Origin of the sequence: Nonomuraea sp. NPDC049141, assembly GCF_040648415.1 — a bacterium.
Taxonomy (GTDB): Bacteria; Actinomycetota; Actinomycetes; order Streptosporangiales; family Streptosporangiaceae; genus Nonomuraea.
In genome coordinates this window covers 285880-342467 of sequence record NZ_JBEZDR010000002.1, presented here as the reverse complement: position 1 = coordinate 342467, position 56588 = coordinate 285880, and the positions used below count along the sequence as shown (strand labels likewise).

The window sequence follows — 56588 nt, the reverse complement described above, 5'->3', positions numbered from 1 at the left end:
GGAGGTCATGGCCGGCACGCTCGGCGAGTCGATGCCGTCACAGGACGCGCTCGACGACCGGTTCAGCCAGGTCCTGGAGTCCTTCGAGTCGTCGATGGACGAGCAGTTCCAGGCCATCGACGAACTGCGCCGGGGCACGACCTGAGCGACACTTCGAGGTTGTTTGAAGAATGCCCCCGGCGGACCCGGCCGTTCTAGGGTATCCGCTGGTATGCATGTGCACGAATGTCGCGGGATGTGAATTTGGTGGCCATTCGGTGGCAAAAGGCAGCACGACGGCGGGTGGCGGGCCTCGTCGCGCTCGCGCTCGTCGCCGTGCTCACGGGCATCGGATTCTTCCTGGGTACGGGGGTGTCCAGCGCCCGGCCCAAGCTCGCCGACATCGGCGCCTGGCTCGCGAGCGCGCTCAACGGTGAGGTCGTCCACGCCAACGGCCTGTCCGGCCAGGTCGACGGCCGGGTGGACCTGGCCGCCGCGAAGGGCGACAAGCTCAAGGTGGTCCAGGACGGCAACAGCGTGCTCGTCGTCGACGAGTCGACCGGCCAGGTCAGCCGCATCGACCCGACCCAGCTCGACGTCGCCCAGAGCAAGAGCCTGGGCGCCGGGGGCATGCAGCTCGTGATGGGCGCGGGCAAGGCGTACGCGATCGACCCGCGCGCGGGCACCGTCCAGCAGGTGAACCCGCTGACCGTGGACACGATCGGCGCCGCGATCACGCTCAAGGCCCCGCTCGGCCAGGCCGGCATCGACAAGAACGGAACCCTCTGGGTGCCCGTCCCGGAAGAAGGCACGCTCGCCCAGATCAACGGCGCGCAGCAGGGCAAGGCCGTGACCGTGGGCGAACCCGGCGACCCGCTCACGCTGACCATGGCCGACGGGGTGCCACTGGTCACCAACTCCGCTGCCGCCTCGGCGATGGTCATCGGCTCGACAGGCACCCGGCTCACGGTGAGCCTGCCCAGCACGGTGACCGAGGCCGGACGCGGCGGCATGCTGATGCCCGCCGTCGCCGAGGCCACGATCGTCCCGATGCTCGCGCCCAAGCAAGGCGCGCTGGTGCTCGTGGACACCGCGAGCGGCGCGCTCAGCACCGTCTCGGTGAAGGGCGGCAAGCTCGGGCCGCCGCAGGCACTCGGCCGCCGCGTCTACATCGCCGACGAGAGCACCGGACGGCTCATCGTGTACGACACGGTGGCCAAGAGGTTCGACCCCGAGAAGGTGGTCACGGGTAAAGCGGGGCCGCTGGAGGTGTTCGTCAAGGACGGGCTGCTCTGGGTCAACGACCAGTTCAGCGAGACGGCGCTGGTCATCGAACAGGACGGCAGGGCGCACCGGGTCGGCAAGTACGACGAGGCCCTCGGTCAGAAGGACACTCCCACCCCGCTGCCCGTACCCACCGGCATGCCTACGGTGGTGCCGCCGACGGCGACCGTTCCGACCAGGCAGAGCAATCAGCCCACGTCGAAGCCCACGGTGACGGTCACCCGTACGCCGAAGCCCACCGAGACCAAGCGCTCGCAGACCCCCAGCCCGCCTCCCACCACCACGCCCACCCCGACCCCGACCCCGACCCCGACGCCGACTCCCACCCCGACCCCAACACCGACGCAGACCCCCGGCCCGCCGGGCACGGTCACGGCGAACTCGGGGCCCGGCTGGATGGAGATCGTCTTCACCCCGTCGAGCCAGGGCAAGGCCACGGGCTACACGCTCAAGGGGGCCCCGTCCGGCGCGAACGCGACCCCGGACCGGGTCAGGTCCGACGGCCCCTTCCAGTTCCGGGTGACCGGGGGCCGGTGCGACCAGGAGTACACCTTCCGGGTCGCGGCCCAGTACGACGGCGGCGAGTCCGTCTCCGAACCCACCATCCCGGTACGGCCCTGCGTCGCACCCGGCAGACCGGCGAGCTTCGAGGCCAAGGGCAAGAACCACGGCGCCGACCTCACCTGGTCGGCCCCCGACAACGCCAAGGAGGGCGGCGTCAGCTACGTACTCGAAGGCCCCGGCCAGCACCCCGGCACGCTCGACGGGACCAGCGCCGAGGTGACCGGGCTGAAGAACGGCCAGGACTACACCTGGACACTGCGCGCCAAGAACGACGCGGGCGAAGGCCAGGAGCGCGCCGAGGCCAAGGCCGGGCTGCAGCCGCCGTCCGCGCAGTTCCGCAACGCGCACAACGACAACCGGGACACCCTGATCCGGTCCGGGCCCTCCGCGGGGGCGGAGTCCGGCCGGATCCCTAAGGGCGAATACATCACCATGACCGTGATCTGCCAGACCAAGGGCGCGGGCTACACCGACACCGACACGGGCATGAGCAGCGACGTCTGGAACAAGGTGGAGTCCAGCCGAGGCAGCGGCTGGCTCAATGACGTGCTGATGGACACCCCGAAGGGGGGATTCCCCGCCGCCCCCCTCTGGGAGTGCGAATGATCACCAGAGCGGGCTGGGGCACCATGGCCGCCTCCGTGCTGCTGTACGCCGTGGCGGCACCGCTCGGCTACCAGCAGGCGGGCGCGCTGTCGGCCGGCGGGATCGCCGCCGTCGGCGCCGGCCTGCTGTGGACGCTGCGACGGCCCCGGCTGGAGGTACGCCGCGAGGTCACGCCCGTCAAGGTCGCCAGGGGCGACGCCGCCATCGCCATGCTGCGCGTCACGAACCGGGGCCGCTGGCGGCGCAACGGCCTCGAGGCCCACGACACCTGCCGGGACACCGCGATCGTGGTCGACGTACCGCCGCTGGCCAGGAACTCGACCGGCACCGTGTCGTACCGGCTGCCCACCCGCAGACGCGGCGAGACGCCCGTGGGCCCGCTTCGGCTCGACCGGGCCGACCCGTTCGGCCTGGCCCGGCGCACGACCTCGTACGGCCAGGCCGACCTGCTGCTGGTCAGGCCGCGTACGGTGCCGCTGGAGCCGCTGAACTCCGGCCGGCAGCGCCACCTCGACGGCTCCGCCTCCCGGTCGCCGAGCGGCACGATCACCTTCAACGGGGTCCGCGACTATGTGATCGGCGACGACCTGCGGCACATCCACTGGCGCTCCACGGCGCGCACCGGAACCCTCATGGTCAAGGAACTGGAGGACGTCAGCCTGCCGTACACGACCACGATCCTCGACACGCGTGCCGGGGCGTACGGGGGGGACGACGAGTTCGAGCTGGCGGTGGACGCGGCCGCCTCGGTCGCCTGGTCGGCGACCCGCCGCCGCTTCCCCGTACGCCTGCTGACCGGCGCCGGCGAGCTCCTGTCCGCCAAGGGCGGCGCCGAGGAGGCCGAGACGGTGCTCGACCGGCTGGCCCTCGTCGAGCGCGCCGCCGACGCGGACGCGCCAGCGGACGCGGTGCGCCGCGCGGGCTCCGGCGGGGCGCTGGTCCTGGTCACCGGCGCGCGAACGGCGCTGACGGGGGTCGCGTCGGTGCGCCGCCGCTTCGACCAGGTGGTCTGCGTGTGGGTCGGCGCCCCGTCCGCCGACGACGGGCCTTTGGTGGTGCCCGGCGTGACGGTCATCGAAATCGGCGACCTGACCGAACTGGCGGCGGCATGGCCGCGCTGACCACCCCACCGGGCATGCCACCCACACATTCCGGCACGCACCCCACCCCGCCAAGCGCACAACCGGCCCCGCCGGGCATGCCGCCCACACGACCCGCGCCGTACGTGCAGTCGGCGTCGGGCCGGCGTCGGCCCGAGTCGTCAGGCGTGCGATCCGCATTGGGGCTGCGGTCCGGTTCACCGAAGGTCCGGACTGCGGCGGGCGAGCCCGCGCCGCTGCCGCAGGTGCCTGAGTGGCGGCGGGTGGTGTCGGTCGTCGTCGTGGTCCTGCTGGCGGGTACGGCCGGGCTGGGGTTCGACGGGGTGTTCGCCCTGGGCGCGTTGATCCCCGTGGTGGCCGTGGCGGCGGCGGTGCCGGGCGTGGTGGCGTACGCGCTGGTCAGGGTCCTGCCGTTGTGGGCGTCCCTGGCCGTGAACCTGCTGGCCTGGCTGACGGCGGTGTCGGCGACCCTGTTCAGGGCGCAGGCCATGGCCGGGTTCCTGCCGAGCCCGGCCAGTGCGCGGGCCGCGCTGCTCGGTGTGCGCGACTCGTGGAAGGCGCTGCTCACGACCATCCTGCCGGCCGAGGGGGACGGCAGGACGATCGTGCTGGCGCACTTCCTGGTGTGGGCGGCGGCGGTGGCCGGGGCCGAGTTGGCCCTGCGGACCAGGGCGGTGGTGCTGCCGGTCGCACCGGCCGTACCGGTGCTGGCCGCCGCCGTCGTCCTGGGCGTGGCCGGTCCCGGCTCGCGACTGCCGTCGGCGGCGATCGTCGTCGGGCTGGCGCTGGTGCTGGCACTGGTCCGGGCGGCCCGGTCCGTCAGGACGATCGCGGCGGGGGTGCCGCTGCTGGCCTGCCTCGTGCTGGTCGCCGTCGCGGCCGGGTCCGTGCTGCCGTTCGCCGCCAAGCCGTACGACGTGCGGCAGTTGGTGGCCCAGCCACCGCCGCGCCCGCTCGGAGGGGTGAGCCCGCTCGACCAGGTGTCCGCCTGGCTCCAGAACCCCTACCGCCAGCTCTTCACCGTCAGATCCACAGCCGAGGCGAACTGGCGGCTGGCCGTACTGGACCGCTTCGACGGCGTCACGTGGACCTCCAGCGCCGGCTACCTACCGACCGGCGGCCGGGTTCCCGGCGACGGCAACACGGGCGCCCGCGACGTCGTCGAGCAGCAGTTCACGCTGCAGAAGCTGGCCGGGCCCTGGTTGCCTGCGGCGGACCGTCCACAGCAGGTGAGCTTCACCGGCCCGGCAGCCGACCGCACAAACGACACCGCACCCACAGAAGGCACCGCACCCACAACCGACCCCGTGAGCAGCACCGAGCCGACGACCAACTCCGCGACCGGCACCGAGCCGACAGCCGCCCCCACGACCGGCCTGATGGCCGACCCCGCGACCGGAATGCTGGCGCGCACAGCAACCGCCACCGCCCGCGAGGGCGCCACGTATCGGGTGACATCGGGCATTCGCCGCTACTCCGCCGCGGAGTTGCGCGAGGCAGTCCCCGCCGCCGACCAGGCCGCCCTGGCGCTGCCCAACGGCCCCGACGGCCGTACGGCACCGCAGCGGGCCCGCCTCGCCACCATCGCGCGCAAGGCCACGGCCGGTGCCACGAGCCCCATGCAGCAGGCCGTACGACTGGCCGCCTACCTGCGCAAGCACGCCGGCTACGACGTCAACTCCCCGCCGGGGCACAGCTATCGCAGCATCGAGTTCTTCCTCACCGAGGCGAAGACAGGCACGACTGAGCAGTTCGCCGCGTCGTACGCGCTGCTCGCCCGCTCGCTCGGCCTGCCCAGCCGGGTGGTCGTCGGTTTCGGGCCGGGCAAGTCGCAGGGCGGCGGCGTACGGCAGGTGCTGGCGGGCGACGTGCTCGCCTGGGCGGAGGTGGAGTTCAAGGGGATCGGCTGGGTGCCGTTCTACCCGACCCCGGCGCGCAGCCACGCGGGCGAGAGCGGTGACGTCGCCGAGGGCGTGTCCAAGCAGCGGCAGGAGGTCGAACAGGAGATCAGCAGCGAGAACACGAAGCCCGGCCCGACACCGACGCCCCACAAACCCACACAAAAGCCGTCCCCTCTCAGGGACAGGAACGAGACGGGGGTTGCCTGGCTGCCGATCGCGGGCGCGGTGCTTGGGGGCCTGCTGGGCGGCTACCTGCTGGCGGTGACCGTGCTGCCGCCCCTGCGCCGCCGACGCCGCCGGGCGGGCGATCCGCGGGCACGGGTGGCGGGCGCGTGGCGGCAGACGGTGGTACGGCTGCGCGCCGCCGGGGTTCCGGCTTCGTCGGGCGTCCTGACGGCTCAGGAGGTGGCCACGCTGGGGGTAACGGCTTTGGGCGCCCATGCGCACGAGCCGCTGACGGGACTGGCCGACCTGGCGAACCTCACCCGATTCGGCGACGCCCCCGTGGATCAGGCGGCGGCGGACACGGCGTGGCGGCACTACGCGGACGTCGACGTGCTGGTCAGAAAGAAGGTCGCGGTACCGCGCCGACTGGCCCATCGTCTGGCACCCGGCTCGCTGCTCCGCTGAGCGGCGTCGTAGAGCACCCAGGAGGGCAATTGGCCGGGGGGCGCGCCCCGGCCAATTGCTGCTGCCGAGAATGCCGATTTCCGCAGGGATCAAGGCGGCTGCGGCGAGTCTGTCGAGAGAAGAGATCTGTCAGGAGCACTGCAGGGTCATGTCGTCCAATCGGACGAACTGCTTGACCCCGTTGTCCTTTCCGAAGATCGCCTGGACGTAGACCTTGTCGATCCGGGTCAGGTTGATCCCGCTGGTCCTGATGGGCTGATAGCCCGAACCCGGGAGGAAAGGCGCCGTGCTGGTCAGCTTGCGCCAGCCGTTGGGGTCCCAGATCTCAAGGGCGACCTGAGCGCCTCCGCCCACTGGCTGTGCGTAGATTTCCGCCCTGCAGTTCGACCGGTCCGGCCATGTACCGATCGGCACTGCGATGCGTTCGGCTGCCCACCCCTGGCCGGTGTACAGCCAGCCATCGTTGGCACCGGACCTCGCAAAGCCTTGGGCGATGTCGAAGTCGGCCCTGCCGTCCCCGCTCGTCAGCGGTTCCCAGCGCACCGAGGGATCGACCTCGAAGCCGTCGACGAACCGCGTGGTGGACGCTTGCGCGGTCACGGCGGGCAGACCGGCGAACATCAGCCCGACGATCGCCGACGCTGTGAGAAGTTGCTTTGTGCCGTTCATTGGGGTTCTCCTTTGGTTGTGAGGGAAATGGGCTCTCCCTCGGCTTCGACCGGGCATCCCTGGGAGTGGTGGGGTTCGTGGGTGCCTTCGTGGTCTGCTCCGACTGTGGCCCTGGGCGGCGGGTCCGCGGTATTGCTGATGTCAGGGATTGACAGCGAGGGTCCCGGTGTGCATGGCTCAGCCCATGAGGGCTGCGGTCAGTTCCTCGCGCTGGGGCCGGGGCCTGGAGCACCACCATCACCTCGCCGGTGCCGTCCTGGTCGGCGACTTGAGCCTGTGTGGCGACCCACCGTCCGCAGAAGGCCGACGGCACGCAGGTCAGCGCGCGACCGTTATGAGCGCCGGCAGCCCGGGCGGCCAGCGCGGGTTCCTGTACGAGCGCGTGCGCGGCCCAGTGGGTCGGCCGGCCGGACCTCGAACACAGCTCCGTCAGCCATGCCCGCGCCTGCTCGGAGATGCCGCGCAGGCGTTCGCCGACAGGACGGCCGACGTGGCGACCGCCGCCGGCAACAGGACACCGCTCACGACTGCCGGCGAGAGCACCGTGACGGTCCGGGCTCGGTTGCCGCCGCCCGCCGATCCGGGGGTTCGGGCCGTTCATCGGCGGGCGCTGCGATCAATGTGGGAGACTGCGGGGTATGAAGCCCGATTTGCGCCTCGACGTTCCGGCGGACTTCGACGACTCCGATGCCGACGCGCAAGTCCATCCGATGGCCAGGTTGCTGTTCCCCGCGCGGACCGCCGCGGAGGCGTTCGGCAAGGCCCAGGAGTGGGTGGGGGCTCACAACGTATTCCTGGTGGACGTCTCGTGGGATCACCAGACCGGTGAAGCGGAACCGTTCGTCCTGAGCATCTACTTCGTCTTCGAGGACGAATCCGAGCCGGCGTGAGCCACGGCCCGGCGCGGGCGGTGCCGGATCTGGCCGGTGCGGGCGGCCCGCCGTAGCCAGAAGGTCGTGGGCCCCAGGCAGACCAGCAGCGCGAGCAGGCTGGCCTCGGGGCCGAACGTACCGCCGGTCAGCGCGGCCGGGCCGGACAGCGTGGCGTTGACGTTGACGAGATGCGTCGCGCCGAACAGCGCGGCGGACACGACCAGGGCGATCACGGTGCCGGTATGTTCCTCCACGATGCGGATCATCGCGACCAGCAGGGAGGCTAGAGAACGGAGCGGGCCATGCCATCCCACCGGAAGGGACATTTGGAATAGCTCTCACAGCAGGGTTTTACGGGTGATCCGCAGGTGCTCGATCGCTTCGTGCAGTTCGCCGAGGTGCACGGCCATGGCGTCAATCTCCGCCTGGGTCTGCTCGATCTGGCCGGTCAGGGCCAGCGACCGCGTTTGACGGTCTTGCCGACGTCGTCGCAGGTGGCGGGCCGGCGGTTGGGGATGCCGGGTGGACGTCCTGGGCCGGGCCGAGAGGGTTTGGGTGCGCTGGCCGGTTGGGCGAGCGCGGGACGCAGGTTCCGAAACCCGCGCCGGACCCGGGCGGATAGTTGGGCATGCAGTCGCACCACTCGACCTGACTGGATGGCGACGCCGGGGCGGGGGTGGCATGCTGAAACCGGTGAGCATGATCAAAATAGCGGTCGCGTTCTTGGCGGTCGCGGCGCTGTGCTTCACCCTGGCCTACGGGTACGCGGCGGTGGATCTGACAATGTGCAAGATACGCGTGGCGCAACAGCGTCCTGTGCTGGAGCGGGACGTGACCCCGTTGCTGACCCGGTTGTTCCCCGCGGACTCGGTCACAGCCATCGATCATGAGGATAACTGCCAGTTCGAACCGGACCCTGACCTGACTCCCTCACCGAGCGCCAGCGTGGTCGTAACAGTGGCGGGTGTCCAGCACGTGCGGGATGCGCTGGCGGTGATGCACCGGGAAGGCTGGCGATTTGATGAGCCCTTCGAGGAACTCGATCCGTTCGGCCAGATTCCGGAGCTGACGAAGAAGTTCTCGCACGGCACCGTCGATGCGGTCGTTGAGGTGACGTCGGACGGCCCCCCTGTGTCCGGCGGTTCCAGGGTGCCCACCTGGGAATTCGAGTTCAGCTATTTATGAGCCTCGAAAGCTCGGTGTGCAGTTGGGTCCCTTTCTTGGCGCCACGCGCCGCGCACCAGCCGCCGCAGCGAGCGCGGTCTGATCAACGCAGGCCGGGACCGGCAACACGTTCGGGAGGACAACTCCAGGACGCGGGCCGGTAGAAAGGCGCATTGGGCAATTCCGGGGCATGCGGCATCGTTCAGCAGACTCACCCTTACGGCCTTGTAGTGATCAGTGGCGACTCGACACCGCACATGATCACTCAAGGCCGTCTTGCCGTCCGCGAAACGACCAACCTGCCACTCAGGGCAACGATTTTGACGATAAAGAACAAGCTGATCTTGCCTTTTACCTCTGGCCTGATGCATTGCCGCTCTGACCGCCCCCCGTGCACTCTGGTTCCCCTGGCCGGGGGCGGGGCTGTCATAGTCGTCAGATGGATCATCGTTCCCGCGCCTGGGCTCAGCGGCGGTTACGGTCGCTGGGTTGGCTGGAGTTGCTCAACGTCCCGCTGCAGGCGGTGGTCTGGTTTGGCGTGGTGGGGTTTCCGGTGACAGCGGGAAACAGCGTGGGCTTCGCGTTGTTCGCGCTTCTCTTGCTGGAGGGGGCCGGGTATTGGTCAGCCAAGCTCCGCCAGATCGCTACGCGAAACAGGTCTCTCCCAGGAGCCGGAGTCTTCGTGGTCGCCCGCAGGGGTAACGTTGCCGTGCTGGTGGCTGGATTGCTGTTCATCGTCTGGGTGGTGGTGGTCGACCCGGGGGCTGGAAGCTGGCCAGGCCTGGGGTTCGGGCTGTTTGCCGTGCTGGAGCATGTGAATTACTTCCACGTCCAGCTCATGTACGACACCGCTGAGGATCTCCGCCACCTGCGCTCACGCGGCTTGCGCCGTGCCCACCTGGCCCGCGATCTCGCAGTCCGGAAGCGTCGTTTATCGCGCCCCTGATGATGAACTGTGACTCCCGAGACTGACGCTCCTGCGCCGTCGGCCGGTTTTGTTGAGGTCAGTGGGGGTTTGATCGTTCGCGGGACATGGAGTCCCTGGTCGATCGCCGTCCGACTGGGGGAAGACGTGCGCTGCGGGAATCGTCCGCCCTGTTGGGATCGTTGTGACCTATGTGCTCGCCTTGGCGACGGGCACCGTTCCCAATGATCCGCCGTTCGGCTGCCGTCGTCACTACCATGCGACGCCTTGCTAACATCTCTTGATCAACCGCTGTGCCTGGAGTGCGCATGACCGACCGTCTCACCACCGCGATGATCAGCCAGGCGGCCGAACGGTTGCGGCCGGTGGTGCGTCGCACCGCGCTGGAGCCGAACCAGCGGCTGTCCGACCTGCTCGGCGGTCAGGTGCTGCTCAAGCGCGAGGACGCGCAGGTCTGTCGCTCCTACAAGGTGCGCGGAGCGTTCAACCTGATCGCCTCGCTCACGGAGGAGCAGCGGCGGCGCGGTGTGGTCTGCGCGAGCGCGGGCAACCACGGGCAGGGAGTCGCGTTCGCCTGCGCGCGTCTCGGGATCAGCGGGCGCGTGTACGTCCCGTCCACCACGCCACGGCAGAAGCGCGAGCGCATCGCGGCGCTCGGCGGCGACCGGGTGGAAGTCGTGGTCGTCGGCGGCACCTACGACGAGGCGAGCACCGCCGCGCACGCCGACAGCGAGCACACCGGCGCGATCTACGTACATCCGTTCGACGACGTCAGGACGATGGCCGGGCAGGGCACGGTCGGCCTGGAGATCATGGCGCAGTCCGATGAGGCGCCGCACACGGTGGTCGTACCGGTCGGTGGAGGCGGGCTGATCAGCGGAATCGCCGTCTGGCTCCGCGAGCACTCACCCAGCACCCGCATCGTCGGCGCCGAACCCGCCGGAGCGGCCAGCATGCGCGCCGCCCTCGACCACGGCGGGCCCCTCGCCCTGCCCGAGTTGGACAGCTTCGTGGACGGCGCCGCCGTCGGGAGAGTGGGAAACGCCACGTTCCCCCTGGTCAAGGACTTGGTCGATGAGGTCGTCGCGGTCGACGAGGGTGCGGTGTGCACCGAGATGCTGGATCTCTACCAGACCGATGGCATCATCGCCGAGCCCGCCGGGGCTCTCGCGGGAGCGGCAGCCCGTGAGCTGGTGCCGTACTCCTCCTCCGCAGGACCGCTGGTGTGCGTGGTGTCGGGCGGCAACAACGACGTCAGCCGGTACGGCGAGGTGCTGGAGCGCTCTCTCGTGCACATCGGGCTGCGGCACTACTTCCTGGTGACCTTCCCGCAGCGCCCCGGCGCCCTGCGGCACTTCCTGGACGAGGTATTGGGTGAGGGCGAGGACATCATCGCCTTCGAGTACGTCAAGAAGAACAACCGCGACACCGGCCCGGCGCTCGTCGGCATCGAACTCGAACGGGCCAGTGATCTCGACAGCCTCCTGTTCCGCATGAAGGCCAGCCCGCTCACGGTGGAGCGCGTCCCACCTGGCTCGCCGCTGTTCACCTTCCTTCTCTGACCTCCCGCCACGCGTGTTGGCGGTCAGGCGGGTGGTCAGCAGTTCGAGGCCGACCGTGAAGGCTGCTCGACAGTCAGTAGCTCCGCCCCGCCAGCAGTGCCGTCCACAGTTCCTCAGCATCCCGGCATCTCAATCTCGTGCTCTCGTCGACTCTGTGGGCCTCGACGCGCCGGAAGAAGTACTGGCCGCCTGGCGCGATCCACGCCTCCTGATCAGGATCTCCACCACGACGAGATTGACGATCCACCCGAGAGCCTGCCCGATGGGGATCATGGACTGAGCGTTGGCACTGATCGAACCCGCGTTCACCGTGTCGCTGAACGGCACCTGAGCCAGCAGCAACAGCGGCACCAGGACTCGGGAGGTGACGGCGAGGAAGGTGAGCGCGTAATTGCGCATCATCCAGTTCCGATGCCGTACGAAGTCACGGCGACGGGCGGCCTGGAAGGCCAGCCAGCCGGTAAGGAGCCACAGGGCGGCTGGGATCACCAGGCCGATCTGAGTGATGAGACGGCCCGAGAGCAGCGCCACCGGTATGGCGGTCAACCCGGAGGGCATCACCCCCGCAAGGAGATAACAGCGGCCGATCGTCCGGTGAACCCGTCTGCGTGCCCGGATCGCCGGAACGAACTGGAGAGGGCCGAGAACGAGCGCGACCAGCGCCGTGAGGACGTGCGCGACGAGCAGGTAGTAGTGCGCCCCTCCGCCCACGTCGAGCCGGCTGTCCTCGACGTCGAACCCGAGATAAGGGCCGACGAGCACGGCGCCGAACACAGCCGCAACGACCAGCATCAGCCAGATTCGGCGAGCTGTGGCCGGAGCAGCGCCAGCCGGCCTGCTTCGGTTGTGGGTCACGACTTGCTCCAGGTCGTCAGTTGATCCCGGAAGGGTGGTGATGCGGGGAGGCCGACCCTTTCCGGTTGGTGATCCGACAGCGATCATCATGCGGTGGCGGCCGACCGGCTCACATCCGTCCTGGGGCGGCGTCCCGGCTACTCCCATGGGCGTAGTTCTCCTTCGCTTCCGACCTTTTCTGTTTTCTGCCACTCGTTACGCTGCCGAGGCATGATCAACGTTGCATCCGAGTGGACCAAGGGCTGGGCGATCTCACGGGGGGCTGGAAAGCCGATGGCCGAGCCGTGGGGCTGGCGCATCGAGGTCGAGGGGATCGGGCGATACGTCGTCACCGACCTCCAGTGGCTGGAGAAGCTGCTGCCCACCGTCACCGAACAGGGCGCCTGGCTCAAGCTCTTCGTCTCCCCCGAGGAAGCTGCGCCGTACCTCACCCAAGGTTGGGAACGCACAGACCCCGGCTTCATGATGACCGTGGACCTGGACCGCACCGAACCCCGCTGCCCGGCCGGATACGAGATCGAGGTGACCACCTCCGGAGCGGCCACCTTCGTCCGGATCCTGACCGCCGGTGGCGAGCAGGCCGCGCGCGGCCAGATGGGTTGCACGGGTGAGACCGTGGTCGTCGACAAGGTGCTGACCGAGGAGCCGCACCAGCGGCGGGGGCTGGGCACGGTGGTGATGCGCACCCTGCAGAATCTGGCCATCGACCAGGGGGTCAGCGTCGGCGTCCTGGGCGGGACCAGCCAGGGGCGGGCGCTCTATGAGCGGCTCGGCTGGCGCGTGGCCTCACCCCTGACTTCCTTCCAGTACGGCGGAGCCCAGCCCTAAGCGATCGCGCCAATTCACCGGAAGTCGCAACCGCCGCGACCTCCTGAGAGCAAAGTGCCGGGGTCTTGTTGGCTGAAAGGTCGTCCATGATGACGTGGATCGGCGCGCCGCCGGGGCACTCCACACGGCTCCGGCCTGGGCGTACACCGGTGGGTAATCGAGCAGACGACCGCACTGCTGCTCGGGTTCCGCCGCCTGCGCATCCGCTGGGAGATCTGGGACGACATCCACGAGGCGTTCATGACCCTCGCCGCCGCGATCATCTGCTGGCGACGCCTCATCCGCTGACGCTCACTGCGGCACGGGCGCGGTAGGACCAGGCCCCATGGTCGCACCAGGCTCAGCGCCAGGCTTCCGGCCAACATCGCCATGGCGCAGAGGACGAAGAGATAGGGACTGCCGCCTTGCGCGTACCAGCTCCGGAACATGCCTTCGTCAGCCCAGAGGGGAACTCCCAGAGCCCACACCACGTGCAGCGGTATGAACCCGATTGTCGCCGAAAGCGCAGACGCGTAGGCCGCCCGGATGGCCCAACGCGGGGCAGGTACTTCAGTTCGCTCACTCACCATGTCCCCAGCGTCTCCGAGCCACCTCGGCCAGGGATCCCCCGCACGGGTGAACCCGTTCCCCCGCACGGATGATCAACGGGACGGTCGCCTATCAGCGTCGTCGCCCGCTAATGGAAGCTTGCCGGGCTCCCGCCATCGCATGGGTGGCGCCGCGAATGTGTGGGAACGATGGCGTCATGGAGTTGTTCACCGCCGTGCCGTCGGCCGAGTGGCGGGATACCAAGGCGACGCTGCACCGGTTCTGCCAGGTAGTGGGCAAGATCCGGCTCGCCTCGGCGTTCCGGCGCAACCACTGGTGGAACGCGCCGTTCCATGTCACCGGGCGAGGGATCACCACCCGTCCGATGGGGCAGGCCGACGGCAACCAGATCTTCACGATCGACTTCGACTTCGTCGGCCACCAGCTGCTCATCACCACGGTGGACGGCCGGGCGGTGTCGTTCGCGCTCCCTGGCCAGTCGGTGGCTTCCTTCTACCAGCACACCATGCGGGCGCTGGCGGCCCTGGACGTGCGGGTGGACATCCCCGTGCCGCGGCCGTTCGATCTGCCTGACTCCGACCGGCCGTTCGCCGACGACACCGAGCACGCGCACTACGATCCGGTCGAGGTCACCCGCTACTGGCAGGTCCTCAGTCAGGTGAACCTCCTGCTGGAGGAGTTCGCCGCGGGCTTCTCGGGCAAGATCAGCCCGGTGCACCACTTCTGGCACACCTTCGACATCGCCTGCAGCCGCTTCTCCGACCGCGTGATCGACCAGCCGGCCGGGGCTGATCCGGTGACGCGGGAAGCGTACTCGCGGGAGGTGATCAGCGCTGGCTTCTGGTTCGGCGACGACGCCTTCTCGGACCCGGCCTTCTACTCCTACACCGCTCCCGAGCCCGAAGGGCTGGACAACGAACCCCTGGAGCCGGCGGCCGCGCGGTGGATCGAGCCGCGAGGCGGCCATCTGGCCGTACTGCGCCACGCCGACGCCCGGTCCGAGGCTGATCCGCGTGCCGCCGTGCTCGCCTTCTACGACAGCGCCTACCAGGCCGGAGCCCGGCGCGCCGGCTGGGACGTCGCCCGGCTCGCCTGTCCCGGCGGGGTCACCGATCCGGAGCTGCGCGCTGGAACGTGATGGACCGCGTACTGGGCGGGCAGCGGGTGTGAAGTCCCGTCCGACGCCGGGAGAGGTCAGGCGTGGGAGGCGGACTCGCTGCCCTGCTGCTCGCTGAAGTCGATCTCGGGTGGCGGGACGCGGAACAGCCGGGTCAGGTAGGCGAGGTAGACGACGCCGACGGCGAGCCAGACCAAGCCGAGCGTGATGGCGTGCCCGTCCAGCTGGGTGAGCAGCCACAGGTCGATGACGGCCCCGATCGCGGGGGCCACCACGTACGCCACCGGCCCGAGCCTGCGGCCCTCACGGCGCTCGCGCAGGTAGAGGGCGATGACGGCCAGGTTCACGAAGGTGAAGGCGGTGAAGGCGCCGAAGTTGATGAACGAGGTCGAGGTGGCCACGTCCATGCGCACGGCGATCAGCCCGACCAGGCCGGTGAGCAGGATGGAGAAGACCGGGGTGCGGAAGCGCGGGTGGAGGTAGCCGAAGACACGACGGGGGAGCACCGAATCGCGGCCCATGGCGTACAGCAGGCGGGTGGTGCTCGCCTGGGCTGCCAGGCCGGAGGTGAACTGCGCGACCACCAGACCCGCCAGGAAGACCGCGCCGAAGAGGCTGCCCCCGATGGTCTCGGCGATCTCCGCGGCCGCCGAGGAGGAGTCGGCGAACGCGCCGCCGGGGTGGACGAGCTGGGTCACGTAGGAGACCAGCACGAAGATGCCGCCGCCGATCAGCGCGACGAGCAGGATCGCCCGCGGGATGGTCCGCCGCGGCTCGATCGTCTCCTCGGTCAGCGTGGTGACGGCGTCGAAGCCGAGGAAGGAGTAGGCGGCGATGGCGGCGCCCGCGGCGACCGTCGACAGCGTGGCGCCGGTGCCGGTGAAGGGCGTCAGGTCGAACAGCGAGCCGACGCCGGCGCCGCCGACCAGGTGGCCGACGGACAGCAGCACGAAGAACGCCAGCACCAGGACCTGGAAGAGCATGAGCACCGAGTTGGCCCGGTCGGCCACCTTGATCCCCGCCAGGTTGAGCCCGCTGGTCAGCACGACGAACGCGACGATCCACAGCCATGAGGGCACGCCGGGGAACTGCGCCGACAGGTAGGAGCCGCCGATGAGCCAGATGACCATCGGCAGGAAGAAGTAGTCGAGCAGGACCGCCCAGCCGACCAGGAAACCCACCCGCGAGTCGACCGTGCGCCGCACGTAGGTGTAGGCCGAGCCCGCGACGGGGAAGGCGGCGGCCATCTTGCCGTAGCTGAACGCCGTGAACAGCATGGCGACCAGCGCGATCAGGTAGGCGGACGGCGAGGCGCCCCTCGTGGTCTCGGCGACCACGCCGAAGATGCCCAGGACGATCAGCGGCGTCAGGTACGCCAGCCCGAACAGGACGACGGAGCGCAGGCCCAGCGTGCGCTTCAGAGTGGGTTCCATGTCGATCACTCCACATCAGGGGGTGGGAAGCTGCCGTCCGGAGTCCATCGGGCAGGGTCGAGGCGCCCCTGGTAGAGGGGGAGCTCCAGTGAGACGTCGCTGTCGGTGAACTGCGACCACATGCGGTTGAGCCCGGCGGTGCCGTACCGCCTGACCCTGCTGACCTCGCTGAGGTCGAGCACGTCGGTGAGGACGGTGTCCGCCTCGCCGGCCTCCGTCCTGACCCGCCCTTCGGGGTCGACCACGAGACTGCGTCCCGTGCCGGTGGGCGCGGCGACGTTGACGGAGGCCACGAAGACCTGGTTGACGATCGCGTTCGCCCTGGCGAGCACCAACTCCTGGGCTCGGTCGGAGGTGGTGGTCAGCACGGGGTTGACGATCACCTCGGCGCCCAGCCATGCCAGGTGTCTGGCCACCTCGGGGAACCACGCGTCGTAGCAGATGGACAGGCCGATCCTGCCGTGCTCGGGCAGGTCGACCACGACGAATCGGTCGCCCGGCCGGTACGGCTCGCGCGGCCGCCACGGAAAGATCTTGCGGTAGGAGGCGGCCAGCTTTCCCTCAGGAGAGAGAACCAGCGCGGTGTTGTAGAGCGCGCCGTCCTGGCCGCGCTCGCAGACGCTGCCGGGCACCAGCCAGACACCCAGGTCTCCGGCGAGCGCGGCGAGTTCCGCGACTCGCGGTCCGTCCAGCGGTTCGGCGGCGTCGGCCAGTTCGGCGTCCCGCTCGGCAGGCCGTACCCGGCTGCCGGCCAGGTGCAGCTCCGGGTAGACCACGAGCCGGGTGCTGGGGAAGGTGGCCAGCAGGTCCTCCACCTGCTCGGCGAACTGGGACACCGGCGCCCCGGCGGGAACCGGAGTGGCCTGCGCGAGCGCGAGGGGTAGTGGCTGTCGCATGGTTCAACCTGCCTTCTGACCAGCACTTTCATGCTGTGCCGATAAAATAGCTCATATTGAGCTTTTAAAGCAACGTACGGTAGTGCCATGGAGGCCCTGACCGCGCTCAACTCCCAGGCCCTGGAGGGGCTTCGCCGGCTCACCGCGCTCGACACCGTCCGCGCACGCATCGCGCTGGCCGTCGACCTGCGCCTGCTCAAACCGGGCGAGCGCCTGCCGCCGACGGCCGAGGTCGCGCGTGCTCTGGACGTCGGGGAGATCACCGTGCGCCGCGCGCTCATCGCGCTGTGCGAGGAGGGTGTCCTGGTACGGCGCCGCGGCAGGACCGGCGGCACCATGGTCGCCGACGCACCCACCGTCGGACAGGTGGCCGAGATCGAGGCCTACCGGGCGGCCACCGCCGAGGTCCACCGCCTCATCGACCACCGGCTGATGCTGGAGTGCGGCATCGCCCACCTGGCCGCCACCGCTGTCACGGCCGAACGGCTCGCCGAGCTGAAGACGCTGGTCGAGACAATGGATCAGGCCACCAGCTGGGCCGATTTCCACGCCAACGACGAACGCTTCCACCTGGCGCTGGCCTCATCCACCGGCGTGGACTCCGCGGCCGACCACTACGCTCCCGTCCTGCACCAGCTCTACCGCTACTACCTGCCCTACCCACTCGACTACCTGCGCGAGTCGAACCGGGAGCACGCCGCCCTGGTGACAGCCCTCGAACGGCAGGACCCTGTCGAGGCCGTCAGGATCGCTCACGCGCATGTCGACGTCCTGCATCGGACGATGTTCGTCGGCCTGCTGTCGACATCGGACGGGTAATTGAACGGCTCTAATCGCCAGGCTCCGGGGACGTTTTTCTGTCACCCTGATTCAACTTTTTCGCCCGTACGGAGTCGGCTGGAGCTCACTACTATTCGGCCATGATCTTCGACCTTTCGATACTCCTGAGAATCGGCCTGGCCATGGCCATTCCCGCGGTGTTCGCCTGCGCATCTGTGACAGTCGCGGCGCTGTCTGCCCCACAGAACCGCCACGTGCGCATACGCCGGCGATATGTGATCGGGGGATTGTTCCTGTCGTTCATCGGCGTCTGCATGATGGCATTCGGCGCGTGGTCGGCGCGTGAAGATTCGCGCTACGACGGCCTCATCTTGATTGGGCTGGTGCTGGTGACCCTCATAGGCGGAGGTCTGCTCCTTCTCGGTTTCGGCCCGTTCGCCTCGCGGCTGCTGGAAATCCTCGGTCGGTACGCGGAACGGCTACCGCTGCCCGTTCGCCTGGCGGCCCGCGACCTGGCCGGACGTCGCGCGGCTACGGCTCCCGCGATCACGATGACCGCGATGGCGACGAGCTTCGGCATCGCGCTGGCGATCATCGCGGTCGGCATGACGGCGCAGGACAGGGCCGACTACTCCCCCAGCGCCCGGCCCGGCACCCTCGTGGTGAGGTTTTCTCGGGGGAGCAGGCCGGTGCCGTACGTGCGGCGATTCAGCAGGAGTTACCCGGAGTGCCCATCGCCCAGAGGGAGGGTCCGCGTGAATACCGACACTTCAGCGCGTCCGCCGAGAGCGTCGGCCTGCTGGAAGAGTCCGTCTACCCGCACGAAGTCATCGGCGACGAGGCACTACTGCGGTATATCACCGGCGACCAGTCGACGCCGTACGACGAGGGCAGGGCCGTGGTGGTCACGACCGCCGACGTGAAGGTCGACTCGGTCGCGATCCGCTACGACGTGACCGGGAACAACGGCCCGCTGGCGAGCAAGAGCATTCCGGCGATCGGCGCCAGAACCATCGACCCCAATATGCAGACGATCTTCGTCCCGGCGAAGGTAGTCCGGGACCTCGGCTATCAACTGGAGCCGGACGAGCTGATCGTCGATCCCTCCCTCCATCGAATCTCGGCGAGTGAACAGGAACGGCTCGACAGCCGGCTGGGCGACGTCGCGCAGACCTATGTCGAGCGGGGGTTCCAGGCTTCGACCAGTTGGCAGGTCGTCGCCGTGGCGACGCTTCTCATCGCCCTGTACGGTGCATTGACCGCCGGAGACGGCAAGGCCACGAGTTCGCGATCGGGTCGGGTGCTGAGGCGGGCCGGTGATGGAACGGCCGCGACTTTCCGGTGGTTCGGCGCCTGCCGTGCGGGGCTGAGCGCGGCCTGCGGAACGGTGTTGGGCGCGGTCGCCGGGTGCCCCATCGGGATGCTGCTGATCTGGCCTTTGACGGCGTCGAACTCATGGGAGTCACCACCACGGGTTCCCTTCGAAACTCCGTGGCTGACGATCGCGGCCGTGGTCGTCGGGCTGCCCGTCCTCGCCGCCGCCCTCGGCGGACTCCTCACGCGTGCGCGAGTCGGCGGCGAGGCGACCGTCACTCCGTGATCAGCTGCAGTTCCCGGCCCGTCGAGTTCGCGTTCGCGGCGGCCCTGACCAGCTCTACGACATAGCTGAAGCCGATCGTTCAGGTGGGTGGGGTGGCCAGTGGGAGGACGATGGGCGGTTGGACCTGTTCGTCCTGGCCGCCTGGGTCGGTTTCCACCGCGCCGCGGATGCACAGGGACGGTGACCAGGCGACGGACGACGGCTGGCCGAGTCTGACCACCGTGCCGACCTTGAAGCAGTAGCCCGTGGCCGCCTCCAGGCCGCCGACGGTGAACGTGTTGCTGCCGCTCCGCATCGACATCAGGCGTTCGCCGGGAGACTGCTGGATGACCATGGGGAAGTCGCTCTTGCGCTGCTGCTTCCACGACAGCACCACGGACGAGCCGTTGTCGGTCACCAGCGTGAGGTCCTTGGGGCGCTGCGCACTCATCGCGGCCGCGTCCAGGGTCTTGGTGGGGCGGGCGATGGAGGGCCGGGCGGTGGGTGGCGGGGTCGGGGCGGTCGAGTCGGGTGGGTTGGCGGTCGTCGTGGGGGCGGTGCCTCCGGTCGTGGCGGGGGCGGCGCCTCCGGTGGTGGCGGACTGGGGCTCCAGGGTGATGCGCGGTGGGGTCTGTGGGCGGTCGTTCATGGCGGCGGCGACGCTGGCCGCGCCGATCAGTACGGCCAGGCCGGAGGTGCCGGCGATGAACAGGGGGACCTTCCTGCTCCTGCGCCGTGGCTCCGCCGGTGCCTGCGGCTCCGCCGTACCCTGCCGGGACTGGTAGGAGGACGGGTAGAGCGGCCGGGGCGGGGCCGGAAGCGACGCCGAGCGGTCGGGGTCGACGGTCCACACGAGAGCACGCGGCACCGACGCCTCAGCGGCCACCGGCATCGACGACCCAGCCTGCGAAGCGCCCGGTAGAGGTCCCGGTCCGGCCGGCAGGGCGCTCGCCCCGCTTTGAGCGGCGCCCGGCAAGGACCCGGGCCCGGTATGTGACAGGCCGGCCACGAGCGGCGGTCCGACATACGAAGGGCCCGATCCGGTCAGCGAAGGCGGCGGGCCAGGCACGGCCTGCGGGGGTGGCAAGCCCGGTCCGTCCTGCGATGGCGGCACGTCCGGCGCGAGCAGCGGTCCAACATACGAAAGGCCCGATCCGGGCTGCGAGGGTGGCAGACCCGGTTCGGGGTGCGGTGGTGGCAGGAGGGACTGCGGGGCGGCCGGTAGGGCCGTCTGGGCGAATCGGTCGGCGAGGTCGGCGGCCGTGGGGCGGGTGTCGGGGGTTTTGGACATCGCCTGGTGGACGGCGGTCACGAGGTCGGGTGGCAGGTTGCGGTGCGCCAGGGGCGGCGGTTCCTCGCTCAGGACGCCGAAGACGAACCGGGCCGAGGTGTCCGGACCGTCCAGGGCGAACGCGGGCCGCCCGGCCAGCAGTTCGTACAGCATCGACCCGAACGAGTACACGTCCGACGCGGGACTGGCCGAGCGGCCTTCGAGCAGTTCGGGCGGGGTGTGGACGGAGACGGACGTGCCGTCGGGGAGTTCGGCCAGCGACATCAGCCCGCTCATGCCGTACCCGGTCAGGGCGGGCTCGCCGTGCTCGGGCAGGACCACGTTCTCCGGCCGTATGTCGCCGTGGACGCCGCCCGCCGCATGGGTGGCGGCGAGCGCGCTCGCCACGGCGCGGGCGATGCGCAGTGCCTCGGCGGGGGGCGCGGGCAGGCTCCGGCCGGGCCGTTCGGCCAGTGTGCAGCCTCCGGGCAGGTGGGTCACCAGGTACGGGCGGCCGTCGGCGGTGGTGCCCAGGTCGAGTACGGGGATCACGTTCGGGTGGACGGCGAGCGCCTCGGGGAAGCGGAAGCCGCGCAGCAGAGGCTTGAGCCTGCGCTTGTCCACCCGGCGGCAGGCCAGCGTCCGCAGCAGCACCGAGGCGCCGTCGCGGTCGGCCGTCGCGAGGTACGCGCTCCACGGCCCGTCCTGCCCGGCCCGCTCCTGGAGCCGGTAGCCGCGGACCTTCTCCGTCACCGTCATGCGATCACTGCGGGACCGCCCAGGTCATCGGTCTCGAACGCCTCGTCCTCGATCATCGGGAACCGGGTCCGCTCGCGATCCTGCTCCTGGCCGTTGGCGCCGCCCATGCCCGGCGGATACATGCCCATCCCCATGCCGCCGGTCCCGGCCCGCACGCCCGCGCCGCCGCCCGTCAGCCCGCACGCGCCCTGTGCCGCCGTCGTGGCGGTGCCGATCCCTGACGGGCTCAGCGGGCCGGTCGTGGGTACGCCGGTGTTCACCCGGTTGGCCAGGTCGGGCGTCATGGTGTCCGGAAAGCCGGCCAGGTTCGCCTTGGTGTCGGGCAGGGCCGGGGTCTTGAGGTCGCCGGGGTTCTTGAGGTCCGGGGTCTGGGGTGTCTGGAGGTCGGGGGTCTTGAGGTCGGGGGTCTTGAGGTCGCCCGGATTCTTCAGGTCCGGATTCTGGGCGCCGCTGGGATCGGAAAGGCTCGGGTTCTGGGCGCCGTTGGGGTCAGGAAGGTTCGGGTCGGTCAGCCCTGGTTGGTCACCGACGCCGGACAGGCTGGGATCGTTCATGCCGGGCAGGCTGGAGTACGGGCTGCCGAGGCCCGAGTACGGGTCGGAGACGCCGCCGAGCCGGCCGTTGCCGCCCAGGCCGTCGAGGCCGGGCAGGTGCGCGGGAGTGACACCCGCACCGGGTGGCGGAGCCGCGCGCTGCTCCAGCTCGGGGGCGATCCGGTCGTAGACCACGCCCATGAACCTGTTGAGCTGCCGCAGATGGTGGCGGGCAAGGGCGTGCGCGTTGCCGTCGGTGCCGAACACGCTGTCACGGAGATCGTCGTCCCAGCCCGCGCTCCCGACCTGGGGAACGTTGTCGCGGAAGAAGGGCAGCACATCACGCCCGTACCAGATGAGGGGCTTGGCGATGGTCTGCGCGCTGTAGTTCACCGCGGCCAGGTCCTTCTGGAGCTCGCCGATCTTCTTGAAGACGCCCTCCAGAGGTTCCCCGCCCAGGGATGCGGCGATGCGCCCCGCTTCTGTCTGCAGGTTCTTCATCGCTTCCTCGCAGCTCGCGGCCAGGGCGTCGTAGTTGTGGCCGGCGTCCTCGATCTTCCGCGGGTTGGTGTTGTTGCGGATGAGGTCGACGATGCCCTGGCTGTTCTCGCTGTCACCCTTGGTCGTGGCGATGTCGTCGGGCAAGGGACGGGTGCCGTCCCTGAGCTGGTAAAGGGTGTAGCTGCCGGTCATGTCGCCGTCCTGCGCAGGCCGTCGGCCACGGCCCGGTCGGCGTCCATGGCCGCCTTCACGGTCTGGTCGAGCGTTTCCAGGATGGCCTCGTAAACCGAGCAGAGCTGGGTGACGGCGCCGCTGAGGCTGTGCTGCGCCCTGTCGGTGGTCAGCTTCAGGTCGGTGGCGGCCTGCCAGGTGCCCAGGTCGCGCTCGGTCAGTGTGGAGCGGGTGACGAGCACCTCCAGGCTCGGTGTGCCGCCCAGTCCCCTGAGCCGGTCCAGGTCGGCGCGGAGCTTCTCGACGGGCGAGTCAGGACGCGGTTTGCCGGTCTCCGGGTCCACGAAGTCGCCGATCTTGATGAACATCTCCTTCTTCGCGGTGCCCGGGTCGACGCGGTATCGGGTCAGCAACTCATCGCGCGTCGTCTCGGAGACCCGTGGCCGGGCGGTCGGCGGGTATGTTCCGGTCCCGTAATCCTGCAGGTAGTCGGTGTACTCTTCCTCGGTGTTGATGGGGTCCAGCTGTGTCTCGTAGACCCTCCCGTCCTCGCCCGACTCGACGCCAATGCGCTGGTCTCTCGGGAGGCCGAGGCCATCCCTGGTGTCATCCCGCTCGCTGCCGTCGTCAGGTGTCGGCATGAATCTCTCCCCGGATATCGGTCCGCGCCCATCCCTTCTGTATCCCGCGCCGACCGTACCGGGGCTTCACTTCAAAGAATTTGAAACGGAATCCGGCTTACCGCCCAAGGCAGGCAAAATCCCATTACATGGCCATTTCCTGGGCCGGTACCACCGCCCTCGCCCTGGTGCTCGCCGTCACGCCCGCCGGCGCCGCGACGGCCGGCACCGCCGCCCCGCCGTGTAATCCCGAGGCCGGGGTCCAGGACGTCAGCGGCAAGCCCTGGCCACAGGATCGGCTGCGCTTCCAGCGGGTGTGGCGGCTGACCCGGGGCGAGGGCGTCACCGTCGCGGTCGTCGACAGCGGCGTGGACACGCGGCACCCGCAGCTCGCCGGAGTGGTCACCGTCTCCGAGGACCTGACCGGCACGGACCAGCGGGACTGCGTGGGCCACGGTACGGCCGTGGCGGGCATCATCGCCGGCCGCGACCTCACCTCGCGTGGCGTACCGTTCCTCGGCGTCGCACCGGGCGCGCGGATCCTGTCGATCAAGCAGACCGCGACGAACGACGGCGCGGTATCGCTGCTGGCCCGAGGCATCAGACGGGCCGCCGAGCTGGGCGCGAAGGTCATCAACGTATCCGTGGAGGCGCACGACCAGCCGGAGCTCAAGTCGGCCGTCGCCTACGCGCAGAGCAGGGACGCGGTGATCGTCGCGGCGGCGGGCAACGTGAAGCGGGAGGACGGCGAGGTGACGCCCTCCTACCCGGCGAACTACCCCGGCGTCATCGCGGTCGGCGCGGCCTCCCCCGACGGCACGAAATCGGCGTTCTCCAACGGCACCACCAGGGTCTCCGTCACCGCGCCCGGATCGGCGATCACCAGCACGTGGACGGGCGGCGGCTATCGGACCGATCTCGACGGCACCAGCTTCGCCGCCCCGTACGTCTCGGGGGTGGTGGCCCTGGTCAGAGCCAGGCATCCGGAGCTCGATCTCTGGCAGGTCAAGCGCCGCGTGGAGGCGACGGCCGAGGGCGGCGGCGCCAGCGGAACCGGCTCGGGCATGGTCAACCCGCTGCTCGCGGTGACCGCCGTACTGCCCGGCACCGAGGAGAAGGCGGGCGGCGTCGCGCCGGTCGTCGTGGCCAAGGCCGTCGTCCCCGACCCGCGCACGCGCGGGCTGGCCGTCGGCATCGCGGGAGGCACGGTGGCGGTGACCGGGCTGGTGGTGTTCGCGGCGATCATGCTGCCCCGGGCGAGGCGCCGGGGCTGGCGTGCCGGGTGATCCAACATTTCGAGGAATGTTGAAGTCACAGCCGTTCATCCGGTGCGCCCGCTTATGGTGCTCGCGTTGCCCCATGTTCGATTCCGGGAGGTGAACCGTGGCGCAGCCGACCACCTATCAGCAGGGCAGTCAGCACGACGCGGCCGCGCGCGCGCTGATCGCGCACGAGCACATCACGCAGATCCACAACAGGCTGCTCCAGATCCCCGACCAGCTCGGCAGCGCGTGGAAGGGCGAGTCGGCGACCGTCTACGCGCAGGTGCTCAACGAGTGGAACCCGCAGTTCAAGAAGGTCATCGACGCCCTCCACCTGATCGCCGAGAACCTCAAGGGCTCCGGGATCGAGTACGACGAGGCCAGCACGTCCGCGCAGGCCGTCACCCAGAACCTCATGGCCGCGCTCAACGGCGGCAAGCTCTGACCTTAGGAGGGTCTCCATGACAGGTGGCGGCGACATCATCCTCGCCAATTTCGACGAGATGGAGGAGATCGCGGCCGAGCTCGGCCGCGCGTACGCCAACCTCGTCGGCGAGCTGACCGACCTGGAGAACGACCTGAAGATCCTGGAGACCTGGGACGGCTCCGCGAAGGGCGTCTACCTGGAGGCCAAGCGCGAATGGAACGACGCCGTCGTGTCCATGGGTGACACCATGCAGCGCTTCGGGCCCGCTCTGCACGACGCGACCGAGATCATGCGCGACGCCGAGCAGGCCAACGTCCGGCGCTGGGGCACCTGAGCGGAACGATGGCGGAGAACGGAACACCCCCAGAGCTGCTCATCGACCCGGCGGCGGCCGGTGACCAGGCGATGTGCCGGCCGGACGCGCTGCTCGACATCGCGGGGGCCATGTCGAGAGACCTGCTGCCCCGGCTCGAATCGGCCGGGCACACGGTGCCCGACCTGTCGTTCAACGCCGTGGGCGACTGGGATGTGGCACGGGGGTACGCCGAGACCATGCAACGGGCGCGCATGGCCACGGTGGACACGATGGAGTTCGTCACCGAACTGGTCAGAAGGGTCGTCGACGATCTGGTCGCCACCGCCAACACCGCCAGGGACGGCGACCAGCGGGCGGGCGAGGCTGCTCGCCGTACCAGATCTTCCGGATAGAGGGGCGCGTGGGAGAACCGAAGCCGATCAAGGAGGGCGCGCTGCCGGCGGGCGCGCCCGAGAGCTACGGCGGGCGCGACTCGATCCGGCGGCTGGTCATGAGCACCAGGCCGGAGGAGTTCGGCGGCGTCGCCGACGCCTACCGGTCCACGGGCACGCTGCTGGACCAGACGATCAAGGAATTGACCACCTATGCCTCACGTCTCGTCGCCGATGGAAACTGGGGCGGCGAGTCGGCGCGGGCCATGCTCGGACGGATGGCGCGGGTGCAGTCGTATCTCGGCACGCTGCGGAGCCAGATCGGCGACATCCCGCCATCCGTTCAGCAGGCCGGTCGCGAACTGGCCACGGCGAAGGAGAAGTTCGAGCAGGCCACTCAGGAGCAGTACTACACGGTGGACACCGGGTCGTACATCTCCAGGGAGCTGGGGAACGATCCAGACGCCGACGCCCAGCGCTTCCTCGCGGAGCTGAACGGCCGATTGGCGGACGCGCACGGGACGCTTCCCGCGCGGCTGCCGTGGGACCCCGACCTGGCCGCCGGCGCGCCGTATATGCCGGCGCCGGTCGTGCGGGACAGCACGCCGGTGGGTGGCGGGATCGAGTTCCCCGATCAGGAGTCCACGCGCCCGGTCGCCCGGCTGGCCAGTGTGGACCGGGCGGCGTCACCGATCTCGGTGACGCCGCCCGCTAACGCGTCCACCCCGGCGGTACCTCTCGCCTCGTCGGTCCCCGGCACCGCCGCTCTCCCGACCTTGGGGACGACGCCGGGCCAGGTCCCCGGGCTGATCACGTCCACCGCCGGGACGCCGTCCGTGGACCAGCCCACCGGCTACCCGCCGACGACCGGCCCCACGTCGACCGGGCTCCAGCCGGTCACGGCCGAGCCGAGACGGTCCCCCACCGGCACCGGCACCCGCCAGTCCGTCCGCACGCCGTCCGACCCGATGCGGTCCGACCGCACACCGTCCGACCACATGTCGTCCGACTCCACGCGCTCCGTCCTGGACGAGGGTCCACCGGGCACCAAGCCCACCTCCGACCAGGCCCGTACCCCGCTCGGCAGCGTGCCTCACGAGACGGGCCCGTCCGTACGGCCCGGTGTCGTGCCGGTCGTCGACGGGACCTGGCCTGCGACCAGGACGGCATCGTCCGGCGGCCCCACAGGGGCGGCCGCCGGCACCGGTGGCATGCCGTTCATGCCGATGGGCGGCGGCCCGACCGGATACGAGGGTGCGTCCGCCGCGCACCGGACGGTCGCGCCGCCCCCCGACGACTCGGGCCTGTTCCGTCCCGCGTACGACCCCGGCCAGCCGGTGGTGGACTGACCATGGCCTCCGAGAACGACCTCAAGCGCATGCAGCTGGACGCCGACTCCGTCCGCGAGGTGGGCCGCAACCTCGGCAAGAAGCCCATGGAGCACCTCAACGACATGACCCGCGTGGTCGCGGGGCTCAACGTGCACTCCCGCCACTACGGCCTGTTCGGCTTCTTCGGCTCCTCGCTGGAGGACGCGCTCGACCAGGTGAAGCTGGCCGCGCACCAGTACGTGTCGGCGACCAGGCACGAGCTGGCCGAGATGGAGTCGAAGGCGTTCGACACGGCCAACACCGCCGTTCAGGGCGACGGCGCGGCCGCCAGGGCGGCCTCCGGCGTCACGGCCGGCTGAGAGCGAGGACACATGCCGACACAACCGGAATCCGTGATCGCGGGCGCGGGCATGGCCCAGCTGGGTGCGGCGCTCCTGGGCGGCGGCCGCGCGAAGTACGCCGGGCTGATCATCGCTCTCACCGTCGCCGACACCCCGGAGCTGCGGCGGGCCGCGCAGCAGTGGGAGGAACTGTCGGCGGGGCTACGCGAGCATCCCCAGCAGGTTCAGGAGTCCGTCAAGGACGTTCGCTGGACGGAGACGAGCGCCGAGCTGTTCCACCAGACGGTCGACACGCACGCCAACGAGGTGGCCGACAAGGCCGCTCTGCCGCAGTCCACGGCGGACTCCATGCGGACGTCGGCCGATGTTCTCGACTTCGCCGGCGACCTGATGCTCGACGTGGGCGCCGCCATACTCCTGGCGGGGACGATCTACCAGCTCGGGCGGGTCAATCCCTACTTCCGGCCGGCGGCGGAGGTGGCGGCGACGATGTTCGGCCGCCGGGCCGATCAGCAGGCCGGGCAGGGCGCCATCAAGCTGCAGACGTTCCTCAGGGGCACGGAGGGCGTGGTCGGCAAGATCGCCGGCCGGTTCGCCAAGGTGTCGCCCGCCAAGAAGCTGCTCTTCGGCGGGGCGACCGCCATCGGTGGCGGGATGGTCGCCAACTCGGCCGTGGCCGGTGACCTCAGCGGATCGGCCCTCCCGCAGGGCAACCAGCAGACGAAGGAGGCATGATGCGGGCTTTCGACGAAGCATCCATCGACCGCATGATCGCCGGCACCCAGCGCCCTCTGGACGGGTTCGAGGAGCTCTACCAGCAGGTCCTGGCCGTGCAGGGGTTCGCCCAGGACGCGGAGAAGCTGGTGACGGTCGAGTGCTCCGCGCAGGGCGTCACCGGGCTGGACATCAACCCGCGCGCGCTCCGCTGGGGCTCGGACAAGCTCGCCACCACGATCCTGGAGCTGATCGCCACGTCGCTGGCCGACCTGCAGGAGAAGTCGAACGCGATCATGGCCGAGAAGTGGGGCGAGGCCCCGCTCGACCTCACCAAGCAGGACAACCCGGCCGAGCTGCGCCTGCGGAACGCGCAGGAGACGTACGACAGGGCCATGGAGAACGCGATGGCCGAGCTCGCCCGCATCCAGCGCCGCCTCGACGACGCCTAGCCCGCTTCCGGCGGGGCCAGGTAGGCCGTCTGGATGAGCCGCGCGCCCGAGCGCCGGTCCACATAGACCCCCCGCCCGGGCGGCAACTGCTGCGGCCGCACGTTGCCGAACAGCGCCCCCTCGTCCCGCGGCCCCGACAGCAGCACGGCCGGGGTGTTCATCTCCTTCAGCCGCCGTACGACCGGGTCGAGCAGGCCGCGCCCCGCGCCGCCCATCGCCCGCCCCAGGATCAGGTGCAGGCCGATGTCGCGGGCCTGCGGCAGCAGGTCCCCGAGTACGGCCAGCGGATTGGCGGACGTGGCCACCAGGTCGTAGTCGTCCACGATCACGTACAGGTCCTGGCCGGTCCACCAGCTCCTGGTACGCAACTGCTCGGAGGTGAGGTCGGGCGGCGGTAGCCGGGTCTGCATGACCTCGTAGATGCCCTTGAGCACGGTGGCCGCGGCGGTGCTGGAGGCGGCGTAGCCGATGCGGTGCTCGTTGTCGGCCGTGTCGAGCAGCGAGCGCCGGTAGTCGATGATGACGATCCGCGCCTCCAGCGGCGTGAACCTGTCGACGATGCCCTCGGCGACGACGCGCAGCAGGTTCGTCTTGCCGCTCTCGGTGTCGCCGAAGACGACGAAGTGCGCGTCGGCGTCGAAGTCGAGCGACACGGGCGCCAGAGCGGCCTCGTCGATGCCGATCGGGATGCGCGGCCCGCTCTGGTCCGGTCCGGGCAGCGTGTGCACGGGGAACAGGTCCGGCAGCAGCCGCACGGGCGGCGCCGGCGGCTGCCGCCAGGCGCTCGCCGCGTCCGCCACCAGCGCGGCGACCCCTTCGGTCAGGTCGTCCACCGTGGCCTTGCCGTCCACGCGGGGCAGCGCGGCCAGGAAGTGCAGCGCCTCGCGGGTGAGGCCGCGGCCGGGGGCGCCCTCGGGGACGTTGGCGGCGGCCTTCCTGTCGATCTCCGACTCGAAGGAGTCGCCCAGCCTGAGCTCCAGCCGGGTGGAGAACATGTCGCGCACGTTGGACCGGAACTCCGACCACTTGTTGGCCGTCCCGACGACGTGGATGCCGAAGCCGAGCCCCCGGGAGACCAGCTCGCTCAGCGGCGCCTCCAGCGACTCGAACTCCTGGCGCATCGTGGCCCAGCCGTCCACGACGACGAAGACGTCACCCCAGCCGTCGCCCTCGTACGCGCCGGAGGCCACCAGACGGCGGTAGGTGGCGACCGAGTCGATGCCCCGCTCCACGAACAGCCGCTCCCTGCGCGCCAGCAGGGCCGTCACCTCCGCCACCGTCCGCCGCACCCGGTTGGCGTCCAGCCTGGTCGCCACGCCGCCGACGTGCGGCAGCCCGGCCAGCGCCGACAGCGTGCCGCCGCCGAAGTCCAGGCAGTAGAACTGCACCTCCTTGGGCGTGTGGGTGACTGCGAGCGAGGCGATCAGCGTGCGCAGCAGCGTGCTCTTGCCCGTCTGCGGCGACCCGATGATCGCGGCGTTGCCCGCCGCGCCCGACAGATCCAGCCAGTACGGGTCGCGCCGCTGGTCGAAGGGGCTGTCCACGATGCCCACCACGGCGTGCAGCCGGCCGGGGCGGTCCTGGTCGGTGCCGGCGGCGGTGAGCCCGTGCGACGGGGTCGCCAGGACGGGCGGCAGCAGCCCGTCGAGCGAGGCCGGCTCCTTGAGCGGGGGCAGCCAGATCCGGTGCGCGGCGGGTCCCTGCCCGTTCAGGCGGTCCACCACGATGTTGAGCAGGCTGTCCTGCTGCTCCCGGTCCTCGGCGACGGGCTCGGGCTCGACCTCGGGCGGCGGCGGCAGCGGCACCCGCTCGGTGCCGTACCAGACGATCTTGCCCTGGTGGCCGGGGCGCGCGGCGACCGCCCGGTTCTCCCGCTGCGCCGCCTGGTAGGGGCCGGACACATAGGCCGCCTTGAACCTGGTCATCCCGGTCGTCTCGAACATCAGGTAGGCGTTGCCGGGTTCGGGCGGCAGCGAGTAGGCGTCGGCGACGCCCAGCACCGCCCGGCTCTCGGCCGCCGAGAACGTCCGCAGCCCGATTCGGTACGAAAGGTGCGTGTCCAGCCCGCGCAGCCGTCCCGACTCCAGCCGCTGGGACGCGAGCAGCAGGTGCACGCCGAGCGAGCGGCCGAGCCGCCCGATCATCACGAACAGCTCGATGAACTCCGGCTTGGCCGACAGCAGCTCGCTGAACTCGTCCAGCACGATGAACAGCGTCGGCATCGGCGCCAGCGCTGCGCCCTGCTCGCGGGCCTGCTCGTAGTCGCGCAGCGAGCCGTAGTTGCCGGCCGAGCGCAGCAGTTCCTGGCGGCGGACCATCTCGCCGTGCAGGGCGTCGTGCATGCGGTCGACCAGCGGCAGCTCGTCCTCCAGGTTGGTGATGACCGCCGACACGTGCGGGAGCGTGTCGAGCCCCAGGAACGTCGCGCCGCCCTTGAAGTCGACCAGGACGAAGTTCAGCACCTCGGATGAGTGGGTGATCGCCAGCGCGAGGACGAGCGTGCGCAGCAGCTCGCTCTTGCCGGAGCCGGTGGCGCCGACCACGAGCCCGTGCGGGCCCATGCCACCCTGCGCCGCCTCCTTGATGTCGAGCTCCACCGGCCGGCCGTCGGCGCCCAGGCCGAGCGGCACCCGCAGCCGGTTCCTGACCGGCCGCGGCTGCCAGGTCACGGCGGCCGAGATCCGGCGGGCGTCACCGATGCGGAGCAGGTCGGTGAGCGTGGTGTTGGTGGACAGCGCGTCGCGCTCCTCCTCCGCCCCGCCCGCGACACCTGCCCGCAGCGGCGCGAGCTGCCTGGCCAGCGCGGCGAACGCGGGCAGGCCGAGTACGTCGGGCCGGCCGAGCGCGGTCCTGACCTGCTTGCCCATGTCGTCCTCGGCGACCCGGACCACCTCGTCGGCGGTGACGTCGAGGTACAGCGAGAGCTGCGCGGGCGCCTGTCCCGCCGACCCGCTGAGGTCGATCACGGTCACGCCCTCGATGGCGTCGGTCCCGAGCTGGCTGCCCGGCGGAACCCGGCCGCCGTCCAGGATCACCACGTGGTACGGCAGCGCGTCCTGCGAGAGCCCCCGGCTGAACCTGGGCCGGTCCTTCAGCTCGAACCCGAGCAGGTCGTCGAGCTCCGCGAGGTCCCTGGTGACCAGCCGGACCGGGCCCGCCCCGTCCTCCTCCTGGGGGTGGAAGGCGTGCGGCAGCCACTTGACCCACTCCCACTCGGCCGCCCGTTCGGCCCCGGTGCACACGGAGACCCGCAGGTCCTCGGGCGAGTGCAGGGCCACCGCCTGGGCCAGCGCGGCGCGGACCAGGCCGCGAGCGGCCTCGGGATCGCCCGCGAGCGTGATCCGGGCGAAGGAGTGCAGCGCCAGCGCGACCGGCAGGCCGGGAACCGTGGCGTGGGTACGCACGAAACGGCGCAGCGCGCCGGCGGACATCGGGTCGAGATCCTCGATCGGCCGGCTCTCCGGCGGGATCAGCGGCAGCGCGAGGCGCTGCGCGGAGGTGGCGATCCGCACCTGGCCGAAGTCGTCGTCACGGGGCCGCCGCTCCCACAGCCGCGAGGTCATGACCAGCGACCACAGCGTGACGGGGTCGGGATGGTTCCAGGTCATCGCCTTGCGCTGCTGTTCGGCGGCACGGCGGACGCGCCGGCGCACCTGCTCCAGGTAGCGGTAGTAGTCGCGGCGCTGGCCGTTGATCCGGCTCTTGCGCTCTCCGGTGGTCCTGAGCATCTGTCCCATCGTCATGCCCACCATCGAGACGGCGAACAGGCCGCTGGACACCATCATGATCGGGTTGCCCGTGCCGCCGCCGGTGAACATGAGCGCCATGGCGCCCGCCCCGGCGATCATCGGCAGGTAGGTCAGCACCTGGGTCAGACCGCCGCCCGTGACCGTCTCGGGAATCTCGGGTGGCGCTTCCAGCAGGACCTCACCGCTCGGCTGCTCCGGCGGCCTGCGCCGCTCGGGCCGACGCACCACCCATGTGTTGCCGCTCACCGCACCTCACCGAACAAGCCACCAAACAACCCTCATAAAAGCCCGTCAGACCCCGTATTCAGCGACATTTCAAATTTTCTCGACATATTTACGGCGGCGCGTCGGGAGCCGAGTCCATAAACTCCTCCAAGTGAGCGCCACCGGAACCGACCTGTGCCGGGTCACGATCGTCACCCCTCGGGGATCCCTCGATCTCGGCCTGCCCTCGGACATGCCGCTGGCGAGCATGCTGCCGACGCTGCTGCGCATCGCGGGCGAGGGCCTCGCGGAAGCCGGTCTGGCCCACGGCGGCTGGGTGCTCCAGCGCGTGGGCGGGCAGCCGTTCGACCTGAACGTCACGCTGTCGGACCTGGCCGTGCACGACGGGGAGCTGCTGCACCTGCGGCCACGGGGGCACGAGCTGCCCGAGACCGTCTTCGACGACGTGGCCGACGCCGTCGCGACCGGCGTGCTCGAACGCACCAGCCGCTGGCAGCCCGCCGTCACCAGGTCCTACGGCCTGCGGACCGCCTCGGTGGCACTGGGCGCGGGCGCCGCCGCCCTGCTGCTGACCGGACCGCCGTGGACGCCCGCCGCCATCGTCGCGGCGGGCATCGCGCTGGTGCTGCTGCTGGCCGCGGTGGCGTTGTCACGGGCCCTGGGCGACGCGGGCGCGGGGGCGGCGGTCGGGTACGCGGCGCTGCCGTACGGATTCGTCGCCGGGCTGCTCGGACCCGATTCGCCGACCGGGCTGGCCGGGCTGGGCGCCCCGCACCTGCTGGCGGCGTTCGGGGTCACGCTGATGCTGGCCACGGCGACCGGGTTCGCGGTCGCCCAGGGGCGGGCGACGTTCCTCGGCGTGGCCTTCGCCGCGTTCTGCGGTCTGATCGGCTCGGTGGCGGTCATGGTCTTCGCCGTGCCGGCGGCCGGTCCGGCCGCGCTGCTGGCGACGCTGGCCGTGGGCATGACGACGGTGGTGCCGTCGGTCTCGTTCCGGCTGGCCGGGATGCCGCTGCCCGCCCTGCCGACGACCGCCGACGAGCTGCGCCGCGAGGGCGGCGACCTGGACGGCCGGATGGTGATCGACCGGACGGTGGTCGCGGACGGCTTCTGCACGGGCCTGCTCGGCGGGGTGTCGCTCATCGCGCTCGGCGCCCAGGTGCTCCTGGCGGTGGAGGGCACCTGGACGGCGATCGCGATGAGCCTGTCGCTCTCGGCCGCGCTGCTGCTGCGCGCCCGCGTCTTCGAAGGCCGCGGCCAGCGCATGTGGCTGCTGACCTCGGCCCTGCTCGGCGCCGGCCTCCTCGCCCTGGCCGTGGGGCTGGGGGCGGCCCGCGAGCTGGTGCTGTTCGGCCTGGTGCCCGCGTTGGTGGTGTTCGCGCTGCTGGCGGCCGGGGTGTCGCTCTGGCTCGCGTCGGCGCGGCCCTCCCCGTTCTGGGGGCGGCTGGCCGACATCCTCGACATCGTGCTGATGATCGCCCTGCTGCCGCTGGCGCTGGCCGTACTGGATGTGTACGAGACGATCCGCGGGCTGGTCGGCTAGGGCGTGAGCCGGTCCTTGGCCACCTCGTCCAGGGTCCGGCCGCCGTCCGGGGTCTTCACCCGCCAGTCGAAGTACTGGGCACCGTCAGGCAGCGGGCTGCCCGCTGGCGGCGGCCGGAACGTGGCGGCCCGAGCAGGATCCGAGGTGTCGATCCCGGCCCGCGCGAAGTCCACCCGCGAGGTGGCGGTCGTCCGCATGAAGCCGAGCTGCCAGATGGCCGGTCCGCCCATCGCGGCGGCGACGCCGCCCACGCCCGCCTTGAGGAAGACCGACAGCCGCTCGGTGGAGCGGGCCAGGGCCGCGCTGGACTGAGCGCCGGCCGCCCGCATCGCGAGGCGGGCCGCCACGGAGGACTGCGGGGCCAGCGCCATGACCTGCAGCGCGGTCAGCCTCAGATAGGTCTCCTGCGCGATCTTCGCCGCGGTGATCCAGTACGCGGCGATGGCGTCGCCGATGCTGTCGACGTGCCCCGCCACCCACTGCACGTTGTAGCGGTAGGTCTCCAGATCGGCCTTGAACCGCTCGGCCGCCGAGACGAACGCCTCCTGGTCCCTGGCGATCCAGTCCTTGCCCGAGTCGGCGATCACCCGGCTGATCGCGCCGCTGGCCGGCTTGTCGAGCTTGCCGCCCGCGCCCGCCTGCAGGTTGGCCGCCGCCTCCCAGATGCCGGGCACGTTCGCGACCGCGGGCAGGGTGGCGAGCAGCCCGATGAGGACGGAGGGTTCCAGCTTCGCGGCCTGCCTGAGGCTCCGTTGCACCGCTGCGGGGTTGGGCGGGATCTTGTACGCCCCGGAGCCCGCCTTGCCCGCGCCCGCGATCTTCCGGATCCCGCCCTTCACGGTTTGACCCGCTGGACCGCGGCGTCCTCGGCGGCGATCCAGTTCCGCTGCGCGTACTTCAGCGCCCCGTCCTCCCAGCCGGTCAGCACGCTCCTGGCCGCGTCGGCGTCCCGCTGGAGCGTGTCGAGCAGCGAGGAGTAGAGCGCGCCGATCGTCCACTCGCCGAGCAGGCCCCAGCCGGGGAAGGCGATGGACTCGTTCTCGTCGAGGATCTGGCGCACCGCGTCGAAGATCGGGATGAGGTCGTCTCTGAGCACCTGCCGGACCTCTCCGATCGCGGCGGGCGTGATGTAACGCGTATCCGGCTTCACGCCGGTAACTATGCGACACCACCCGACTCTCCCGGCGAAACCGGGCACGCATTTAACGATCACGCCATCCGCCGGTAACCGGGGGTTGGCGCCCAGGACCACCATTACAGAACTGTTGAAGTATCACGCTCTGGCGGTTTTTATCTGGATAAATTGGGCCGGGCGAATTCCGGGGAGGTGAGGCGTGCACAGCCAGCGCGACCTCTACCAGGCATACCGGCTCACGGTCCAGCGCATCGGCCTGGCCCTGATGCGCGCCCAGCCGAACCAGCCCGAGTGGCCGCTACGACGGCAGAACATCGGCTTCATGGCCGGCGCGATGGTCGCCGTGCTGCTGGGCGTCGGGTTCGCGGTCCTGGGCCTGATCCGTCCCAGCGGGACGAAAGCGCTGCAGGACCCGGGCACGCTGATCATCGAACGCGAGACCGGCGCCCGCTACGTCTACAGCCAGCCGCAACGCCGGCTGATCCCGGTCGCCAACTACGCCTCGGCCCGGCTCGTCCTCGACTCGCCGCAGATCACCGAGCGGGTGGTCGCCAGGGAGGCGCTGAGCTCGTACGAGCGCGGCACGCCCGTCGGCATCCCGGGGGCGCCCGACTCGCTGCCGTCCGCCCAGCGGCTCGCGGGCGGCCCCTGGTCGGTCTGCGTCCAGGAGCGCGAGAGCGACACGGGGCGGGTGCCGTACGTGACGCTGATCGCCGGGCGGCAGGCAGGCGACCGGCCGCTCGCCGAGGACAGCGCGATGCTCGTGGACGTCGGCGGGCAGACCTGGGCGATCTGGCACGGCGCCCGGATGCGTGTGCCCGCCGGGATCGCGCGCGGCCTGAGCGGCACCGACCCGGCGGCGGTCCCCGTGGCCTGGCTCAACGCGCTGCCGGAAGGGCCGGACCTGGCCGCGCCCGCGATCGAGGGGCGGGGCCGCCCGGTCACCGGGCCCGGTGGCGAGAAGGCCGCCGTGGGCCAGGTCTTCCGGGCCACGGCCGTCGCGGGCGGCGAGCCGCGCTGGTACGTGCAGGCGGCCGACGGCCTGGCCCCCATCACCCGCACGCAGGCGACGCTGCTGCTGAGCGACCCGGCAGCGTACGACAGCGGCACGACCGCCGAGATCAGGATCGACGCGGCGACGGCCAACGCGGCCCCGCGCTCCCGCACCAAGATCCCGGCCGACGGCCTGCCCGCGTCGATGCCCAAGATGATCGCCTACGACCCGGCGAGCCCGCTCTGCGCGGTCTACGCCGACGCGGACAAGGGCTCGGCCCGCGCCCGGCTGATGTCCGGCGGCACACTGCCCGCGCCCCACGGCGACGCCACGGATCTCGTACGGCTGCCGCCGGGCCGGGCGATCGTGGCCGGTGTTCTGCCCGGCGACGGCCAGCTCGACACGGTGCAGTCGTACTACCTGGTGACGGACGAGGGGCGCCGCTACGCCGTGCCGAACGCGGACGTGCTGGGCAAGCTGGGTTACGACGCCAAGCGCGCCACCCCGGTGCCCGCCAACGTGCTGCAGCTCATCCCCGAGGGGCCGGTGCTGGACCCGGCGCGCGCCGCCAAGCCGGTGACCACCGACGCACCGGCTCAGTAGCCCCGGTAGGCTCCGCCGGTCTTCGTGCCGACGACGCCGGGCACGTTGGAGACCGAGCCGTAGCGCTCGATGGCGTAGCGGACCCCGGCGATGATGTTGTCGACGGGGTCGTAAATGTTCCCGTGGCCCGGCAGCTTCCACCGGTCGAACGTGGGGTCGATCGTCTGCATGAGCCCCTTGGACGGCGTGCCCTTGGCAGCGTTGGAGTCCCAGTTGTTGATCGCGTTCGGGTTGCCGCCCGACTCGTGCCGGATGATGGTCCAGATGTCGTTCGCGTTCATCTTCTCGACCGGGTAGCCCTGCGCCTTGAGGACGGTGACGGCCTGCGAGATCCAGTCGGCCACCTGGCCCTGCGGGGCCGGTCCGCCGCCTGCCGGGGGCGGTCCGCTCGGCCCGTACCCCCCGAAACCGGGCAGGCTCTCTCCCTGAGCGAGGGAGGTGCGGTTTTCGGCTTGTTGCCGTGACGGGGTCCAGTCCAGGGACTTCCCGGAGCCGGGGGCGAAGGGTTCCGTGTCCGGCTCCGGCCAGTTCCCGGTGGATCTGCCCAGGCCGCCCAGCAGGCCCTGGATGCCGGCGGCGGCCGTGCCCAGGGCGTTGTTCGCGTTCGTCCGCTGCTCCTCCAGCTGCTTGCGGGCGTCACCGGCCAGCGACCGCACGCCGCTCAGGATCTGGTCCTGTGTGGCCTGCGGGTTTCCGGCCTGGAAGTCGCGTACGGCGGCTGCGTAGTTCTGGCAGATCCCGTTCGCCTGCGACTCGGCCGTCCGCAGCGCCTCGGCGGCGGTGGCGAGATGCGTGGCGCACTGCGACAGCACGCCTTGCAGGGTGTCGCCGATCTGGCCGGCCCGGTCCATGTACGTGACGAACGCGTCCGCGCTCGCCCCCTGCCAGGCGGCGTCCAGGTCGCCGACGGCCGCCCTGACCGCGGCGGTCTGCCCTCGGCTGGTGTCGGCCGCCGTCCGCCACACCTCGGCGACGCGGCCGGCCGCGCCCGGGTCGCCCACCAGCGTCGCGGCCAGCGTGGCCAGCTCGACGCCGCCGGGGACGCCCCGCGCGTCCTCGATGCCGCTCATGGCCGCACCGCGCTCATCGCCGCACCGCGCTCATCCGCACCACGACCTCATCGATGCCGCCCACCGAGGCACCGCAACCCCATCGACGCCCGCTCACCGGCACACCGCGGCCCCGTCGATGCCCACTCACCGGTGCACCGCGGCCCCGTCGGCGCCGGTGAACGTCCGTTCCACGGCATCCAGGGCTCGCTCCACGGCCAGGAGATGGTCGCCGAGCGTTCGCGAGGTGGTCCCGGCGGCGTCCTTGAGCGCGCTCACCGCGGCGGCCAGTGCCCCGGAGTTCGCGAGCCCGCCGAAGGCGGCCTGGTCGATCGCCGCGCCGGAAACCGACCCGGCGACCTCGGCGAAGGCACCGGACGCGTCCTTCGCCGCCGTCCCGCACCCGTCGAGCGCTTCACGGTGATATTTCATGACCACAACAACCCTCCCTCTCAGCGCCGGAACAGCGACAGCAGTTCCTCGGCCCGGTCGGTGCGGGCGATCCAGACCTCGCGGCCACGGCGCTCCCTGCTGATCAGCCGCGCGGCGTGCAGCCGGTCGCAGTGATAGGTGATCCCGCTGGGCGCGATCTTGACGTTGGAGGACAGCATGCTCATCGTCATGGGCTGGTCCAGCTGGCAGAGCAACTCGGCGCGCACCGGGCCGACCAGGGCGGAGAGCTCGTCCACGTCGGGCGCGACCGGGCGGCGCCACAGCGACTCGGCGCCGGGCACGGGGTAGGCGATCCACACCGCGTCGGGGTGATCCAGGCTGACGATCACGGCGTCCTTGCCCGCCAGCATCGGCACCAGGATGATCCGCCGGTTGCCCAGCTCGTACGTGCTGGCTTCGATGTCGGCGATCAGCAGGCCGCGCTCGCCGTACTGGATGCGGTCGTTCAGTGAGCCCAGCAGCAGCTCGGGGCCACCGCGTACGGAGGCGATGCCGACACGCTCGATCTCCCGGTCGAGCAGTGGCCGCGCCCGCTGCCAGAGCGGCTCGGTGGTGTGCCAGACGTCGTTGAGCGCCGTGGCGTACCCGCGCAGCCAGCGGCCGGGCCGTTCGGCGGCGGCCCTCCAGTGCGTCGGCAGCGCGCCGTCGCCGAACGCCTGCTCCAGGTCCTTGATCAATGACTCGGGCGGAATGTCGCTCAGCGCGCTCACCTGGGCCGACACGGACATGTCGTCCATTGGAGTGATCGGCGCGACGCTGTCGGGCACGACGGAGTAGCCGGGCGCGGCGAGCGGAAGTACCGCCTCGCGTCCCAGCGGGCTCACCCTCGCCTGGACCGCGCGCCGCCACAGCTCGGGCAGGCCGCGCCGGCGGCCCGCCAGCGCGTCGGCGATCACGGCGAGAGCGGTCAGGTTCGGAGAGATCGACACGGACAGTTGAGGAGCGGAGGTCACTCGTAGCTCGCTCCACACGTTCGTTCTGGTTACCGGAGCCCCCACGGGTCGTACTGTATGCAGACGTGACATATCTGGATGGATGCTTCAAATAAGCTGGAAAGATCTGTCTACGCAGGTCGTGCTGACGCATGAGGTGGAGACCGGACCTGCGCCTTCCGGCCTCCACCGGCTATGTGGTCACCTCACGCTCAGGTGATACGGACGCTCTTGGTCCTCGGCCGCATGCTGCGCTCCGTTCAGATGTTCGTCTGTGTGCTGCGAATCGAACGTATGCCTCAAGGCTCACATCTGACTTACAAGTCACTTACAACGCAGACAAGGGCACGCCCAGATGTCCGGTTCTGTCGCGAACATCCCTTGACATCCGCTGATGCGACAAGTTAGTTTCCTCGAAACCTAGGATTAACGTTCACGTGAACGTTCATCCTGGCGGCGAAGATCGTCTATGGAAGGGCGTCCTGGACGTGGAGACGATTCATGATCCGGCCGGGGACCTGCGTCGCGCATTGATCGCGGCGGACCCTAAACTTTCGAAGTTCAACCCCCTCCCCCGCATACTCGCCTTCGACGAGTTCAGCACCGGAACGCACGGCTGGTGCGAACTCATCGGCAATCACGACGGCTACGGGAATCTCGACAAGGTCGACGTCCACATGCGCGACTTCCGGCCGCCGCAGCTCAGCTCGTGCGATTTCTTCGACATCGGCACCCACGGCGCGATGAGCGGCAACTACGCGCTGAAGGTGGCGACCAGGCCGGTGGCCGGTCACACCGCCGTCGCGATCCGCCGGCTGACCATGGCCCAGCGCGGAGTCATTCAGTTCGAGACGTACTTCACCTACAAGACGGAGGCGGCGACCGCGGAGTCGTCGCTCGGTGACACCTTCGGCGAGGTGGTCTGGGACGGCAACCTGCACCCGTCGGAGGCTCAGTTCGGCGCGTTCACGGTGGCCACGGACCTGTGCGACGGCGACGGCATCCGCTACCACTGCGTCGCCCGTTACCAGAACACCGACCTGGACAACCGGCTCACCCGGCGCTGGGTCTACCCGGTGGTGCCCGAGCCGACGCCCCGGGACAACCTGCACAACCAGGAGAACCTGTCCCCCACCGAGGACTTCACCGCACCGGACCCCGGCGACTGGCACGCCTTCGACGAGGAGCCGCAGTACCTCTGCTACAACGAGGTCCCGACCAAGGTGAATTGGCATTATCTGCGCTGGCAGTTCGACACGCGCACCCGGACGAATATCGAGCTCCAGGTCAATGACCGGGTCATGGACATGCGCCAGATCCCCGTTCCGCAGTATCCGGACAAATACGAGGGACTGGAGAACCTGCTCAACTTCTATGTGAGCGTGCGCACCCATTCTCCGGTCCGCAATTTTCTCTTCCTCGATTCCGCACTGATTTCCGTGGATTGGTGACGTCGGCATGAAGCATGCTCTTACCGCGGTCCTGGAGCGGAACACCACTTTCACCGCCGGCTTCGCCACCGAACCGTACGAGGCCGGCTGGGCGACGGAGGCACGCTGGTTCGTCCGGACCCTGGCGCTGGAGGGCGAGCTGCGCCTGGTGACCCAGGTCTCCCCCGACGGGCTGCACTGGTGCGACGACGACGAGACCCCCGCGCAGGTGGTCACCGAGGCCGGCCTGGTGAGCTGGCGGGTGCGGGAGTTCGGCCACTGGCTGCGACTGCGGGCCCACCTCGACGGGGGCGATCCCCGAACGAAGATCCTGATCTACCTGGCTCTGAAGAGCTGACGGGAGCAACCGACATGGCAGCAATGGACGGGGTGGACAGGCGCCGGTTCCTGTCCCTCCTCGGAGCCGGGGTCGCCGGCGTCTCCCTTCCCGGGCTGGTCGCGGGCTGTGCTCCCGGCGGCGCCGGAGCCGGATCGGGGTCCGCGAAGGACCGCCCGCTCAGCGCCGCGTTCAACCAGCCGATCAACGACCTGGACCCGCACGGCGCGAGCGCGGTGGACGAGGCGTCACTGCTGGCCAACCGGCAGATCTACGACACCCTCGTCACCCGGACCGGGGATGAGCTGGCCCCGAAGCTGGCCAGGTCGTGGACGCAGCCCGACGACAAGACCTGGGAGTTCGCCCTCCGCGACGACGTCACCTTCCACGACGGCAGCAAGCTGACCTCGGCCGACGTGAAGGCGTCGCTGGAGCGGCTGGCCAAGTCCGACGGCCCGCAGAAGCCGCTGTGGACCGCGATCGACACCGTCGAAGCACCCGACCCGCACACCATCAGGATCACCACCACCGAGCCCCTCGGCACCCTGCCGACGAACCTGACGCTCGCCTTCATCCTGCCCGCCGCCCAGCTCGGCCGGGCCGACTTCTTCCGCAAGCCGATCGGCAGCGGCCCCTTCGCCGTCGAGTCGTTCACCCCGTCCTCCCAGCTCCTGCTCAAGCCGGTCAAGAACTACTGGGGCGGCGCCGCCACACTGCCCGGCCTGCGCCTGCCGTACATCCCGGAGACCTCGACCCGGATGACCTCGCTGCAGAACGGCGAGGTGGACGTCACCTGGATCATCCCGCCGGACGAGCTGAAGCGGCTGGCCGGTGTGGACGGCGTGCGCATCGAGAGCAAGCCGGGCGTGAACTACTTCCTCGCCTGGTTCAACTGCGGCCGCAAGCCGTTCTCGGACGCGCGGGTCCGCCGCGCGCTCTACCACGCGCTCGACATCAAGGGCATTGTGGCGAGCCTGTACGGGGACGCGGCAACGGTCATGGACGCCCCGATCCCGGCCGCGGTCTTCGGCCACGCGAGCCAGCAGCCGTACGCGTACGACCCGGAGCTCGCCAAGCGGGAGCTGGCGGAGGCCGGCTACTCCGGGGGCATCCGCACCTCGATGATGTGGTTCAAGGACACCGGCCCGCTGGCCACCGAGCTGGCGCAGTCGCTCATCTCGGCCTGGGCCAAGGTGGGCGTCATCGTGGAGCAGCAGCAGATCGAGAAGGCGGCCTGGATCAAGCGGCTGACCGCCCTCGACTGGGACATCGAGCTCCAGGTGAACACGGTGACCACCGGCGACGCCGACTACACCCTGGGCCGCCTCTACACCAGCACGGCCAACCGCATGGGTTACGCGAACAAGGAGCTCGACGGCCTCCTCGCCCAGGCCCGCTCGACCGCCGACCAGAAGAAGCGCGAGTCGCTCTACGCCCAGGCGTGCGAGATCATCTGGCGGGACGCGGTCGGCGTCTTCCCGGCGGCACTGTCCAGCACGTACGGACTGCGTTCCACGGTCAAGGGCTTCAGCCCGGCGGCCAACAGCCAGCCCGAGTTCCGCACGGTGTCGACCGCGCAGTGATGCCCGTGCGCCTCCATCGAGTCTGGGGACACCATGCCTGAGGGACACCGGACGACCCTGAAGGACATCGCCGAGAGCCTCGGCGTGTCGGTCAACACCGTCTCGCGCGCGCTCGCCGACAAGGACAGCGTCGGCGTGGAGACCAGGAACCGCGTCAAGGCCGAGGCGGAGCGGCTCGGCTACGTGCCCAACGTCACGGCCCGCTCGCTGGTGCTGGGCTCGGCGAGCACCTTGGGCATGGTGATCACCAATCCGTCCAACCCGTTCTACGCGCAGCTCATCAGCGGCATGGAGCAGCACTGCCGCAAGCACGGCTATTCGCTGCTGCTCATGGCGACGGAGGAGAGCCTGGACAACGAGCGGCGCGCGGCCGAGGAGCTGCTGCGCCGCGGCGTCGACGGGGTGCTCGTGGTGACGGTGCAGGAAGGCGCCGAGCACTGGCGCCGGTTCCGGGCCGCCGGGGTCCCGCTCGTGCTGATCAGCCGGGACGTTCCCGAGCTGAACACCGATCTGGTGGGCGTCGACCACGTCCTGGGCGGCTACCAGGCGGCCAGTCACGCCATCGCGCGGGGCGTCAGGAAGATCTGCTTCCTGGAGGAGGACCTGGGCGTCTCGTCGGTGACCGACCGGGTGGCCGGCTACCGGCGGGCCATGGCCGAGAGCGGGCTGCCCGTGGAGCCGGACACCGTGATCAAGGTGCCGACCAGACGGCTGGAGCAGAGCGCCATGCCGTGGGATCCGGGCGAGGCGTACCGGCTGGCCAAGGACGTGCTCCGCACGGCGCACCGCCCGATGGCCTTCGTGGCGGGCAACGACTATTTCGCGCTCGGCGTCTACCGGGTGGCCGACGAGGCCGGTCTCCGGATTCCGGAGGACGTGCTGGTGGTCGGCTACGGCGGCCATCCGTTCGCGCCGTACGTGATCCCATCCCTCACCACGGTGGAGCTGCCCGCGGCGGAGGTCGCCGTGTCCGCCGTGGACCACATGCTCCGGCGGCTGACGCGGCCGCCGGCGGAGGGGCCACCGGAGAAGATCCTCTTCCCGCCCCGGCTGGTGGAGCGGGCGTCGAGCGGGGGCGGCAGATGACCGGCTTCGTCGGGCGCCGGCTGGCCCAGGCGCTGCTCCAGATCTGGGGCGCCATCACCATCGTCTTCGTCGCTCTCCGGGTGCTGCCCGGCGATCCCGCCGAGCTGATCCTGGGCAGCCAGGCGACGCCGGAGCAGCTCGCCGGGCTCCGTGCCCAGTTAGGGCTCGACGACCCGCTGCCGGTCCAGTACCTGCACCACCTCCAGGGTCTCCTGCGCCTCGACTTCGGCCAATCGTGGCGGCAGGGCATGAGCGCTCTCGACGCCTGCCTGGAACGGCTGGGACCGACCCTGGTCCTGTCCGCCTGGGCCATGGTGTTCACCGTGGTGCTGGGCTTCCTCGCCGGCTCCTACGCGGCCCGGCACGCGAACTCGGCGGCCGACCGCCTGATCTCGGTGTCGTCGCTGGTCGGCCAGGCGCTGCCGCCCTTCTGGATCGGCATCATGCTCTCGCTGATCTTCGCTCGGGGGCTGCAGATCCTGCCCAGCACGGCCGACGGCACGATGGCGAGCCTCCTCCTGCCCGCCTTCACACTCGCGCTCCCGTTCGTCGGCTGGCTGGGCCGCCTGGTGCGGACGGGCGTGCTGGAGGAGATGAACCAGGACTACGTCCGTACAGCCCGCGCCAAGGGAATGAGCGACAGCGTCGTGTTCTACATCCACGTCCTGCGCAACACCCTGGTCCCGGTGGTGACCATGCTGGGCCTGCTCATGGGCAACTTCATCGCCAACGGCGTCATCGTCGAAGTGGTCTTCGCCTGGCCCGGGATCGGCAGGCTGCTCGTGGACTCCATCACCTTCCGCGACTACGCCGTCGTCGAGGCCGTCCTGACCGTGATCACGGTCTGCTACATCACGCTCAACCTGCTGGTCGACGTGCTCTACGGCTACCTCGACCCCAGGATCCAGTTGGAGAACGCATGATGCCGCTGAAGCTCCGGCGGCTGGCCGGACTGCCGCCGCGCGCTCACTTCGCCCTCGGGATGGTGCTGCTGTTCGTGGTGGCGGGAGTGCTGGGGCCGCTGCTGGTGCCCTTCGACGCCGCCACCACCAGCCCGCCCGACCGGCTGCTGCCGCCCGGGACCTGGCTGTCCGACGGCGCCGTCGCCTGGCTCGGCACCAACCAGGTCGGCCAGGACATTCTGGCCGCGGTGCTGGCGGGGATGCGTACCTCGCTGACCGTGGCCCTGGTCACCGTGGTCGTCGCCGGCTCGGTCGGCCTGCTGATGGGGCTGCTGGCGGGCTACTTCGGCGGCTGGGCCGACGGGGTCATCTCCCGGCTCGGCGACATCCAGCTCGCCTTCCCCAGCCTGCTGCTCGCCATCATGCTGGCCGGTGTGCTGGGCCCGAGCATGACGAACGTGATCATCGCCCTCGCGGTGACCCGCTGGGTGATCTTCGCCAGGGTGGTGCGGGGCTCGGCGCTCGCGGTCCGCGACCGGGAGTTCGTGGACTCGGCCCGGGTGATGGGCGCCTCGCACGGGCGGATCCTGATCCACTACATCCTGCCGTCGTGCCTGCCGCCGCTGCTGGTGGCGGCTACCGTGCAGATTGGCCTGACCATGGTCGCCGAGGCCTCACTGAGCTTCCTCGGCCTCGGCGTTCCACCCTCCCAGGCCTCCTGGGGATCGACGATCGCCCAGGGCCGCGACTACCTGGCCTCGGCGTGGTGGATCGCGGCGGCGCCCGGCGCCGCACTGGCGCTGGTGGTGGTCAGCATCGGCATCCTCGGTGACCTGCTCCGCGACGCCTCCGACCCGATGACGGAGCTGTGACGATGACGCGAGACGTGACCCCGCTGCTGGACGTCGCCGACCTGGCCGTGGAGTTCGACACGCCGAAGGGGCCGCTCCGGGCCGTCCGGGGAGTGTCCTTCCAGGTCGGCGAGGGCGAGACGCTGGCGATCGTCGGCGAGTCCGGCAGCGGCAAGAGCGTGACGGCGCAGGCCCTGCTGGGGCTGGTGCCACCCCGGTCCCGCGTCACCGGAGGCCACGTCACGATCGAGGGCCGCGACGTCACCGGGCTCTCCGACCGGGAGTGGCAGAAGCTGCGCGGCGAACGCATCGCGATGATCTTCCAGGATCCGCTGAGCGCGCTGAACCCGTCGCTGACCGTGGGCTACCAGATCGCCGAGATGTTCCGCAGGCACCGGGGGCTCGGCCGGGCGGAGTCCCGGCGCCGGGCCACGGAGCTCATGGTCCAGGTGGGCATCCCGGACGCCGCGCGGCGCCTGGACGACCATCCGCACCGGTTCTCCGGCGGCATGCGCCAGCGGGTCATGATCGCGATCGCGCTGGCCCTCGACCCCCGCCTGCTCATCGCGGACGAACCCACCACCGCCCTCGACGTCACCGTCCAGGCGCAGATCCTGCGGCTGCTGCGGCAGCGCCAGCGGGCCGACCGGCTGGGCATGATCCTCATCAGCCACGATCTCGGGGTGGTCGCGCGGGCGGCCGACCGGGTGGCGGTGATGTACGCGGGCCGGATCGCCGAGGTGGGCACCGTGGCCGAGGTGTACGAACATCCCGCGCACCCGTACACGCTGGGCCTGATGCGCGCGGTGCCCGCGGTGCGCGACGGCGGCGGCCCGCTGGTGGCGATCGACGGCCAGCCGCCCGATCCGACCGCGCCGCCCGCCGGCTGCTCCTTCCACCCCCGCTGCCCGTTCGCCCGTGACAGGTGCCGGGAAGCCGAGCCCGAACCGCGCGAGGTCGCCCCGGGCCGGGCCAGCGCCTGCCACTTCGCCGAGGAGGTGATCGCGGGTGTCCACACCGGCGCTCGCTGAGTCCCGCACCCGGGACGACGACGGCCCGCCCCTGCTGGAGCTGGTCGATCTGGTCACCACCTACCGCCTGCGCGGCGGGCTCGGCCGTGCCGGCGCCGAGGTGCGCGCCGTGGCCGGGGTGAGCCTCGACGTACGGGCCGGGGAGACCGTGGGCCTGGTCGGCGAGTCCGGCTGCGGCAAGTCCACGATCGCCAGGACCATCGTCGGCCTGGTACGCCCGTCCAGCGGCCAGGTCCTGTTCGAGGGCCGCGACCTGGCCACCCTGCCGGCCAAGGAGCTGCGCAGGCTCCGCCAGGACATCCAGTTGGTCTTCCAGGACCCGTACGCCTCGCTCAACCCGCGGATGACCGTCGCCGCCTTGATCAAGGAGGCGTGGCGGATCCATCCGGGGATCGTGCCGCGGGATCGGTGGGACGAGGAGGTGCGGAGCCTGCTGGACCGCGTCGGCCTGCGTCCTGAGCACGCCGGCAGGTATCCGCACCAGTTCTCCGGAGGGCAGCGGCAGCGCATCAGCATCGCCCGTGCGCTGGCCGTCCGCCCCCGGCTGATCGTCTGCGACGAGGCCGTGTCCGCGCTGGACGTGTCGGTCCGCGCGCAGATCCTGAACCTGCTCGAAGAGCTGCGGCGTGACCTGGGGGTCGCGTATCTGTTCATCTCCCACGATCTGGGGGTCGTCCACCACATCTGCCACCGGGTCGCGGTGATGTACCTGGGCAAGATCGTCGAGATGGGTGCGAAGGAGAGCGTCTATCTGCGGCCGTCGCACCCGTACACGCGGGCTCTGCTGTCGGCGGCGCCGAGCCTGGACGACTGGCGGGACGGCGGGCGGCAGGAGATCGTCCTGAGCGGAGATGTTCCCTCGCCGTTGAACCCGCCGTCAGGCTGTCGTTTCCGGACCCGCTGCCGGCTGGCCCAGGATCGATGCCGGGACGAGGAGCCGGTGCTGCTCGACCGCGGCACCGACCACCCCGTGGCCTGCCATTTCCCCGAGACCGACCCGTTCTGACGAATCCCACCGGCGGACGGCTCGGCTCCGTCCGCCTCGTGAAGGAGCGATCGATGCCGAACCGATTCCTGTCCGCTCTGATGGGGGCCGCCGTCCTCACGGCCACACTGGCGGGGGGCGGCCCGGCCAGCGCGGTCGTGGCCGAAGGCAGCCCGGCCTCGGCCAGCCCCACCACCTGCGCGGACGCGCCGGACGCGCCGGTCACCAAGGGCGCGGTCTTCAACGACCCCGTGGGAGGCGACCCGACCGCCATCGTCCGGCGCCTCTGCGGCCTGATCCACCAGACCCCGGCCGGCGCCCGGATCCAGGTCGCCCACTTCGTCATGTCCGGCCAGGCGGGCACCGACTTCGCCGGCGAGCTGATCAAGGCCCACCAGCGCGGGGTCGAGGTGCGGGTCGTCCTGGACGGCGACTCGCGCGGCGCGACCGTGGCGTCCCAGCTGGCGGCCGCGCTCGGCACGGACATCTCCGCCGGCTCCTGGCTGCATGTCTGCACCGGCCCGCCGTCGGGCGGCACGGCGGCCTGCATCGGCAGCAAGGGCCAGCACAACAAGTTCTACCTGTTCTCGCGGACCGGCGGCGCCTCCGACGTGGTGGTGCAGTCGTCGGCCAACCTCACCGACCTGAACTCCTCGACGTACTGGAACAACGCGGTCGTCCTCCCCGGCGACAAGCAGTTGTACCGGGCGTATGACAGCTACTTCCAGGATCTGGCGGCCGAGCGGAAGAACCCGGACTACTACCGCATCACCAGGACCCCCTCCGGACAGGTCTGGTTCTTCCCCCGCGCCGGCACGGACGCCACCACCGACACCGTCGCCGAGAACCTCGCCAGGGTCCGCTGCACCCCCGGTACGAAGATCCGCGTCGGCATGTCGGAATGGGACACCTACCGCATCGCCATCCCCCAGAGGCTGCGCGCGCTGGCCGCCCAGGGCTGCTCGGTCAAGATCGTCTACGGCATCATGGACGACGAGGTCAAGCAGCTGCTGCTGGCCGAGCCCCGGATCGAGCTGCGTACCCTGGGCACCGGTGACGCGCTGCCCGGCCGGATCCACTCCAAATACCTGCTCGTCGAGGACGCCCACGCCCACGTGGTGCTGACGGGCAGCCACAACTACATCGAGACCTCGCTCCGCCGCAACGACGAGACCCTGCTGCGCCTCACCGACCCGGGCCTGTACCGCCAGTACGTCGCCAACTTCGAGCGGCTGCGCGCGGTCGCACCCCTGGCCTCCGCAACCTGACCCCCGCCCACGCGACCCCGCGCCATCCCCCGCCATCCCGCCCCACGCGACCCCGCAGGCGATCACCCGCCCACCCCCGCAGGCGATCACCGGCCCGGTCAGGCCGCCCGTTCCATGCGGGCGGTCAGGTCCGGAAGGGCGGGGAGGCCGGGAGGGAGAGGGCCAGGCGCGAGGTCCGGGCGGGAGGTCCGGGAGGGCCGGGCTATGCCGGGTCGTTGCCCTTGTTCAGGCGGTGCGCGGGGACGGGGATGGCCGGGAACGGGTTGTCCGGGAGCAGGATCACGCGGCGTGCCTGGTCGCCCTGCAGGGCCGCGTCCAGGTGCAGGAGCGCCGCGCCGATGCCCGCCGCGCCGACCATGTAGCCCGTGTCCGCCGACACCTCGCCGGGGCGCAGCCGCCGATACGCCTGGTACCACCGCAGTCCTCGCCCGTCGTGGTCGACCGCGCGCCCGATCAGGTGCTCGGCCAGCACACCGGCGAAGTCCAGGTACGACTTGCGCCCCGTCGCCGCCCACAGCCCGACGAACAGCTCCACCAGCCCGGCCGTGCCACAGCACTGGCAGGAGACGTTCCAGAACCCGGGGGTGCGCCGGTGCGGGACGCCGCTCTCCACGATGCCGTGCGCCAGCCGCTCGCACCAAGCCAGGTCGTCGGCCTCGCCCGTGACCCGGTACAGCTCGTAGAACAGCCGCGCCACCCCGGCCGAGCCCGAGCAGAAGCCCAGGTAGTGCAGCCCCCGGCCCTGCGGCACATGGTGCGGCACGGCGGCGCACCGCCCGGCCACGACGCTGACCATCCGGACGAAGCCGGCCCCTCGGCGGGCCGCGTCGAGGAATAGCGGGTCGCCGGTGATGCCGTACAGGCGGGCGAGCAGGAATGCCGTGCCCGCCGTGCCGGACAGGAAGCCCGGCGTGACGGCGTCGACCGGCAGATCGGCCCGGCCACCGGCCACGTCGCCAGACACTCCCAGCAGGTCGGCGGCGTCACCGGGCCAGGTCTCCCCGTCCTCCAGGCTCCCCCCGCCGGACCAGGTCTGCCCGGCCGGCGGGCACCCGTCGTCGAGCGGGCCGAACCGGTGGCCGGGAACGGCCAGGCGGGCGATGCGGGCGCCCGCCGCGACAGCGAGGTCCAGGTAGGCGGGTACGCCGAGCATCGAGGACGCGTGCAGCAGGCCGAGCACCACGCCGCCGTCGCCGCTCTGCGCGGGGTCCCGCGACCAGCCGGGGCCACCGTCGAGGGGGCGGGCGGAGCGGACGATCCGGTCGGCGGCGGCCACGGCGGCCTCCTCGAACCGGCCGTCCCCGAGCACCCAGCCGGCCTCGGCGAGCGCGACCACGGTGCCGGACAGGCCGTGATAGAGCGACAGGCTGGTCTGCTTCCCCCACGTCTCGGCGAGATAGCCGGCTCCCGCGCGGGCGTCCTCCAGGTACGCCTCGTGGCCCGTCGCGGCGGCGAGCTCCAGGAAGAACAGCACGATGCCCGCCGCCCCCGCGTAGAGCGAGGCCGGTTCGGGAGCGAGGGCCGACCTGCCTCGGGGGTCGGGGTTGGCCCGCCAGTGCCGGCCGCGCTCGTCGTCGACGGCCGCGGACCGAATCCAGCGGCCGGCCATGATGGCGGCGATCAGCGGTGTCTCAGCACGCTCGCTCGATGAGCGCGTCCGATCCAAGCTCATGCGATTCATTATCCCACACATTTGGTAGGAAATTAAGGGTTGTGAGCTCGGTTGTGGACGGCGGCCGCCTCCGGGGCCATGACGGCGATGGCGGTCAAGATCAGGCCGTTGCCGGTCATCCACCGGCCGTTGAAGCCGCCCAGCCGCCGCCCCTGCCAGCGGGGCCCGAGAACCAGCAGGTGCGCGCTGAATGTGCGCCGTACCGGGTCCACCGAGATCCTCGCGTCCTGGAAGTCGAGCCACCGCTCCGCCAGCGGGAACCACGCTTTGTACACCGTCTCCTTGGCGCTGAACAGCAGCCGGTCCCAGCACACCGCCGGATGCTCGGCGGCGAGGCGGCGGAGCATCTCGCGCTCCTGCGGCAGCGAGACGGCCTCCACGACGCCTTCGGCGAGCGGCTCGTTGGGCTCGCCGTCGATGCCGATCGTCCCCACGGCCTGGGCGAGCGCGGCGGCCCGGTAGCCGGCGCAGTGGGTGATGCTTCCGATGACGCCCAGCGGCCACAGCGGCTCGCCGCGCAGCCCCGACAGCACGGGCACCGGCGCCATGCCCAGGCGCTCCATCGCCTTGCGGGCGCACAGCCGCGCCGTCGTGAACTCCCTGCGCCGCTTCTCGACGGCCCGCTTGATCAGCAGTTCCTCCTCCGGGAAGAGCATCGTCCCGGGCGGATCTTCGAAGGTGTCGTACGCCTCGACCGTCGCGGGGAGGATCTGCTCGATCATCTTCACTCCGGAGCTGGAAGTATGGTCCTGACCGGGCCGCCGGTGCGTTTGCGCGGGCCCCACTCGCGCGGGTAGCCCAGAGAGACCTCTTCGAAGCGCACACCGTCGTGGTACGTCGTGCGAGGGATGTGCAGGTGTCCGTAGACGACCACGGCCGCGTCATAGAGCCGGTGCCAGTCGGCGGTCGCCTCGGTCCCGCACCACAGGGCGAACTCCGGGTGCCGCAGGATCAGAGTCGGCTCGCGGACGAGCGGATAGTGGTTGACGAGGACGGTCGGCAGGCGCGGATCGCGCGCGTCGAGGCGGCGCCGGGTCTCCGCGAGCCGCGCCCGGCACCAGGCGTCGCGCGTCGGGTAAGGGTCTGGGTGCAGCAGGTACTCGTCCGTGCAGACGACGCCCGCCTCGTGTGCCCGCTCCAGCGCCAGCCGCTTGCCCTGACCGTTCGCGCCGAAGGTGTAGTCGTACAGCAGGAACAGCGGCGCGACGGTCACCGGACCGCCGAGCCCGCTCCAGATCGGGTAAGGGTCCTCCGGCGTCAGCACGCCGAGGCTCCGGCACATCTCCACCAGGCCGAGGTAGCGGTACTCCCCCCGCAACTGGACCGGATCCTCACGCGGCGTCCACAGCTCGTGGTTCCCCGGCGCCCAGACGACCGTGGAGAACCGGCTCTTGAGCAGCTTCAGCGCCCATTCGATGTCGGCGAACCGCTCAGCGACGTCTCCCGCGATCAGCAGCCAGTCGTCGTCCGAAGACGGCAACAGCTTCTCGACGACGGCTCTGTTGTCGGGGAAGGCCACATGGAGGTCGCTGACCGCCAGTAATCGCCCACCGCCCCACCCTCCATGGACCACCAGCACAGCCTATACAGCGTCGCCTCACGGGCAAGAAGGTGAAGAGCATCACCTTTTGTCCAACGTCGCGCTTGCATTAGGTAGGCTCCACCTGCCCTAATTTAGGTAAGCCTTTCCTACAGCGCGGGAGCACCGGTGTTCGCCAGCTATCTCATAGGACTGCGGGAGGGACTGGAGGCGACACTCGTCGTCTCGGTCCTGATCGCCTTCCTGGTCAAAAGTGACCGCAAGGACAAGCTGCCACAGGTGTGGACCGGCGTCGTGGCCGCTCTCGCCCTGTCCATCGGCTTCGGCGCGCTGCTGACGTTCACGGCCGCCCACCTGGACCACACGGGACAGGAGCTCTTCGACGCGATCACCTCGCTGCTGGCCGTGGTGTTCGTCACCTGGATGATCTTCTGGATGCGCCGCACGGCCCGCGCGCTCTCCAAAGAGCTGCGGGGCAAGCTCACGGACGCGCTCCAGATGGGCTCGCTCGCCGTGGTCGTGATGGCCTTCCTGGCCGTGGCCCGCGAGGGGCTGGAGACGGCGCTGCTGTTCTTCGCCTCCGTCCAGGGCGCCACCACCACCGCGACGCCGCTCATCGGCATCAGCCTGGGGCTGCTCACCTCGGTGGTGATCGGCTGGGGCATCTACCGCAGTGCCCTGAAGATCAACCTCACCAAGTTCTTCACCTGGACGGGCCTGCTGCTGATCCTCGTTGCCGCCGGCATCTTCAAGTACGGCGTGCACGACCTGCAGGAGGCCAACATCCTGCCGGGCCTGAGCACCTACGCCTTCGACATCAGCGCGATCCTGCCCGCCGACTCCTGGTGGGGCGCGCTGCTCGCCGGAATGCTCAACATCACGCCGCAGCCGTCCGTGCTGGAGGCCCTGGCCTGGGTCCTCTACCTCGTGCCCACCCTCTTCCTCTTCCTGCGCCCCCAGCGCACCCCCGCACCGGCAACCACCACCACCAGCTCGGCCTGAACAGGAGCATCATGCTTAACTCCACCACCCGCGGCCTCGCCCTGGTGTTCGGTGCGCTCTCCCTGGCCGCGTGCAGTTCGGGAACACCGGCCACGCCCGGCTCCGCCGCACCGGCCAAACCGGGGAAGATCAGCGTTGCCGCCTCTGACACCGAGTGCAAGGTCGCCGCCTCCGAGGTGCCCGCGGGCACCAGTACGTTCACGATCACCAACGGCGGCACCAAGGTCACCGAGTTCTACGTCTACGCGCCGGGCGACCGCGTCATGGCCGAGGTGGAGAACATCGTGCCTGGCCTGACCCGCGAAGTCATCGCCGAGCTGCCCGCCGGGGCGTACGAGACGGCCTGCAAGCCCGGCATGGTGGGCAAGGGCCTGCGTAACGCGCTCAAGGTGACGGGCGAGCACAAGGCGCTCAGCTCCGACGCCAAGCTGGCCGAGGCCACCGCCAGCTACAAGCGCTACATCAAGACGCAGAGCGACACGCTGCTGGTCAAGACGCAGGAGTTCGTCGACGCGGTCAAGGCGGGCGACAGCGCCAAGGCCAAGGAGCTCTTCCCGATCTCGCGTACGTACTGGGAGCGGATCGAGCCGGTCGCGGAGATCTTCGGCGACCTCGACCCGGCGATCGACGCCCGCGAGGCCGACCTGGCGGCCGGTGAGAAGTGGACCGGCTTCCACAAGATCGAGAAGGATCTCTGGATCACCAAGGACATCAGCAAGGACGGCCCGGTGGCCGACAAGCTGATCGCCGACGTCAAGACCATCGTGGCGAAGTCGAACGCCGCCGAGCTGACCCCGCTCAACCTGGCCAACGGCGCCAAGGAGCTGCTCGACGAGGTGGCCACCGGCAAGATCACCGGCGAGGAGGACACCTGGTCGCACACCGACCTGTGGGACTTCGACGCCAACCTCCAGGGCTCCAAGGCCGCCGTACAGGCGCTCCGTCCCGTGCTGGAGGAGCGCGCGCCCGACCTGGTCAAGACGCTGGACGAGAAGTTCGCCGCGGCCGAGGCCGCGCTGGGCAAGCACCAGAAGGGCGACGGCTGGCAGCTGCACAACGAGCTGTCCAAGGCCGAGCTGAAGGCGCTGTCGGACGCGATCAACGCGCTGGCCGAGCCGATCAGCAAGATCGCCCCGGCCATCACGAAGTAGGGCCCCGGCCATCAGGAAGCAGGAAGGCAAGACCATGAGCGATCGCATGAGCCGCAGGAAGCTGTTCGGCCTGGGCGCGGCGGGGGCGGCGGCCGTCGGCGCCGGGGCCGTGGTCACGCGCGCGCTGGTCGAGGAGCCGACGGTCGCGCACGCGGCCTCGATCTCCGATCCCGTCTCCTTCTACGGCGAACACCAGGCGGGCATCGTCACCCCCGCCCAGGACCGGCTGCACTTCGTCTCCTTCGACGTGACCACCGACAAGCGGGCCGAGCTGGTCGAACTGATGCAGGAGTGGACGGCCGCCGCCGCCAGGCTGGTGCAGGGCAAGGAGGCGGGCACGTTCGGCACACTGGGCGGAGTCCCCGAGGCCGCGCCCGACGACACGGGCGAGGCGCTCGGCCTGCCCGCCTCCGGGCTGACGCTGACGATCGGCTTCGGGCCGTCGCTCTTCGACGACCGGTTCGGGCTGGCGAGCAAGCGCCCAGCGGCTCTCGCCGATCTACCTAAATTCCCTGGCGAACAGCTCATTCCGGAAATATCCGGTGGCGACATCTGCGTGCAGGCGTGCGCGCACGATCCCCAGGTGGCCGTGCACGCCATCCGCAACCTGGCCAGGATCGGCTTCGGCAAGGTGTCGGTCCGCTGGTCCCAGCTCGGCTTCGGCCGTACGTCCTCCACCTCGCGCGCCCAGGCGACGCCGCGCAACCTGATGGGCTTCAAGGACGGCACCAACAACCTCAAGCTGGAGGACGTCGAGCTGCTGCGCCAGCAGCTGTGGGTGGGCGCCCAGGACGGCCCCGCCTGGATGACCGGCGGCAGCTACATGGTCACCAGGAAGATCCGCATGATGGTCGAGACCTGGGACAGGACGTCGCTGGGCGAGCAGGAGGCGATCTTCGGCCGCGACAAGGGCGTGGGCGCCCCGATGGGCAAGAAGGCGGAGTTCGACACGCCGGACTTCGCGGCCAAGGGCGCGGACGGCCAGCCGCTGATCAAGGACGACGCCCACGTCAGGCTGGCTCACCCCACCACCAACGGCGGCGCGCACCTGCTGCGCAGGGGCTACAACTTCGTGGACGGCTCCGACGGGCTCGGCCGCCTCGACGCCGGGCTGTTCTTCATCGCCTACCAGCGGGATCCGCGCAAGCAGTTCGTGCCGGTGCAGATGCGCCTGGCCAAGACCGACAGCCTCAACGAGTACATCAAGCACATCTCGAGCGGGCTGTGGGCGTGCCCGCCGGGGATGCGTGACGCGGGCGATTACTGGGGGCGCGCGCTCTTCGCGTGATGTACAGCCGGTTGCAAGCCTGATTTGTTCACATGGAGCATGCGCAGTGACACGTCAGGGAGACCCTAGCGATGATCGTCTTCGGCAGCGTTTTCGCCGTTCTCGTCCTACTGGGCGCCCTCCTCTTCATCTCGATCTACAACGGATTAGTACACAAGCGCAACGCCGTCGAGAACGCCTGGGCCCAGGTCGACGTGCAGCTCAAGCGCCGCCACGATCTGGTGCCCAACCTCGTGGAGGTCGTCCGCGGCTACGCCGGCCACGAGCGGCAGACGCTCACCGCCGTCACGACCGCCCGCGCGCAGGCCCTCGACGCGCACACCCCCGCTGAGATGGCCGGCGCCGAGAACGCGCTGACCGGCGCGCTGAAGACCCTGTTCGCGGTCACCGAGTCCTACCCCGACCTCAAGGCCAGCCAGAACTTCGCCGAACTCCAGGAGGAGCTGGCCACCACCGAGAACCGGATCGCCTACTCCCGCCAGTACTACAACGACGCCGTCCTCACCTACAGCAACGCGATCCAGACCGTCCCGGCCAACCTCGTCGCGGGCATGAGCGGGTTCACCCCCCGCGAGTACTTCCAGGCACCCGGCGAGGAGCGCGGGCCCGTACAGGTGCGGTTCTGATGACCGTCTGGTTCGCCGTCGCGGCCGCCGCCGCGACGTTGTGGGCGCTGCTCCTGCTGGTGCTGGCGATCGCGACCCGCACCCCGGACATCACCCCCGGTCGGCCGGGCGCCCCGCTCACGGACGAGCCGCCCGCCGTGGTCGACCTCATCACCGGTGACTGGCGCCTGTGCGATGAGGCCGCCTCCGCCACGCTGCTCGACCTCGCCGCGCGGGGTGTTGTGCAGATCGAGGAGGTCGGCCCGGAGTTGTCCCTGGTACGCCTACGCCACGCGGAGGGGCTGAACCCGTACGAACAGCTCGTCTACCACCATGTGCAGTCGCTCGCACGCGACGGCGTCGTGGCCACCGGCGCGCTGGCCGAAGGTTCGCGCAACCTGGGCCGCTGGTGGAAGAGCTTCCGCAAGAAGGTCATCGCCGACGCCCGGCAGCGGGGACTGTCGCAGGCTCGCTGGAGCCGCGCGCACGCGACGCTGCTGTTCGCGTCCGCGCTGGTGCCCGCCGCGCTGGTCGCCGTCGCGGTCACCGTGGCCGACCCCGAACACGACGGCGGCATCGGCGCGGGCATCGTCGCCTACGGCGCGCTGGTCTACCTGGCCGGCCGGCTCAACGGCGAGCGCGGCACCGACCTGGGCGTCCAGGCGGCGGGGCACTGGCTGGGCGTACGGGAGACCCTGTCGAACGCCCGCTATGCCGACAAGCCCGCGGCGAGCGTGACGATCTGGGGCCGCCCCCTGGCGTACGCGGCCGCGCTCGGCCTCGCGCCACGCGCGGTCCGCAGCCTGCCGGTGA

Annotated in this window: 53 protein-coding genes and 1 pseudogene (2 of these 54 only partly in view); 37 read left to right on the top strand and 17 right to left on the bottom strand. The window is 70.5% G+C overall.

Translation table 11 applies throughout. From position 1 onward, the window contains the following. From AB0B91_RS06415 to AB0B91_RS06400, 4 genes are all read left to right on the top strand, one after another. Positions 1 to 145, top strand: the final stretch of a protein-coding gene (locus AB0B91_RS06415) for a YbaB/EbfC family nucleoid-associated protein (protein WP_358316567.1). 278 nt of this gene lie to the left of the window's left edge; the window shows 145 of its 423 coding nt (coding positions 279-423); its start codon lies beyond the left edge, outside the window; the stop codon is at positions 143 to 145. A gap of 137 nt (positions 146 to 282) precedes the next feature. Beyond that, complete coding sequence (locus AB0B91_RS06410; RefSeq protein ID WP_358316563.1) at positions 283 to 2433, top strand: hypothetical protein; 2151 nt, start codon at positions 283 to 285, stop codon at positions 2431 to 2433. Continuing rightward, positions 2430 to 3554, top strand: coding sequence for a DUF58 domain-containing protein (locus tag AB0B91_RS06405; protein ID WP_358316560.1), 1125 nt, complete (start codon positions 2430 to 2432; stop codon positions 3552 to 3554). The genes AB0B91_RS06410 and AB0B91_RS06405 overlap by 4 nt, the downstream gene beginning before the upstream one ends. 146 nt (positions 3555 to 3700) lie before the next feature. After that, positions 3701 to 6064, top strand: coding sequence for a transglutaminaseTgpA domain-containing protein (locus AB0B91_RS06400; RefSeq protein ID WP_358316557.1), 2364 nt, complete (start codon positions 3701 to 3703; stop codon positions 6062 to 6064). A gap of 129 nt (positions 6065 to 6193) precedes the next feature. Here the strand turns inward: AB0B91_RS06400 and AB0B91_RS06395 are convergent, their stop codons facing one another. Next, positions 6194 to 6685, bottom strand: coding sequence for a hypothetical protein (locus tag AB0B91_RS06395; protein ID WP_358316554.1), 492 nt, complete (start codon positions 6683 to 6685; stop codon positions 6194 to 6196). Between the two features lie 686 nt (positions 6686 to 7371). Here AB0B91_RS06395 and AB0B91_RS06390 point away from each other — a divergent pair. Next, a complete protein-coding gene (locus AB0B91_RS06390) occupies positions 7372 to 7623 on the top strand; it encodes a hypothetical protein (protein ID WP_358316552.1) in 252 nt (83 codons plus the stop codon). On the opposite strand, the gene AB0B91_RS06385 is transcribed toward AB0B91_RS06390, so the two are convergent. Then, positions 7587 to 7871, bottom strand: a complete 285-nt coding sequence (locus tag AB0B91_RS06385; RefSeq protein ID WP_358316549.1) for a hypothetical protein — start codon at positions 7869 to 7871, stop codon at positions 7587 to 7589. The genes AB0B91_RS06390 and AB0B91_RS06385 overlap by 37 nt on opposite strands. A 427-nt stretch (positions 7872 to 8298) precedes the next feature. Between AB0B91_RS06385 and AB0B91_RS06380 the strand changes: the two genes are divergently transcribed. From AB0B91_RS06380 to ilvA, 3 genes are all read left to right on the top strand, one after another. Then, positions 8299 to 8790 (top strand): hypothetical protein, encoded by a 492-nt coding sequence (locus AB0B91_RS06380; RefSeq protein WP_358316546.1) that lies wholly within the window; start codon positions 8299 to 8301, stop codon positions 8788 to 8790. Between the two features lie 418 nt (positions 8791 to 9208). Next, positions 9209 to 9715, top strand: coding sequence for a hypothetical protein (locus tag AB0B91_RS06375; protein ID WP_358316543.1), 507 nt, complete (start codon positions 9209 to 9211; stop codon positions 9713 to 9715). A 287-nt stretch (positions 9716 to 10002) separates the two neighbouring features. Further along, positions 10003 to 11256, top strand: coding sequence for a threonine ammonia-lyase IlvA (gene ilvA, locus AB0B91_RS06370; protein WP_358316540.1), 1254 nt, complete (start codon positions 10003 to 10005; stop codon positions 11254 to 11256). A gap of 129 nt (positions 11257 to 11385) precedes the next feature. Here ilvA and AB0B91_RS06365 read toward each other — a convergent pair whose 3' ends face one another. Next, a complete protein-coding gene (locus AB0B91_RS06365) occupies positions 11386 to 12048 on the bottom strand; it encodes a DUF2306 domain-containing protein (protein WP_358316537.1) in 663 nt (220 codons plus the stop codon). 273 nt (positions 12049 to 12321) lie between these two features. Here AB0B91_RS06365 and AB0B91_RS06360 point away from each other — a divergent pair, with 273 nt between their 5' ends. From AB0B91_RS06360 to AB0B91_RS06350, 3 genes and pseudogenes are all read left to right on the top strand, one after another. Beyond that, positions 12322 to 12939: a GNAT family N-acetyltransferase gene (locus AB0B91_RS06360; RefSeq protein ID WP_358316534.1), complete on the top strand. Its 618-nt coding sequence runs from the start codon at positions 12322 to 12324 to the stop codon at positions 12937 to 12939. A gap of 102 nt (positions 12940 to 13041) precedes the next feature. Then, a pseudogene (locus tag AB0B91_RS06355) lies at positions 13042 to 13227 on the top strand (IS5/IS1182 family transposase); the annotation flags it as partial. A gap of 457 nt (positions 13228 to 13684) precedes the next feature. Further along, positions 13685 to 14626 carry a DUF5996 family protein gene (locus tag AB0B91_RS06350; protein WP_358316531.1) on the top strand — a complete coding sequence of 314 codons (942 nt, stop codon included), beginning with the start codon at positions 13685 to 13687 and terminating at the stop codon, positions 14624 to 14626. Positions 14627 to 14682: 56 nt separating this feature from the next. Here the strand turns inward: AB0B91_RS06350 and AB0B91_RS06345 are convergent, their stop codons facing one another. Together AB0B91_RS06345 and AB0B91_RS06340 are read right to left on the bottom strand one after the other, a co-directional pair. After that, positions 14683 to 16038: an APC family permease gene (locus tag AB0B91_RS06345; RefSeq protein ID WP_358316529.1), complete on the bottom strand. Its 1356-nt coding sequence runs from the start codon at positions 16036 to 16038 to the stop codon at positions 14683 to 14685. Between the two features lie 5 nt (positions 16039 to 16043). Next, on the bottom strand, positions 16044 to 16934 hold the full coding sequence (locus AB0B91_RS06340) for a carbon-nitrogen hydrolase family protein (protein ID WP_358316526.1): 891 nt from the start codon (positions 16932 to 16934) through the stop codon (positions 16044 to 16046). 87 nt (positions 16935 to 17021) lie between these two features. On the opposite strand from AB0B91_RS06340, the gene AB0B91_RS06335 reads away from it, so the two are divergent. Together AB0B91_RS06335 and AB0B91_RS06330 are read left to right on the top strand one after the other, a co-directional pair. Next, positions 17022 to 17753 carry a GntR family transcriptional regulator gene (locus AB0B91_RS06335; protein WP_358316523.1) on the top strand — a complete coding sequence of 244 codons (732 nt, stop codon included), beginning with the start codon at positions 17022 to 17024 and terminating at the stop codon, positions 17751 to 17753. A 688-nt stretch (positions 17754 to 18441) separates the two neighbouring features. Further along, on the top strand, positions 18442 to 19314 hold the full coding sequence (locus AB0B91_RS06330) for a hypothetical protein (protein ID WP_358316521.1): 873 nt from the start codon (positions 18442 to 18444) through the stop codon (positions 19312 to 19314). A gap of 79 nt (positions 19315 to 19393) precedes the next feature. Here the strand turns inward: AB0B91_RS06330 and AB0B91_RS06325 are convergent, their stop codons facing one another. From AB0B91_RS06325 to AB0B91_RS06315, 3 genes are read right to left on the bottom strand one after another with little or no spacing between them, the layout of a single operon-like run. Further along, a complete protein-coding gene (locus tag AB0B91_RS06325) occupies positions 19394 to 21322 on the bottom strand; it encodes a protein kinase (protein ID WP_358316518.1) in 1929 nt (642 codons plus the stop codon). Further along, a complete protein-coding gene (locus AB0B91_RS06320; protein ID WP_358316515.1) occupies positions 21319 to 22548 on the bottom strand; it encodes a hypothetical protein in 1230 nt (409 codons plus the stop codon). The genes AB0B91_RS06325 and AB0B91_RS06320 overlap by 4 nt, the downstream gene beginning before the upstream one ends. Next, complete coding sequence (locus AB0B91_RS06315; protein ID WP_358316513.1) at positions 22545 to 23168, bottom strand: hypothetical protein; 624 nt, start codon at positions 23166 to 23168, stop codon at positions 22545 to 22547. The genes AB0B91_RS06320 and AB0B91_RS06315 overlap by 4 nt, the downstream gene beginning before the upstream one ends. 128 nt (positions 23169 to 23296) lie before the next feature. Between AB0B91_RS06315 and mycP the strand changes: the two genes are divergently transcribed. The 8 genes from mycP to AB0B91_RS06275 all read left to right on the top strand — a co-directional run bounded on the left by mycP (position 23297) and on the right by AB0B91_RS06275 (position 28361). Then, complete coding sequence (gene mycP / locus AB0B91_RS06310; RefSeq protein ID WP_358316510.1) at positions 23297 to 24433, top strand: type VII secretion-associated serine protease mycosin; 1137 nt, start codon at positions 23297 to 23299, stop codon at positions 24431 to 24433. A gap of 97 nt (positions 24434 to 24530) precedes the next feature. Further along, positions 24531 to 24854 (top strand): WXG100 family type VII secretion target, encoded by a 324-nt coding sequence (locus AB0B91_RS06305; RefSeq protein ID WP_358316507.1) that lies wholly within the window; start codon positions 24531 to 24533, stop codon positions 24852 to 24854. 16 nt (positions 24855 to 24870) lie between these two features. After that, complete coding sequence (locus tag AB0B91_RS06300; protein ID WP_219527046.1) at positions 24871 to 25170, top strand: WXG100 family type VII secretion target; 300 nt, start codon at positions 24871 to 24873, stop codon at positions 25168 to 25170. An 8-nt stretch (positions 25171 to 25178) separates the two neighbouring features. After that, a complete protein-coding gene (locus tag AB0B91_RS06295) occupies positions 25179 to 25544 on the top strand; it encodes a hypothetical protein (RefSeq protein WP_358316504.1) in 366 nt (121 codons plus the stop codon). Positions 25545 to 25552: 8 nt separating this feature from the next. After that, on the top strand, positions 25553 to 26872 hold the full coding sequence (locus AB0B91_RS06290; protein WP_358316501.1) for a hypothetical protein: 1320 nt from the start codon (positions 25553 to 25555) through the stop codon (positions 26870 to 26872). Between the two features lie 2 nt (positions 26873 to 26874). Then, positions 26875 to 27213: a hypothetical protein gene (locus tag AB0B91_RS06285; RefSeq protein WP_358316498.1), complete on the top strand. Its 339-nt coding sequence runs from the start codon at positions 26875 to 26877 to the stop codon at positions 27211 to 27213. Between the two features lie 12 nt (positions 27214 to 27225). Beyond that, complete coding sequence (locus AB0B91_RS06280; protein ID WP_358316495.1) at positions 27226 to 27930, top strand: hypothetical protein; 705 nt, start codon at positions 27226 to 27228, stop codon at positions 27928 to 27930. Continuing rightward, complete coding sequence (locus AB0B91_RS06275; RefSeq protein WP_358316492.1) at positions 27927 to 28361, top strand: hypothetical protein; 435 nt, start codon at positions 27927 to 27929, stop codon at positions 28359 to 28361. Before AB0B91_RS06280 ends, AB0B91_RS06275 begins: the two co-directional genes overlap by 4 nt. Here AB0B91_RS06275 and eccCa read toward each other — a convergent pair. After that, positions 28358 to 32356: a type VII secretion protein EccCa gene (gene eccCa, locus AB0B91_RS06270; protein WP_358316489.1), complete on the bottom strand. Its 3999-nt coding sequence runs from the start codon at positions 32354 to 32356 to the stop codon at positions 28358 to 28360. The two genes, AB0B91_RS06275 and eccCa, sit on opposite strands and share 4 nt — an antisense overlap. Positions 32357 to 32486: 130 nt before the next feature. Here eccCa and eccD point away from each other — a divergent pair, with 130 nt between their 5' ends. Then, positions 32487 to 33878 carry a type VII secretion integral membrane protein EccD gene (gene eccD, locus AB0B91_RS06265; protein ID WP_358316484.1) on the top strand — a complete coding sequence of 464 codons (1392 nt, stop codon included), beginning with the start codon at positions 32487 to 32489 and terminating at the stop codon, positions 33876 to 33878. On the opposite strand, the gene AB0B91_RS06260 is transcribed toward eccD, so the two are convergent. Together AB0B91_RS06260 and AB0B91_RS06255 are read right to left on the bottom strand one after the other, a co-directional pair. Then, positions 33875 to 34717: a hypothetical protein gene (locus AB0B91_RS06260; protein ID WP_358316481.1), complete on the bottom strand. Its 843-nt coding sequence runs from the start codon at positions 34715 to 34717 to the stop codon at positions 33875 to 33877. The two genes, eccD and AB0B91_RS06260, sit on opposite strands and share 4 nt — an antisense overlap. Beyond that, positions 34714 to 35028 carry a hypothetical protein gene (locus tag AB0B91_RS06255; protein ID WP_358316479.1) on the bottom strand — a complete coding sequence of 105 codons (315 nt, stop codon included), beginning with the start codon at positions 35026 to 35028 and terminating at the stop codon, positions 34714 to 34716. Before AB0B91_RS06255 ends, AB0B91_RS06260 begins: the two co-directional genes overlap by 4 nt. A 184-nt stretch (positions 35029 to 35212) precedes the next feature. Between AB0B91_RS06255 and eccB the strand changes: the two genes are divergently transcribed. Further along, the gene (eccB, locus tag AB0B91_RS06250; protein WP_358316476.1) at positions 35213 to 36610 is read left to right on the top strand and encodes a type VII secretion protein EccB; all 1398 of its coding nucleotides are present in this window, start codon (positions 35213 to 35215) and stop codon (positions 36608 to 36610) included. Here the strand turns inward: eccB and AB0B91_RS06245 are convergent. The 3 genes from AB0B91_RS06245 to AB0B91_RS06235 form a co-directional block, all read right to left on the bottom strand. After that, positions 36604 to 37680 (bottom strand): transglycosylase SLT domain-containing protein, encoded by a 1077-nt coding sequence (locus tag AB0B91_RS06245; protein ID WP_358316473.1) that lies wholly within the window; start codon positions 37678 to 37680, stop codon positions 36604 to 36606. The genes eccB and AB0B91_RS06245 overlap by 7 nt on opposite strands. A 126-nt stretch (positions 37681 to 37806) precedes the next feature. Further along, positions 37807 to 38091 (bottom strand): hypothetical protein, encoded by a 285-nt coding sequence (locus tag AB0B91_RS06240; protein ID WP_358316470.1) that lies wholly within the window; start codon positions 38089 to 38091, stop codon positions 37807 to 37809. A 20-nt stretch (positions 38092 to 38111) separates the two neighbouring features. Next, complete coding sequence (locus tag AB0B91_RS06235) at positions 38112 to 39110, bottom strand: winged helix-turn-helix domain-containing protein (protein ID WP_358316468.1); 999 nt, start codon at positions 39108 to 39110, stop codon at positions 38112 to 38114. Positions 39111 to 39481: 371 nt separating this feature from the next. Here AB0B91_RS06235 and AB0B91_RS06230 point away from each other — a divergent pair, with 371 nt between their 5' ends. The 9 genes from AB0B91_RS06230 to AB0B91_RS06190 are packed head-to-tail and all read left to right on the top strand — an operon-like array spanning position 39482 to position 48517. Then, positions 39482 to 40495: a DUF6772 family protein gene (locus tag AB0B91_RS06230; protein ID WP_358316465.1), complete on the top strand. Its 1014-nt coding sequence runs from the start codon at positions 39482 to 39484 to the stop codon at positions 40493 to 40495. A 7-nt stretch (positions 40496 to 40502) separates the two neighbouring features. After that, complete coding sequence (locus AB0B91_RS06225) at positions 40503 to 40832, top strand: hypothetical protein (protein WP_358316463.1); 330 nt, start codon at positions 40503 to 40505, stop codon at positions 40830 to 40832. A 14-nt stretch (positions 40833 to 40846) separates the two neighbouring features. Further along, complete coding sequence (locus AB0B91_RS06220) at positions 40847 to 42394, top strand: ABC transporter substrate-binding protein (protein WP_358316461.1); 1548 nt, start codon at positions 40847 to 40849, stop codon at positions 42392 to 42394. A gap of 33 nt (positions 42395 to 42427) precedes the next feature. Beyond that, positions 42428 to 43480: a LacI family DNA-binding transcriptional regulator gene (locus tag AB0B91_RS06215; RefSeq protein ID WP_358316456.1), complete on the top strand. Its 1053-nt coding sequence runs from the start codon at positions 42428 to 42430 to the stop codon at positions 43478 to 43480. Continuing rightward, positions 43477 to 44403, top strand: a complete 927-nt coding sequence (locus tag AB0B91_RS06210; RefSeq protein WP_358316452.1) for an ABC transporter permease — start codon at positions 43477 to 43479, stop codon at positions 44401 to 44403. The genes AB0B91_RS06215 and AB0B91_RS06210 overlap by 4 nt, the downstream gene beginning before the upstream one ends. Then, on the top strand, positions 44400 to 45254 hold the full coding sequence (locus tag AB0B91_RS06205) for an ABC transporter permease (RefSeq protein WP_358316449.1): 855 nt from the start codon (positions 44400 to 44402) through the stop codon (positions 45252 to 45254). Before AB0B91_RS06210 ends, AB0B91_RS06205 begins: the two co-directional genes overlap by 4 nt. Positions 45255 to 45256: 2 nt before the next feature. Beyond that, positions 45257 to 46264 (top strand): ABC transporter ATP-binding protein, encoded by a 1008-nt coding sequence (locus AB0B91_RS06200; protein ID WP_358316447.1) that lies wholly within the window; start codon positions 45257 to 45259, stop codon positions 46262 to 46264. Beyond that, entirely contained in the window at positions 46242 to 47270 is a 1029-nt protein-coding gene (locus AB0B91_RS06195) for a dipeptide ABC transporter ATP-binding protein (RefSeq protein WP_358316444.1), read from the top strand. Before AB0B91_RS06200 ends, AB0B91_RS06195 begins: the two co-directional genes overlap by 23 nt. A gap of 53 nt (positions 47271 to 47323) precedes the next feature. Continuing rightward, positions 47324 to 48517 (top strand): phospholipase D-like domain-containing protein, encoded by a 1194-nt coding sequence (locus AB0B91_RS06190; protein WP_358316441.1) that lies wholly within the window; start codon positions 47324 to 47326, stop codon positions 48515 to 48517. 202 nt (positions 48518 to 48719) lie between these two features. Here AB0B91_RS06190 and AB0B91_RS06185 read toward each other — a convergent pair whose 3' ends face one another. From AB0B91_RS06185 to AB0B91_RS06175, 3 genes are read right to left on the bottom strand one after another with little or no spacing between them, the layout of a single operon-like run. Beyond that, complete coding sequence (locus tag AB0B91_RS06185; protein ID WP_358316438.1) at positions 48720 to 50189, bottom strand: lanthionine synthetase LanC family protein; 1470 nt, start codon at positions 50187 to 50189, stop codon at positions 48720 to 48722. A gap of 32 nt (positions 50190 to 50221) precedes the next feature. Further along, positions 50222 to 50911 (bottom strand): 4'-phosphopantetheinyl transferase superfamily protein, encoded by a 690-nt coding sequence (locus AB0B91_RS06180; RefSeq protein WP_358316435.1) that lies wholly within the window; start codon positions 50909 to 50911, stop codon positions 50222 to 50224. A 2-nt stretch (positions 50912 to 50913) separates the two neighbouring features. After that, complete coding sequence (locus AB0B91_RS06175) at positions 50914 to 51762, bottom strand: metallophosphoesterase (protein ID WP_358316432.1); 849 nt, start codon at positions 51760 to 51762, stop codon at positions 50914 to 50916. Positions 51763 to 51897: 135 nt separating this feature from the next. Here AB0B91_RS06175 and efeU point away from each other — a divergent pair, with 135 nt between their 5' ends. From efeU to AB0B91_RS06150, 5 genes are all read left to right on the top strand, one after another. Next, a complete protein-coding gene (efeU, locus tag AB0B91_RS06170) occupies positions 51898 to 52731 on the top strand; it encodes an iron uptake transporter permease EfeU (RefSeq protein ID WP_358316429.1) in 834 nt (277 codons plus the stop codon). An 11-nt stretch (positions 52732 to 52742) separates the two neighbouring features. Beyond that, positions 52743 to 53882, top strand: a complete 1140-nt coding sequence (efeO, locus tag AB0B91_RS06165; protein ID WP_358316426.1) for an iron uptake system protein EfeO — start codon at positions 52743 to 52745, stop codon at positions 53880 to 53882. Positions 53883 to 53916: 34 nt separating this feature from the next. Beyond that, positions 53917 to 55170, top strand: a complete 1254-nt coding sequence (gene efeB / locus AB0B91_RS06160) for an iron uptake transporter deferrochelatase/peroxidase subunit (protein WP_358316423.1) — start codon at positions 53917 to 53919, stop codon at positions 55168 to 55170. A gap of 71 nt (positions 55171 to 55241) precedes the next feature. Beyond that, positions 55242 to 55796: a LemA family protein gene (locus AB0B91_RS06155; protein WP_358316420.1), complete on the top strand. Its 555-nt coding sequence runs from the start codon at positions 55242 to 55244 to the stop codon at positions 55794 to 55796. Beyond that, positions 55796 to 56588: the 5' portion of a hypothetical protein gene (locus AB0B91_RS06150; protein ID WP_358316417.1), read on the top strand. Its footprint extends 608 nt past the window's final position; 793 of the gene's 1401 nt are visible here — the first part of the coding sequence; its start codon is at positions 55796 to 55798; its stop codon lies beyond the right edge, outside the window. The genes AB0B91_RS06155 and AB0B91_RS06150 overlap by 1 nt, the downstream gene beginning before the upstream one ends.

Coding starts and splice junctions, on each gene's coding strand:
- ilvA (WP_358316540.1), top strand. CDS start 10,003: ATGACCGACCGTCTCACCACCGCGATGATCAGCCAGGCGGCCGAACGG.
- AB0B91_RS06365 (WP_358316537.1), bottom strand. CDS start 12,048: ATGCTGGTCGTTGCGGCTGTGTTCGGCGCCGTGCTCGTCGGCCCTTAT.
- AB0B91_RS06240 (WP_358316470.1), bottom strand. CDS start 38,091: ATGAAATATCACCGTGAAGCGCTCGACGGGTGCGGGACGGCGGCGAAG.
- AB0B91_RS06210 (WP_358316452.1), top strand. CDS start 43,477: ATGACCGGCTTCGTCGGGCGCCGGCTGGCCCAGGCGCTGCTCCAGATC.
- efeO (WP_358316426.1), top strand. CDS start 52,743: ATGCTTAACTCCACCACCCGCGGCCTCGCCCTGGTGTTCGGTGCGCTC.
- AB0B91_RS06215 (WP_358316456.1), top strand. CDS start 42,428: ATGCCTGAGGGACACCGGACGACCCTGAAGGACATCGCCGAGAGCCTC.
- AB0B91_RS06280 (WP_358316495.1), top strand. CDS start 27,226: ATGCCGACACAACCGGAATCCGTGATCGCGGGCGCGGGCATGGCCCAG.
- AB0B91_RS06225 (WP_358316463.1), top strand. CDS start 40,503: ATGAAGCATGCTCTTACCGCGGTCCTGGAGCGGAACACCACTTTCACC.
- AB0B91_RS06275 (WP_358316492.1), top strand. CDS start 27,927: ATGATGCGGGCTTTCGACGAAGCATCCATCGACCGCATGATCGCCGGC.
- AB0B91_RS06320 (WP_358316515.1), bottom strand. CDS start 22,548: ATGACCGGCAGCTACACCCTTTACCAGCTCAGGGACGGCACCCGTCCC.
- AB0B91_RS06185 (WP_358316438.1), bottom strand. CDS start 50,189: ATGAGCTTGGATCGGACGCGCTCATCGAGCGAGCGTGCTGAGACACCG.
- AB0B91_RS06285 (WP_358316498.1), top strand. CDS start 26,875: ATGGCCTCCGAGAACGACCTCAAGCGCATGCAGCTGGACGCCGACTCC.
- AB0B91_RS06405 (WP_358316560.1), top strand. CDS start 2,430: ATGATCACCAGAGCGGGCTGGGGCACCATGGCCGCCTCCGTGCTGCTG.
- AB0B91_RS06385 (WP_358316549.1), bottom strand. CDS start 7,871: ATGATCCGCATCGTGGAGGAACATACCGGCACCGTGATCGCCCTGGTC.
- AB0B91_RS06375 (WP_358316543.1), top strand. CDS start 9,209: ATGGATCATCGTTCCCGCGCCTGGGCTCAGCGGCGGTTACGGTCGCTG.
- AB0B91_RS06190 (WP_358316441.1), top strand. CDS start 47,324: ATGCCGAACCGATTCCTGTCCGCTCTGATGGGGGCCGCCGTCCTCACG.
- AB0B91_RS06335 (WP_358316523.1), top strand. CDS start 17,022: ATGGAGGCCCTGACCGCGCTCAACTCCCAGGCCCTGGAGGGGCTTCGC.
- AB0B91_RS06205 (WP_358316449.1), top strand. CDS start 44,400: ATGATGCCGCTGAAGCTCCGGCGGCTGGCCGGACTGCCGCCGCGCGCT.
- AB0B91_RS06180 (WP_358316435.1), bottom strand. CDS start 50,911: ATGATCGAGCAGATCCTCCCCGCGACGGTCGAGGCGTACGACACCTTC.
- AB0B91_RS06350 (WP_358316531.1), top strand. CDS start 13,685: ATGGAGTTGTTCACCGCCGTGCCGTCGGCCGAGTGGCGGGATACCAAG.
- AB0B91_RS06395 (WP_358316554.1), bottom strand. CDS start 6,685: ATGTTCGCCGGTCTGCCCGCCGTGACCGCGCAAGCGTCCACCACGCGG.
- AB0B91_RS06340 (WP_358316526.1), bottom strand. CDS start 16,934: ATGCGACAGCCACTACCCCTCGCGCTCGCGCAGGCCACTCCGGTTCCC.
- AB0B91_RS06390 (WP_358316552.1), top strand. CDS start 7,372: ATGAAGCCCGATTTGCGCCTCGACGTTCCGGCGGACTTCGACGACTCC.
- AB0B91_RS06200 (WP_358316447.1), top strand. CDS start 45,257: ATGACGCGAGACGTGACCCCGCTGCTGGACGTCGCCGACCTGGCCGTG.
- AB0B91_RS06345 (WP_358316529.1), bottom strand. CDS start 16,038: ATGGAACCCACTCTGAAGCGCACGCTGGGCCTGCGCTCCGTCGTCCTG.
- AB0B91_RS06245 (WP_358316473.1), bottom strand. CDS start 37,680: ATGAGCGGCATCGAGGACGCGCGGGGCGTCCCCGGCGGCGTCGAGCTG.
- AB0B91_RS06300 (WP_219527046.1), top strand. CDS start 24,871: ATGACAGGTGGCGGCGACATCATCCTCGCCAATTTCGACGAGATGGAG.
- mycP (WP_358316510.1), top strand. CDS start 23,297: ATGGCCATTTCCTGGGCCGGTACCACCGCCCTCGCCCTGGTGCTCGCC.
- efeB (WP_358316423.1), top strand. CDS start 53,917: ATGAGCGATCGCATGAGCCGCAGGAAGCTGTTCGGCCTGGGCGCGGCG.
- AB0B91_RS06315 (WP_358316513.1), bottom strand. CDS start 23,168: ATGCCGACACCTGACGACGGCAGCGAGCGGGATGACACCAGGGATGGC.
- AB0B91_RS06220 (WP_358316461.1), top strand. CDS start 40,847: ATGGCAGCAATGGACGGGGTGGACAGGCGCCGGTTCCTGTCCCTCCTC.
- AB0B91_RS06325 (WP_358316518.1), bottom strand. CDS start 21,322: ATGACGGTGACGGAGAAGGTCCGCGGCTACCGGCTCCAGGAGCGGGCC.
- AB0B91_RS06155 (WP_358316420.1), top strand. CDS start 55,242: ATGATCGTCTTCGGCAGCGTTTTCGCCGTTCTCGTCCTACTGGGCGCC.
- AB0B91_RS06360 (WP_358316534.1), top strand. CDS start 12,322: ATGATCAACGTTGCATCCGAGTGGACCAAGGGCTGGGCGATCTCACGG.
- AB0B91_RS06295 (WP_358316504.1), top strand. CDS start 25,179: ATGGCGGAGAACGGAACACCCCCAGAGCTGCTCATCGACCCGGCGGCG.